General features: G+C 69.1%; 61 protein-coding genes (1 of these 61 only partly in view). 29 read left to right on the top strand and 32 right to left on the bottom strand.

All coding sequences use genetic code 11. From position 1 onward, the window contains the following. The 5 genes in view from ACIBGM_RS43325 to ACIBGM_RS43305 are tightly spaced (each overlapping or abutting the next) and all read right to left on the bottom strand, a layout consistent with a single transcriptional unit that may run on beyond the window. Positions 1 to 14, bottom strand: partial view of an ABC transporter ATP-binding protein gene (locus tag ACIBGM_RS43325; RefSeq protein WP_396388875.1) — the beginning only. 1045 nt of this gene lie to the left of the window's left edge; only the first 14 of its 1059 coding nucleotides appear in the window; its start codon is at positions 12 to 14; its stop codon lies off the left edge, out of view. Beyond that, entirely contained in the window at positions 4 to 987 is a 984-nt protein-coding gene (locus ACIBGM_RS43320; protein WP_396388874.1) for an ABC transporter ATP-binding protein, read from the bottom strand. Before ACIBGM_RS43320 ends, ACIBGM_RS43325 begins: the two co-directional genes overlap by 11 nt. Continuing rightward, the gene (locus ACIBGM_RS43315) at positions 987 to 1883 is read right to left on the bottom strand and encodes an ABC transporter permease (protein WP_396388873.1); all 897 of its coding nucleotides are present in this window, start codon (positions 1881 to 1883) and stop codon (positions 987 to 989) included. Before ACIBGM_RS43315 ends, ACIBGM_RS43320 begins: the two co-directional genes overlap by 1 nt. Beyond that, entirely contained in the window at positions 1876 to 2802 is a 927-nt protein-coding gene (nikB, locus tag ACIBGM_RS43310; RefSeq protein WP_396388872.1) for a nickel ABC transporter permease, read from the bottom strand. Before nikB ends, ACIBGM_RS43315 begins: the two co-directional genes overlap by 8 nt. Beyond that, a complete protein-coding gene (locus ACIBGM_RS43305; RefSeq protein WP_360524176.1) occupies positions 2802 to 3446 on the bottom strand; it encodes a helix-turn-helix domain-containing protein in 645 nt (214 codons plus the stop codon). Before ACIBGM_RS43305 ends, nikB begins: the two co-directional genes overlap by 1 nt. Positions 3447 to 3637: 191 nt before the next feature. Between ACIBGM_RS43305 and ACIBGM_RS43300 the strand changes: the two genes are divergently transcribed. Genes ACIBGM_RS43300 through ACIBGM_RS43290 form a run of 3 tightly spaced genes read left to right on the top strand, consistent with a single transcriptional unit; the run spans position 3638 to position 5981 of the window. Continuing rightward, complete coding sequence (locus tag ACIBGM_RS43300) at positions 3638 to 4582, top strand: DUF6772 family protein (RefSeq protein ID WP_396388871.1); 945 nt, start codon at positions 3638 to 3640, stop codon at positions 4580 to 4582. 5 nt (positions 4583 to 4587) lie between these two features. Beyond that, entirely contained in the window at positions 4588 to 4905 is a 318-nt protein-coding gene (locus ACIBGM_RS43295; protein ID WP_360524182.1) for a hypothetical protein, read from the top strand. A 20-nt stretch (positions 4906 to 4925) separates the two neighbouring features. After that, positions 4926 to 5981, top strand: a complete 1056-nt coding sequence (locus ACIBGM_RS43290) for a LacI family DNA-binding transcriptional regulator (RefSeq protein WP_360524184.1) — start codon at positions 4926 to 4928, stop codon at positions 5979 to 5981. Here the strand turns inward: ACIBGM_RS43290 and ACIBGM_RS43285 are convergent. After that, entirely contained in the window at positions 5956 to 7104 is a 1149-nt protein-coding gene (locus tag ACIBGM_RS43285) for a CaiB/BaiF CoA transferase family protein (protein ID WP_396388870.1), read from the bottom strand. The genes ACIBGM_RS43290 and ACIBGM_RS43285 overlap by 26 nt on opposite strands. 121 nt (positions 7105 to 7225) lie before the next feature. On the opposite strand from ACIBGM_RS43285, the gene ACIBGM_RS43280 reads away from it, so the two are divergent. Beyond that, a complete protein-coding gene (locus tag ACIBGM_RS43280) occupies positions 7226 to 7639 on the top strand; it encodes a CHRD domain-containing protein (protein ID WP_396388869.1) in 414 nt (137 codons plus the stop codon). An 8-nt stretch (positions 7640 to 7647) separates the two neighbouring features. Here the strand turns inward: ACIBGM_RS43280 and ACIBGM_RS43275 are convergent, their stop codons facing one another. From ACIBGM_RS43275 to ACIBGM_RS43265, 3 genes are all read right to left on the bottom strand, one after another. Then, a complete protein-coding gene (locus tag ACIBGM_RS43275; protein ID WP_360524192.1) occupies positions 7648 to 8034 on the bottom strand; it encodes a hypothetical protein in 387 nt (128 codons plus the stop codon). A gap of 317 nt (positions 8035 to 8351) precedes the next feature. Then, positions 8352 to 9305, bottom strand: a complete 954-nt coding sequence (locus ACIBGM_RS43270) for an alpha/beta hydrolase (RefSeq protein WP_360524195.1) — start codon at positions 9303 to 9305, stop codon at positions 8352 to 8354. Beyond that, a complete protein-coding gene (locus ACIBGM_RS43265) occupies positions 9302 to 11125 on the bottom strand; it encodes a hypothetical protein (protein ID WP_360524198.1) in 1824 nt (607 codons plus the stop codon). Before ACIBGM_RS43265 ends, ACIBGM_RS43270 begins: the two co-directional genes overlap by 4 nt. A gap of 94 nt (positions 11126 to 11219) precedes the next feature. Between ACIBGM_RS43265 and ACIBGM_RS43260 the strand changes: the two genes are divergently transcribed. Both ACIBGM_RS43260 and ACIBGM_RS43255 read left to right on the top strand, forming a co-directional pair. Next, a complete protein-coding gene (locus ACIBGM_RS43260) occupies positions 11220 to 11972 on the top strand; it encodes a MerR family transcriptional regulator (protein ID WP_396388868.1) in 753 nt (250 codons plus the stop codon). Between the two features lie 34 nt (positions 11973 to 12006). Further along, on the top strand, positions 12007 to 12681 hold the full coding sequence (locus ACIBGM_RS43255; RefSeq protein WP_396388867.1) for a CBS domain-containing protein: 675 nt from the start codon (positions 12007 to 12009) through the stop codon (positions 12679 to 12681). Positions 12682 to 13398: 717 nt separating this feature from the next. Here the strand turns inward: ACIBGM_RS43255 and ACIBGM_RS43250 are convergent. Together ACIBGM_RS43250 and ACIBGM_RS43245 are read right to left on the bottom strand one after the other, a co-directional pair. Next, complete coding sequence (locus ACIBGM_RS43250; protein ID WP_396388866.1) at positions 13399 to 13806, bottom strand: type II toxin-antitoxin system VapC family toxin; 408 nt, start codon at positions 13804 to 13806, stop codon at positions 13399 to 13401. After that, a complete protein-coding gene (locus ACIBGM_RS43245; RefSeq protein WP_360524210.1) occupies positions 13803 to 14057 on the bottom strand; it encodes a type II toxin-antitoxin system VapB family antitoxin in 255 nt (84 codons plus the stop codon). Before ACIBGM_RS43245 ends, ACIBGM_RS43250 begins: the two co-directional genes overlap by 4 nt. 317 nt (positions 14058 to 14374) lie before the next feature. Here ACIBGM_RS43245 and ACIBGM_RS43240 point away from each other — a divergent pair, with 317 nt between their 5' ends. After that, positions 14375 to 15193 carry a dihydrodipicolinate synthase family protein gene (locus ACIBGM_RS43240; protein ID WP_396388865.1) on the top strand — a complete coding sequence of 273 codons (819 nt, stop codon included), beginning with the start codon at positions 14375 to 14377 and terminating at the stop codon, positions 15191 to 15193. Here ACIBGM_RS43240 and ACIBGM_RS43235 read toward each other — a convergent pair. Beyond that, positions 15182 to 15469: a hypothetical protein gene (locus ACIBGM_RS43235; RefSeq protein ID WP_360524216.1), complete on the bottom strand. Its 288-nt coding sequence runs from the start codon at positions 15467 to 15469 to the stop codon at positions 15182 to 15184. The genes ACIBGM_RS43240 and ACIBGM_RS43235 overlap by 12 nt on opposite strands. Positions 15470 to 15568: 99 nt before the next feature. Here ACIBGM_RS43235 and ACIBGM_RS43230 point away from each other — a divergent pair, with 99 nt between their 5' ends. Continuing rightward, positions 15569 to 16750, top strand: coding sequence for an MFS transporter (locus tag ACIBGM_RS43230; protein ID WP_360524224.1), 1182 nt, complete (start codon positions 15569 to 15571; stop codon positions 16748 to 16750). Here ACIBGM_RS43230 and ACIBGM_RS43225 read toward each other — a convergent pair. After that, a complete protein-coding gene (locus ACIBGM_RS43225; protein ID WP_360524227.1) occupies positions 16689 to 17570 on the bottom strand; it encodes a phosphotransferase in 882 nt (293 codons plus the stop codon). The genes ACIBGM_RS43230 and ACIBGM_RS43225 overlap by 62 nt on opposite strands. Before the next feature lie 99 nt (positions 17571 to 17669). Here ACIBGM_RS43225 and ACIBGM_RS43220 point away from each other — a divergent pair, with 99 nt between their 5' ends. Then, positions 17670 to 18119: a hypothetical protein gene (locus ACIBGM_RS43220; protein ID WP_360524230.1), complete on the top strand. Its 450-nt coding sequence runs from the start codon at positions 17670 to 17672 to the stop codon at positions 18117 to 18119. Between the two features lie 345 nt (positions 18120 to 18464). Further along, the gene (locus tag ACIBGM_RS43215) at positions 18465 to 18680 is read left to right on the top strand and encodes a hypothetical protein (RefSeq protein WP_360524233.1); all 216 of its coding nucleotides are present in this window, start codon (positions 18465 to 18467) and stop codon (positions 18678 to 18680) included. Here ACIBGM_RS43215 and ACIBGM_RS43210 read toward each other — a convergent pair. Genes ACIBGM_RS43210 through ACIBGM_RS43200 form a run of 3 tightly spaced genes read right to left on the bottom strand, consistent with a single transcriptional unit; the run spans position 18649 to position 21693 of the window. Next, positions 18649 to 18861: a hypothetical protein gene (locus ACIBGM_RS43210; RefSeq protein ID WP_360524235.1), complete on the bottom strand. Its 213-nt coding sequence runs from the start codon at positions 18859 to 18861 to the stop codon at positions 18649 to 18651. The genes ACIBGM_RS43215 and ACIBGM_RS43210 overlap by 32 nt on opposite strands. Further along, positions 18858 to 20171 (bottom strand): hypothetical protein, encoded by a 1314-nt coding sequence (locus ACIBGM_RS43205; protein WP_360524238.1) that lies wholly within the window; start codon positions 20169 to 20171, stop codon positions 18858 to 18860. The genes ACIBGM_RS43210 and ACIBGM_RS43205 overlap by 4 nt, the downstream gene beginning before the upstream one ends. Before the next feature lie 58 nt (positions 20172 to 20229). Next, positions 20230 to 21693: a flavin-containing monooxygenase gene (locus ACIBGM_RS43200; protein ID WP_396388864.1), complete on the bottom strand. Its 1464-nt coding sequence runs from the start codon at positions 21691 to 21693 to the stop codon at positions 20230 to 20232. Positions 21694 to 21761: 68 nt separating this feature from the next. Here ACIBGM_RS43200 and ACIBGM_RS43195 point away from each other — a divergent pair, with 68 nt between their 5' ends. After that, positions 21762 to 22427 carry a TetR/AcrR family transcriptional regulator gene (locus ACIBGM_RS43195; RefSeq protein WP_396388863.1) on the top strand — a complete coding sequence of 222 codons (666 nt, stop codon included), beginning with the start codon at positions 21762 to 21764 and terminating at the stop codon, positions 22425 to 22427. Positions 22428 to 22489: 62 nt separating this feature from the next. Here ACIBGM_RS43195 and ACIBGM_RS43190 read toward each other — a convergent pair whose 3' ends face one another. The 3 genes from ACIBGM_RS43190 to ACIBGM_RS43180 all read right to left on the bottom strand — a co-directional run bounded on the left by ACIBGM_RS43190 (position 22490) and on the right by ACIBGM_RS43180 (position 24766). Further along, positions 22490 to 23032, bottom strand: coding sequence for a hypothetical protein (locus ACIBGM_RS43190; RefSeq protein ID WP_396388862.1), 543 nt, complete (start codon positions 23030 to 23032; stop codon positions 22490 to 22492). A gap of 165 nt (positions 23033 to 23197) precedes the next feature. Then, entirely contained in the window at positions 23198 to 23749 is a 552-nt protein-coding gene (locus ACIBGM_RS43185; RefSeq protein ID WP_396388861.1) for a hypothetical protein, read from the bottom strand. A gap of 234 nt (positions 23750 to 23983) precedes the next feature. Next, positions 23984 to 24766 (bottom strand): endonuclease/exonuclease/phosphatase family protein, encoded by a 783-nt coding sequence (locus ACIBGM_RS43180; protein WP_396388860.1) that lies wholly within the window; start codon positions 24764 to 24766, stop codon positions 23984 to 23986. A gap of 991 nt (positions 24767 to 25757) precedes the next feature. Between ACIBGM_RS43180 and ACIBGM_RS43175 the strand changes: the two genes are divergently transcribed. The 6 genes from ACIBGM_RS43175 to ACIBGM_RS43150 all read left to right on the top strand — a co-directional run bounded on the left by ACIBGM_RS43175 (position 25758) and on the right by ACIBGM_RS43150 (position 30587). Continuing rightward, positions 25758 to 26657, top strand: a complete 900-nt coding sequence (locus ACIBGM_RS43175) for an ABC transporter ATP-binding protein (RefSeq protein ID WP_360524256.1) — start codon at positions 25758 to 25760, stop codon at positions 26655 to 26657. Then, entirely contained in the window at positions 26654 to 27388 is a 735-nt protein-coding gene (locus ACIBGM_RS43170) for an ABC transporter permease (protein ID WP_396388859.1), read from the top strand. The genes ACIBGM_RS43175 and ACIBGM_RS43170 overlap by 4 nt, the downstream gene beginning before the upstream one ends. A gap of 15 nt (positions 27389 to 27403) precedes the next feature. Further along, a complete protein-coding gene (locus ACIBGM_RS43165) occupies positions 27404 to 28540 on the top strand; it encodes a sensor histidine kinase (RefSeq protein WP_396388858.1) in 1137 nt (378 codons plus the stop codon). Next, positions 28537 to 29145 carry a response regulator transcription factor gene (locus ACIBGM_RS43160; protein WP_396388857.1) on the top strand — a complete coding sequence of 203 codons (609 nt, stop codon included), beginning with the start codon at positions 28537 to 28539 and terminating at the stop codon, positions 29143 to 29145. Before ACIBGM_RS43165 ends, ACIBGM_RS43160 begins: the two co-directional genes overlap by 4 nt. A gap of 43 nt (positions 29146 to 29188) precedes the next feature. Further along, positions 29189 to 30286: a sulfite oxidase gene (locus ACIBGM_RS43155; RefSeq protein WP_396388856.1), complete on the top strand. Its 1098-nt coding sequence runs from the start codon at positions 29189 to 29191 to the stop codon at positions 30284 to 30286. A gap of 82 nt (positions 30287 to 30368) precedes the next feature. Continuing rightward, complete coding sequence (locus ACIBGM_RS43150; RefSeq protein WP_360524271.1) at positions 30369 to 30587, top strand: hypothetical protein; 219 nt, start codon at positions 30369 to 30371, stop codon at positions 30585 to 30587. Here ACIBGM_RS43150 and ACIBGM_RS43145 read toward each other — a convergent pair whose 3' ends face one another. The 9 genes from ACIBGM_RS43145 to ACIBGM_RS43105 all read right to left on the bottom strand — a co-directional run bounded on the left by ACIBGM_RS43145 (position 30588) and on the right by ACIBGM_RS43105 (position 40297). Further along, positions 30588 to 32027, bottom strand: coding sequence for a multicopper oxidase family protein (locus ACIBGM_RS43145; protein WP_360524274.1), 1440 nt, complete (start codon positions 32025 to 32027; stop codon positions 30588 to 30590). After that, on the bottom strand, positions 32020 to 32436 hold the full coding sequence (locus tag ACIBGM_RS43140) for a hypothetical protein (protein ID WP_360524277.1): 417 nt from the start codon (positions 32434 to 32436) through the stop codon (positions 32020 to 32022). Before ACIBGM_RS43140 ends, ACIBGM_RS43145 begins: the two co-directional genes overlap by 8 nt. After that, a complete protein-coding gene (locus ACIBGM_RS43135; protein ID WP_360524280.1) occupies positions 32433 to 32924 on the bottom strand; it encodes a DUF1707 domain-containing protein in 492 nt (163 codons plus the stop codon). The genes ACIBGM_RS43140 and ACIBGM_RS43135 overlap by 4 nt, the downstream gene beginning before the upstream one ends. 174 nt (positions 32925 to 33098) lie before the next feature. Then, positions 33099 to 34454, bottom strand: a complete 1356-nt coding sequence (locus tag ACIBGM_RS43130) for a sugar ABC transporter substrate-binding protein (RefSeq protein ID WP_360524283.1) — start codon at positions 34452 to 34454, stop codon at positions 33099 to 33101. Positions 34455 to 34462: 8 nt separating this feature from the next. Continuing rightward, complete coding sequence (locus ACIBGM_RS43125) at positions 34463 to 35344, bottom strand: carbohydrate ABC transporter permease (protein ID WP_396388855.1); 882 nt, start codon at positions 35342 to 35344, stop codon at positions 34463 to 34465. Next, on the bottom strand, positions 35341 to 36285 hold the full coding sequence (locus tag ACIBGM_RS43120) for a sugar ABC transporter permease (protein WP_360524289.1): 945 nt from the start codon (positions 36283 to 36285) through the stop codon (positions 35341 to 35343). Before ACIBGM_RS43120 ends, ACIBGM_RS43125 begins: the two co-directional genes overlap by 4 nt. Positions 36286 to 36328: 43 nt before the next feature. Then, a complete protein-coding gene (locus tag ACIBGM_RS43115) occupies positions 36329 to 38452 on the bottom strand; it encodes an alpha-galactosidase (protein ID WP_396388854.1) in 2124 nt (707 codons plus the stop codon). Between the two features lie 173 nt (positions 38453 to 38625). Continuing rightward, positions 38626 to 39390 (bottom strand): DNA polymerase beta superfamily protein, encoded by a 765-nt coding sequence (locus tag ACIBGM_RS43110; RefSeq protein ID WP_396388853.1) that lies wholly within the window; start codon positions 39388 to 39390, stop codon positions 38626 to 38628. Then, on the bottom strand, positions 39380 to 40297 hold the full coding sequence (locus tag ACIBGM_RS43105) for a DNA polymerase beta superfamily protein (protein WP_396388852.1): 918 nt from the start codon (positions 40295 to 40297) through the stop codon (positions 39380 to 39382). Before ACIBGM_RS43105 ends, ACIBGM_RS43110 begins: the two co-directional genes overlap by 11 nt. A 147-nt stretch (positions 40298 to 40444) precedes the next feature. On the opposite strand from ACIBGM_RS43105, the gene ACIBGM_RS43100 reads away from it, so the two are divergent. The 6 genes from ACIBGM_RS43100 to ACIBGM_RS43075 all read left to right on the top strand — a co-directional run bounded on the left by ACIBGM_RS43100 (position 40445) and on the right by ACIBGM_RS43075 (position 46473). After that, positions 40445 to 41017, top strand: a complete 573-nt coding sequence (locus ACIBGM_RS43100; RefSeq protein ID WP_396388851.1) for an ArsR/SmtB family transcription factor — start codon at positions 40445 to 40447, stop codon at positions 41015 to 41017. Next, positions 41014 to 41733 (top strand): SRPBCC domain-containing protein, encoded by a 720-nt coding sequence (locus tag ACIBGM_RS43095; RefSeq protein ID WP_360524304.1) that lies wholly within the window; start codon positions 41014 to 41016, stop codon positions 41731 to 41733. Before ACIBGM_RS43100 ends, ACIBGM_RS43095 begins: the two co-directional genes overlap by 4 nt. Before the next feature lie 205 nt (positions 41734 to 41938). Then, on the top strand, positions 41939 to 43090 hold the full coding sequence (locus ACIBGM_RS43090) for a hypothetical protein (protein ID WP_360524307.1): 1152 nt from the start codon (positions 41939 to 41941) through the stop codon (positions 43088 to 43090). 203 nt (positions 43091 to 43293) lie between these two features. Then, positions 43294 to 45030, top strand: a complete 1737-nt coding sequence (locus tag ACIBGM_RS43085) for an FHA domain-containing protein (RefSeq protein ID WP_396388850.1) — start codon at positions 43294 to 43296, stop codon at positions 45028 to 45030. Between the two features lie 51 nt (positions 45031 to 45081). Next, complete coding sequence (locus tag ACIBGM_RS43080) at positions 45082 to 45225, top strand: MarR family transcriptional regulator (RefSeq protein ID WP_360524313.1); 144 nt, start codon at positions 45082 to 45084, stop codon at positions 45223 to 45225. Between the two features lie 42 nt (positions 45226 to 45267). Further along, positions 45268 to 46473 carry an epoxide hydrolase family protein gene (locus ACIBGM_RS43075; protein ID WP_396388849.1) on the top strand — a complete coding sequence of 402 codons (1206 nt, stop codon included), beginning with the start codon at positions 45268 to 45270 and terminating at the stop codon, positions 46471 to 46473. On the opposite strand, the gene ACIBGM_RS43070 is transcribed toward ACIBGM_RS43075, so the two are convergent. After that, the gene (locus ACIBGM_RS43070; protein WP_396388848.1) at positions 46459 to 47226 is read right to left on the bottom strand and encodes an IclR family transcriptional regulator; all 768 of its coding nucleotides are present in this window, start codon (positions 47224 to 47226) and stop codon (positions 46459 to 46461) included. The two genes, ACIBGM_RS43075 and ACIBGM_RS43070, sit on opposite strands and share 15 nt — an antisense overlap. 70 nt (positions 47227 to 47296) lie before the next feature. On the opposite strand from ACIBGM_RS43070, the gene ACIBGM_RS43065 reads away from it, so the two are divergent. From ACIBGM_RS43065 to ACIBGM_RS43050, 4 genes are read left to right on the top strand one after another with little or no spacing between them, the layout of a single operon-like run. Continuing rightward, positions 47297 to 48418: an FAD-dependent monooxygenase gene (locus ACIBGM_RS43065; protein ID WP_360524316.1), complete on the top strand. Its 1122-nt coding sequence runs from the start codon at positions 47297 to 47299 to the stop codon at positions 48416 to 48418. A 13-nt stretch (positions 48419 to 48431) separates the two neighbouring features. Next, a complete protein-coding gene (locus ACIBGM_RS43060) occupies positions 48432 to 49817 on the top strand; it encodes an MFS transporter (RefSeq protein WP_396388847.1) in 1386 nt (461 codons plus the stop codon). After that, positions 49801 to 50271 (top strand): pyridoxamine 5'-phosphate oxidase family protein, encoded by a 471-nt coding sequence (locus ACIBGM_RS43055; RefSeq protein WP_396388846.1) that lies wholly within the window; start codon positions 49801 to 49803, stop codon positions 50269 to 50271. The genes ACIBGM_RS43060 and ACIBGM_RS43055 overlap by 17 nt, the downstream gene beginning before the upstream one ends. Next, on the top strand, positions 50268 to 51227 hold the full coding sequence (locus ACIBGM_RS43050; RefSeq protein ID WP_396388845.1) for an NADPH:quinone reductase: 960 nt from the start codon (positions 50268 to 50270) through the stop codon (positions 51225 to 51227). Before ACIBGM_RS43055 ends, ACIBGM_RS43050 begins: the two co-directional genes overlap by 4 nt. Before the next feature lie 47 nt (positions 51228 to 51274). Here ACIBGM_RS43050 and ACIBGM_RS43045 read toward each other — a convergent pair whose 3' ends face one another. Then, entirely contained in the window at positions 51275 to 51607 is a 333-nt protein-coding gene (locus ACIBGM_RS43045; RefSeq protein WP_360524328.1) for a helix-turn-helix domain-containing protein, read from the bottom strand. 73 nt (positions 51608 to 51680) lie between these two features. Between ACIBGM_RS43045 and ACIBGM_RS43040 the strand changes: the two genes are divergently transcribed. Further along, a complete protein-coding gene (locus tag ACIBGM_RS43040) occupies positions 51681 to 52229 on the top strand; it encodes a carboxymuconolactone decarboxylase family protein (RefSeq protein ID WP_396388844.1) in 549 nt (182 codons plus the stop codon). Here ACIBGM_RS43040 and ACIBGM_RS43035 read toward each other — a convergent pair. Next, entirely contained in the window at positions 52226 to 52516 is a 291-nt protein-coding gene (locus ACIBGM_RS43035) for a hypothetical protein (RefSeq protein ID WP_396388843.1), read from the bottom strand. The two genes, ACIBGM_RS43040 and ACIBGM_RS43035, sit on opposite strands and share 4 nt — an antisense overlap. Before the next feature lie 181 nt (positions 52517 to 52697). Here ACIBGM_RS43035 and ACIBGM_RS43030 point away from each other — a divergent pair, with 181 nt between their 5' ends. Continuing rightward, entirely contained in the window at positions 52698 to 53654 is a 957-nt protein-coding gene (locus ACIBGM_RS43030) for a hypothetical protein (RefSeq protein WP_360524337.1), read from the top strand. Positions 53655 to 53869: 215 nt separating this feature from the next. Here the strand turns inward: ACIBGM_RS43030 and ACIBGM_RS43025 are convergent, their stop codons facing one another. After that, positions 53870 to 54241: a hypothetical protein gene (locus tag ACIBGM_RS43025; RefSeq protein ID WP_396388842.1), complete on the bottom strand. Its 372-nt coding sequence runs from the start codon at positions 54239 to 54241 to the stop codon at positions 53870 to 53872. Between the last annotated feature and the right edge of the window lie 335 nt (positions 54242 to 54576).

Genomic DNA, 54576 nt, shown 5'->3' with positions numbered 1-54576 from the left:
GGATCAGCGGGCATTGGTCAGGACTCCTTCGGCGTGGTGGCAGGCCGAGCTGTGGGTCGCTCGGCCGGTCAGGTCTCGCAGGGCGGGCTCCTGCTCTGCGCACAGTGAGTCGGCGTAGCGGCAGCGCGGGCGGAAGGAACAACCGGTGGGAAGGGCCAGCAAGTCGGGGGGTGCGCCCTGGATTGGGGTCAGGCGCTCGCGTGGGCCGTCCAACGTGGGGACCGAGTTCATCAGGCCGGTGGTGTAGGGGTGGGCGCTGTGTTCGTAGACCTCGCGGATCGGGCCGGTCTCGACGACTCGGCCGGCGTACATGAGGACTACGCGGTCGGCGACGTCGGCGACGACGCCCAGGTCGTGGGTGATCAGGACCAGGGACATGCCCTCCTCGGACTGCAGGCGGGCAAGGAGGTCCATGATCTGCGCCTGCACGGTGACGTCGAGTGCAGTGGTCGGCTCGTCCGCGATCAGCAGCCGCGGGGACAGTGCCAGCGCCATCGCAATCATCACCCGCTGCCGCATCCCGCCGGAGAACTGGTGCGGGTAGTCGTCCAGCCGCTTCGACGCCGCCGGGATCCCGACCCGCTTCATCAGGTCCAGGGCGGCGGCCCGGGCCTCGCGCCGCGACGCACCCCGGTGCCGCCGGAACATCTCCCCGATCTGCGACCCGACCCGGAACACCGGGTTCAGCGAGCTCAACGGGTCCTGGAAGACCATCGCGATCTCGCGCCCGCGCAGGCCCTTCGCCGTACCAGGCTCGAGGAGATCCCGGCCGTCGTACGTGACACTCCCGCCGACCACCCGGCCCGCTGGGCGCGGCACGATCCCCATCACGGCCTGCGCGGTGACGCTCTTCCCACTCCCGGATTCACCCAGCAGCGCAACGGTTTCTCCCGCGGCGACCTCGAAGGATGCGCCGTCGACGGCCTTCACCACCCCACCGGACGTGGCGAACTCGACCCGCAGGTCGCGAACACTCAGCAGGCTCATCACAGACTCCTCAGCCGCGGGTCGTAGCGGTCGCGCAGCGCGTCACCGAGGACGCCGAGCGAGACCACGAGGAAGGCGAGCGCGATGCCGGGAATGGTCGAGATCCACCACGCGTCGGCCAGGTAGTTGCGGCCGTTCGCGATCGTCACGCCCCAGCTCGGCGTGCTCGCCGGTGTGCCCAGCCCGAGGAAGCTCAACGACGCCTCGGCCAGGATCACGTGGCCGATCTCGACCGTCGCCACCACCAGCACCGGCGCGACGCAGGCGGGGAGCACGCACCGCGAGATCAACCGCCAAGTCCCGGCCCCCAGCGTCCGCGACGCGTCGACGAACTCCCGCCGCCGGGTCGCCAGCGCCTGCCCCCGCGCCACCCGGGCGAATGTGACCCAGTTCGACACCGCGAGCACGATCACCACGTTCACGACCGAGGGACCGAGAAGCGCGGCGATGAAGCTCGCCAGCAGGATCGAGGGGAACGCGAGCTGGATGTCCGCCAGCCGCATCAGCACCCCGTCCAGCCGGCCGCCGAAGTACCCGGCCGCCAGTCCGACCGTGACGCCGATGGCGCCGGCCAGCACCAGTGTCGCCAGGCCGACCGCGATCGAGATCCTTGCCCCCTGCAACATCTGGGCGAGCAGGTCCTGGCCGACCTGGTCGGTGCCGAAGATCGCGAACGACCCGTCGGACAGCCGGCTGAACGGCGGCCGCAACCGGTCCGCGGTCCGGGTGTCGACCGGGTCGTACCGGACCAGCCACGGTCCGGCGACCGCGGCCACGACGTACACCGCGATCACCACCAGGCCGAACCGGATCCGCGCCGAGCCGGCCCGGGTACGGCGCCGGCTGCGCACGACCGGGAGCGTCGCTGTCGTCACGTCGACCGCCACTTCAGTCACCCGCCAGACGGACCCGCGGGTCCAGGAAGCCGTAGAGCAGGTCCACGAGCAGATTGATCACCACGAAGATGGTTGCCACCAGCAAGATCGCGGCCTGGACGACGCCGTAGTCGCGGCGCCCGATCGAGTCGATCAGCAGCCGCCCGACTCCGGGCCAGGCGAAAACGGTCTCGACGATCACGGTCCCGCCGAGCAAGGCGCCGAACTGCAGGCCGACCACGGTCACGATCGGGATCAGCGCGTTCCGCAGGGCGTGGACGAGGATCACGATCCCCTCACCGAGCCCCTTGGCCCGCGCGGTCTGCACGTAGCCCTCGTGGACGACCTCGAGCAGGCCGCTGCGGGTGAGCCGCACCAGGATCGCCAGGAACGGCAGTGCCAGCGTGATCGTCGGCAGGACGAGGTGCGACCACGTGCCCGAGCCCGCGCTCGGGAACATGTGCAGGCCACGTGCGAACACCAGGATCAGCACGATCCCGAGCCAGAACGACGGTGTCGACTGACCCATCAGCGAGAACACGGAGATCGTTCGATCCACCCAGCTGTGTGCCCGCAGCGCCGCGATCACGCCGAGCGGCAGCCCGATCAGCAGCGACAGCAGCAGTGCGGTGGTGGCGAGCTGGATCGTGGCCGGAACCCGTTGCAGGACAAGGCTCATCGAGTCCGCGTTCAGCCGGAACGACTGCCCGAAGTCCAGGTGCACGACGTTCGCCAGGTACGTCGCGTACTGCTGGATCAGCGAGTGGTCGAGCCCGAGCTGTGCCCGCAGCGCGTCCACCTGGGCCTGGTCCGCGTCCGGCCCGAGCATGATGTACGCCGGGTCGCCGGGGACCAGCCGCAGGACGACGAAGATGATCGTCACCGCGCCCCACAGCACGAACAGCGAGAAGAACAACCGCCGGACGACGTACGCCCCCATCAGACGCCGCTCCGCAGTACCGACACCACGCGCCGTACCTCCTCGATCGAACCGGTCTGGATCAGCTCCGCGCCCAGCGCACCCGCGCACCGCCCGGCGTTGTCCAGCACGGGTACGGCGACCATCCGCGGCAGCGACGCCACCGGTCGGGCGTTGTGCGCGAAGCCGCTGACCCGGACCCGCTGCAACGTGTCGAGCAGGTCCGGCGTTCCGGTCACCTCGCCCGCCGGCAGGGCGGACAGGTAGGCACGGCCAAGCGCGCTGCGGCGGAGCGAGACCGCATGCCCTGGTTGAACCGAACCACCGCCGGCCACCGCAGCTACCTGAAGAACAGGCCCAGCGGTCTTCGGCAGCGGCTTCGCAAGGACGACGAGCCGCCCGAGCCGATCACCCAGATCGGCCAGCGACTGCGACGGCCCGGCTCGGCGTTCCGCCGTACGGCGGAGTGCGGCCAGCCCGTCGAGCGCGGTGTACCGGTGGTCGTCGACCCGGTCGGCCAGGCCGTGCTCGCAGAACGTCGCGAGGATCCGGTGCACGGTGCTCTTGTGCAGGCCCACGGTGACGGCCAACTCGGTCACGCCGTACGCCCGGTCCTCGCGGTTCAGCTCGGCCAGCACGGTCAAGGCGCGGCTCAGCGACTGCATGGCGACCTCGTTTCAGGCGGAAAGCAAGGAGCCACCGTGAACGTTAACGGTAGCGTTAATGCACCGTAGAAGCGTGATATTTGAGTGTCAATAGACCAGCGTTGCAGTCCGCGAAACGGCTCGTTGACGGTCAATTCCCGTGAACGTTAACTTCACATCACATCCACCTGACCCCGCCTTGGAGGCACTGCGTGACGACATCCGACGTCCGCGCCGCGCTGCTGGCCGCCGATCCCCGTCTGTCCAAGTTCTCGCCGCTGCCGCGCATCCTGGCGTTCGACGAGTTCGACAGCGGGACGCACGGCTGGTGCGAGTTGCTCGGCAACTACAACGGCCGCGGCGACCTCAGCACGGTCGACGACCACATGCGCGACTTCCGGCCGCCACAGCTGTCGGCCTGCAACTTCTTCGACATCGGCACCCACGGCGCGCTCAGCGGCACCTACGCCCTGAAGCTCGCGACCCGGCCGCACAAGGGCCACACCGCGGTCGCGATCCGCCGGCTCACCATGAGCGGCCGCGGCATGGTGCAGCTGGAGACGTACTTCGCCTTCAAGTCCGAGGCGACCCTCGGCGGCGGCGCCGAGCTCGACAGCTTCGGCGACGTGCAGTGGGACGGCAACACGCACCCGTCCGAGGCGCAGTTCGGCGCGTTCACCGTCGCGACCGACCTGTGCGGCGACGGCGGCCTGCGCTACCACACCGTCGCGCGGTACCAGAACACCGACATGGACAACCACTTCACCCGGCAGTGGGTGGCGCCGATGGTCCCGGAGCCGACGCCGCGCGAGCACTTCGAGGGCAAGGTGAAGCTCGAGTACGCCGCCGACTTCACCGCGCCGAACCCGGAGGACTGGAAGCCGTTCGGCGAGCCGCAGGAGCTCTGCTACAACGAGGTCCCGACCAAGGTGAACTGGCACTACCTGCGCTGGCTGGTCGACACCGACAAGCGCCGCAACGTGGAGCTGCAGGTCAACGACCGGGTGATGGACATGCGCGACGTGCCGGTGCCGCCGTACGAGGAGCGCTACGAGACGCTGGAGAACCTGCTGAACTTCTACTTCTCGGTGCGCACCCACTCCCAGGTCCGGAACTTCCTGTTCCTCGACTCCGTCCTCATCTCGGTTGATTGGTAGGCCCCATGCGACAGTCCATGACGGCGGTGCTGGAACGCGACACCACCTTCGAGAACCGGTTCGCCACCGAGCCGTACGAGGTCGCCTGGGCCGGCGAGGCCCGCTGGTTCGTCCAGCACGTCGGCGGCGAGGGTACGGCGACCTACATCACCCAGGTCTCACCGGACGGCATCACCTGGTGCGACCTCGACGACCTCGAGCACGTGGTCGAGCCCGGCAACCTGATCAGCTGGCCGGTCACCGGCTTCGGCCACTGGCTGCGGCTGAGCGCTAGGGTCGAGGGCTCCGTCCAGGTGCGCATCCACCTGGCCGTGAAGGCTTAAGCTGCTCGAGGGGGTAGTCGATGACTGAGGCGCGGCGGGCGACGTTGCGGGACATTGCGACGGCTCTCGGGCTGTCGGTGAACACGGTGTCGCGCGCGCTCGGCGACAAGGACAGCGTCAGCGCGAAGACGCGTGCGGCCGTGCAGGCCGAGGCGGCCCGGATCGGCTACGTGCCGAACACGCTGGCCCGGTCGCTCGTGCTCGGCTCGGCCATGACGCTCGGCCTCGTCATCACCAACCCCTCCAACCCGTTCTACGCGCAGCTCATCAGCAGCATCGAGCTCCGGGTCCGCGCTCAGGGGTACTCGCTGCTGCTGCTCGTCACCGACGAGTCCGCCGAGAACGAGCAGCGCGCCACCGAGGCGTTGCTGCGGTCCGCGGTCGACGGCGCCGTGGTCGTGCCGGTGCAAGCCGAGTGGGACCACTGGCGCCGGGTCCGCGACACCGGCATCCCGCTGGTGTTCGTCAACCGGGACGTGCCTGAGCTCGACTGCGACATGGTCGGAGTCGACAACGAGCGGGGCGCCTACGAGGCGACCAGCCACCTGATCGCGGGCGGCGCCCGCCGGCTGCTGGTGCTGGAGGAAGACCTGCCGATCACCACCACCGCCGACCGGGTGGCTGGCTTCCGCCGCGCGATGGCCGACGCCGGCCTGAAGGTCGCCGACGACCTGATCCGCGCCGTCCCGACCAAGCGCTACGACTCGCTCGCCCTCCCCTGGCAACCCGAAGAGGCCTACCGCTTCGCCCAGACCCTGCTCGACGACGGTCATCCGGACGCGATCGTGACCGGCAACGACTACTTCGCCCTCGGCCTCCTCCGCCTGCTGGCCGAGCACGGTCTCGCCGTCCCCGACGACGTCGCGATCACCGGGTACGGCGACCACCCGTACGCGGCCTACCTGCAAACACCCCTCACCACAGTCCGCCTGCCCGCCGCGGAGGTCGGCACCACAGCCGTCGATCTGCTCATGCAGCGGCTCAAGAGCAGTGGCTCCGAGCGGCCGCGGAAGACGCTGATCCGGCCGGAGCTCGTCGTACGGGCGTCTTCTAGTCTGACTCCAGCCAGGCTCTGACCGACTCGTTGTGCTCGCCCAGTCGCGGCGGCGGGAGGTTGGTCTCACGGGCACCGGCGTACGGCTGGTCGTCGAAGCGCAGCGGCGGGCCGGGCAGCTGGATCTTGCCCAGCGTCGGGTGCTCGACGTCGATCAGCAGGCCCTGGGACAGCGTCTGCTCCCACTCGTAGACCTGCTGGAAGTCGCGCACCTTCCCGGCCGGAATCCCCTTGTCCGCAAGCCGTTCCAGCCACACGTCCGCATGCTCGGTCGCGAAGGCAGCCTCGATCGCGGCCGTGAGCTCCGGCCGATGCGCGACTCTGGCAGCGTTGACCGCGAACCGCTCGTCCGCCGGGTCGAGCCCGACGATCGGCGCGAACGTCCGCCACTGACCTTCGCTCCCGACCGCGACCTGGACGATGTAGTCCTTGGTCCGGTACAGCCCGTACGGCGCGATCTGGGCATGGTGGTTGCCGACCCGCTCGGGCAGCTCGCCCGCGACCGTCCACTTCGTCCCGTGGAACGCGTGCACCCCGACCACCGAGGCCAGCAGGCTGGTCCGGACGACGCGGCCCTTGCCCGTGATGGATCGCTCGTGCAACGCGGCCAGCGCACCGTAGGCGCCGTACATCCCGGCCAGCAGGTCCGCGATCGGGACACCGACCTTCGTCGGCTCGACCGCGCCGGTGATGCTCATCAGGCCGCCCTCGCCCTGCGCGATCTGGTCGTACCCGGCCCGGCCGCCGTCCGGCCCGTCGTGGCCGAACCCGGTGATCGACAGGATCACCAGGCCCGGGTTGAGCTCGTGCAGCCGCTCAGTCGAGAAACCGAGCCGGTCGAGCACGCCGGGCCGGAAGTTCTCGATCAGCACGTCGGCCCGCCGGACCAGCTTGGTCAGGAAGTCCTTGCCGTCGTCCGACTTCAGGTCGGCGGTCACCGACTCCTTGTTCCGGTTGGCCGACAGGTAGTACGTCGACTCGCCCTCGACGAACGGCGGTCCCCAGCCCCGGCTGTCGTCCCCGCCCTCCGGTGTCTCCACCTTGATCACCCGCGCGCCGAGATCACCCAGCATCATCGCGGCATGCGGCCCGGCCAGCGCCCGGGTCAGATCGACGACCACCACATCAGACAGCAGATTCTGCACCCCGTCACCCTAGGCGAGACGCCGGATTCCAGCCGTGACGCGCTTCTCACGACGATGAACCGTTCCGGGACTTCGTACGTGTAACGAAGTGAGGATCCACCTCACCGCCAGGAGGGGCACCATGTCAGCACGCACCGGTATTACCGCAGCCGCCGTCATGCTCGCGGCCGCCGCGTTCGGCCTATCGACCGCGACCGCGGCGCCCGCGATCCCGCTGAACGGCGAGCAGGAAGCAGCCGCCGCCGATCCGGACGGTCACGGGTTCTTCACCTACACGCTCGAGGGCACCACCTTCTGCTGGACCCTCAGCTGGCAGGACATCGAGACCCCGACCGCCGCCCACGTCCACCTCGCCCCGCGCCACATCGCCGGCCCGGTCGTGATCCCGCTCACCGTGGCCACGAACCCATCATCCGGCTGCACCACAATCAGCACCGACCTCGCCACCGGCATCACCACCGACCCGAAGGCCTACTACGTCAACGTACACAACGCGCCCTTCCCAGGCGGCGCCATCCGAGGCCAGCTGAAGTAGGCCCACGGTCAGCGTCCCCGCCGGCGGGTGCCCTTGATGGTCAGGTCGTAGGTCGCCTGGACAGAGAAGCTGCCCTGGCGTCCTTTCAGTACCAATCGCTGCTGACCTGGCTCGAACGGCCCGGCGGTGAACCAGATCCCACAGCCGAACACCGTGTTCCGGCCCGCCGGGAACCCGGCTGGGTTCCCGGCGGCGGCGACGAACTCGAATCGCGTGGCGTCGACCGCCGTCACCTCTGGCGCCGGGTCGATCGACACCGTTCCGTCGGCCGAACTGACGAATCCGTCGCAGTCGTCCGCGTCGGTCGCGGCCAGGTTCACCAGCGGACCTGCGATCGGTACGCCCGCCGGGACGGTGCACCGCCGATGAACGGTCCCGCCGAAGCTCCCGGCCACCAGCCACACACCTCCGGCCTGCCCTCTCGCGCAGTGGGCGCCGGTCGAGTCTGTCACCGGATTGATCTCTTCCGGCAACGTCGCCCACGTCCACCACTTGGCTTGGAACTCCGGCGATCGAACATCGACAGCCTGACCTGAGGTGGAAGGCTTGGGCGTTGTCGAAGCCATCGATGGCGGCGGCGGTTCACTGCTTGTCGACTCACCACTCGTTGCCCGCCCCTGGGCGGCGCAGGCCGGCAGTGTCAGGACGAGGGCCAGTGTGACGATGGTCGTTCGCTTGAGCACAGCGCAGCGTAACCTGCGCCGAGTTGACTTCAGGCTCTGACCTTGCGGGCCAGGGAGGCGAGGCGGTGGGTCACGTCGCGGGGGCGTTCCTGCATGAGCATGTGGCCGGCGCCCGGGTACATCCAGAGGCGGGCGGTCGGGAGCTCGGCGGCCATCCGGTTGGCGTGGCGGGGTGGCAGGAGGCGGTCGCGGGTGCCGTGCATGATCTCGACCGGGAGCTGGTCGAGCACCTTCAGCGCGTGACCGCGATCGTGCTGCAGGATCGACTCGAAGAAGCCGCCGTACGACGGTCCCGGCACGACGGCGAGGTCCGCCAGGAAGAGGTCCACCTCGGCCGGGTCCACCTTCTTGCCGAACACCATCTGACGCAGCGCCGGACGCTGCAACCGCGCGGCGGTCAGCTCGACCGCCCGCCGGCCACGCGCCGCGGTGACCTGAGCCGCGCGGAGCGCCTTGCGCTCGACCCGCGCACCCACGAGATTCACCGCCCGTGGCGCGAAGGCCACCGCGGCCGTGTCGAACCGCTTCGGGATGCCCAACGCGCCCGAGCTGGCCTGGCCGGACGTCGTACTGACCAGCGCCGCGGCCTTGATCCGGGAGCCGAACACCTCGGGGCGCCGGTCCGCGAGCTCCATCAAGGTCATTCCGCCCATCGAGTGACCGGCGTACACGACCGGGCCGTCACCGACCACCGTGTCCAGCACGGTCATCAGGTCGTCGGCCAGCTGCTCGATCCGCGTCGACCCGGCCGGCGCCGCGTCCGACCGCCCGTGACCGCGGTGGTCGTAAGTGACAACACGTACGGCGTCCTGGCCCAGGACCTCTGGAAGCGCCTCGACCTGGTTGTGCCAGGACCGCGTCGAGCAGGTCCAGCCGTGGACGAGCAGGACCGTCACCGGCGCGTCGTGCGGTCCGGTCGTCTCCACGTTCAGTCTGAGCCCGTCGGTCGTGGTCACGTCCGACCGGTTCGCCTGGATCGTCACGCAGTCTCCCGTTCCCGAACGCCCGCCGCCAGGTGGGCGGCACGCAGGCGACCACCTCGGGCGCCGCGTCCGACCAGCCAGGCGATCCCGGCGATCTCCAGCAGGCCGACCACGCCGAGCAGGGCGTAGCCGCCGTTCCACATCCATCGTGGCACGTCCGTCCGTTCCTCGCGCCGCAACACCTGCTGCTCGTCGATGAACTCGACGGTCCGGCCGTCCGAGACCTGCACGGCCGGCTTCTCGATCGCGGCGTCCTCCGGCGCGTACACCCACATCGACACCAGGTCGCGCTGCCCCTGGTGCAGCCGGATCATCGACTTCCACTTGCCGAACATCGGCAACGCGTCCGCCGACTGGTAGGTGCCATCGGCAACCTTCTCCATCCGGTGCGTGACGAACCCGGCACCCTGCCACGCCATCGCCTGGAACCAGCGCGCGCCCTGGGCGGCGCCGGCCGGCTCCAGCTTGACCGTGACGTACGCCGTCGGCTCGGCCCCCGTGGCCACCCGCTCCAACGACACGGTCGCGGACACGCCCGGATCGGCCGAGCGCGGCACGCAGAAGAACACGGTCCCGAGGACGACGGCCAGCCCGACGGCGCCGAGTTGATGAGTACGGCGGACCACGGCCGGGCGCGCGTTCCGGATCCCCGTCGCGCGCTCCTCTCCGGCCACCTCGGCGTACCGGATGGCGAGCCAGGCTCCGACCATCCCGGCTCCGATGCCGGCCAGGACGCCGTACCCGATGGCGGACGGGAGCATCGACGACGGCCACGGGATCGGCATCCAGACGTGGCTCCAGGCGTACTCCGCGACCACGCCGACGGAACCGATCAGGGCGCCGGCGACGATGCCCAGGCGGAAGCGGTTCTTGTTGCCCAGGGCAAGCGCGACGGCCTCGACCAGGATCGCCTCGACGATCAGCAACGGGAAGTGGCCGAGGATCCCTCCGAGCGGCTGGTCGACGGCCCAGGCGATGCCGCCGCGGATGACCAGGTAGACGGCCAGCGCGGCGAACGTCGTACCCGGGCCGCGCCGGGCGCGCAGCACGGTGAAGGCGAGCGCGGCGCCGAACGCGATCAGGATCGGGTGCAGGACCAGCGGGAACTGCGGCACGCCGTAGTTGAACTCGGTGCTGAACAGGTCCCACGCGATCAGCAGCGCGCCGACCGAGACGAGCTCCTGGAACAGGCGGCGCTTGTTCGGGCCCATCAGCTGTTCGACCTCCGCGATCGCCAGCAGGCGGGCGAAGATCGAGAGCACGACGCCGCCGATCATCAGCAGGTGGGTCGGGCCCCACAGCGTGACGTCCTCGCCGAACAGTCGGTGCCAGACGTCGTCCATCGGGAAGCCGACGAGAGCGAACGTGCCGCACACGGCGACCAGCGCTGCGCTGCACGGGATCCGCCAGCCCTTGGTCAGCTTCAGCGTGCGAGCCGGCAGCGGCTTGCGGGCGAGCGCGATCGGGAGCACGCCGGACACGATCACGCCGAGGATGCCGAAGAAGATCGGGTAGTGCGCCGGCGTGCCGAACGGGCCGGTGTCCCGGCCGCGGGCGATGTGCACCGCGATGTCCCACCAGACCCCGAAGGCACAGGCGAGCAGCGAGATCGCGTGCAGGTACGGCGTCAGCGCGGCCCATCGGGGGACTCCGTCCAGCCTCCCGATGGTGTCCGCAAACCGTCCTACCAGCGTGACGCGTCCGGTCCGTTCCCGCCACAGGAGGACGGCGAGTGCGACGTACAGCAACGAGACGAGGCCGGTGACGATCGCGATCTGGTCGAACGTCGCCGTACCGGTGGTCGCCAGCGGGATCGCCATCAGGGGTGCTCCTTCACCTTGGCTCTACACCATCTATGCACCATGCGGAATGTTACATCATCTATGTAACGTGGAGTCTGGAACACTGTCAAGCGTGGAGACACGAGACGAGGAGCTCACCGTCGACCAGCTCGCCGCCAAGGTGGGCATGACGGTCCGCAACGTGCGGGCGTACGCCGGACGCGGCCTGATCCCGCCGCCCCGGCTGGTCGGCCGGACCGGGTACTACGGCGCCGACCACGTCGCGCGGTTGACGCTCGTCCGCGAGCTGCTCGGCAAGGGCTACACGCTGGCCGCCGTCGAGCGGATGATGAGCGAGCTCCCGGACGGCGCGCTCGCGCTGGGCGTGTTCGAGACGCTCGTGAACCCGTGGACCCCGGCGGAGCCGGAGGTGCTGGACGAGCACCAGCTCGCCGAGCGGGCCGGCGTACCGCACGACCCGGCGGTGATCGCGCGGCTGGTCGAGCTGGGGATCGCCGAGCGCCAGGAGGACGGCCGGCTCCGGATCCCGAACCCCGACCTGCTTCGCACCGGGCTCGAGGTGATCAAGCTCGGCGTCCCGATGCAGGCGATCTTCGACATGCTGCCGAAGCTGTTCGCCCAGGCCGACGCGGTCGCCAAGATCTACGTCGAGCTGTTCCGCAGCACCGTCTGGCGCGAGTTCGCCGACGCCGGCCTGCCGGCCGAGGGCTGGCCGGAGATCCAGCGCACCCTGGAGAACATCATCCCGCTGGCCGGCCAGGCCCTGGTCGCCGCCTTCCGCGAGGCGATGGCCCGCGAGATCGAGGTCGTCGCCTACGAAGAACTGGGCCTCGACCCCAAAACGGCCCTCCCCTCCACCGGGTAGCGCGAGTACGCTCGAAGTGCTTGAGGGGTGCGGTATGGGGGAACTTCGGGTAGCGGAGATCATGAACCGGGCCGTCGCAGCGGTGCGGCGGGACACCGTGTTCAAGGACGTTGTCTGTGCGTTGCTGGCCAGTGACGCTGGGGCAGTGCCGGTGGTGGACGACGGCCGCCCTGTCGGTCTGGTGACCGGCGAGGCTCTGGTCGCCAAGCTCGAGTTCCACGGCGGCAACGACGCGCGGCCGATCCTGGGCGGCGCCAAGGCACGCGCTCGTTGGCATCAGGCGGCGGCCCGGACCGCAGGCGACCTGATGTCACCGCCCGCTCCGACGGTGTACGGCGACACGCCGATCGGCCGGGCGGCCGCTCAGTTAGCCGCATCCGGGCAGCCGCTGGTGTGTGTCGTCGAGAAGAACATGCGACTGATCGGCGTACTGACCTCACGCGAGCTGCTCAGCGTCTACCAGCGATCCGACCAGAGCCTGGCGGCGGAGATCCAGGCGCTCCTCACCCCGCACGCCCAACGCCCCGCCCGGTCCCCCGCCCCGGTCAGCGTCCAGGTCGACCACGGCGTCGTCATCCTGGACGGCTCCCTAACCTTCCGCAGCCGCGCCGAACACGCCGGCTACACCGTCGCCCACATCCCCGGCGTAGTAGCCGTCCACAACAACCTCACCTACGACCTGGACGACCTAGCCATAACCGGCTTCTAACGCCACCACCTCCGCCACGAAAACGGACACCGCCTCCGGCGGCGCCAGTTCCCCTGAGCCGCAACCGCGCGACAAGCCCACGCAATCACCGCGGAACCAACCCGGCAGGTGCGTGAGAGCCCGGCCGCGGCACGCAAACGCCCAGGTCCGAGTCGCACCAGCCGACGCAAGGCGGTCGGATGGCCGGACCGGACACTGGCACTCTCGCCGGAGGCGTGTTCGGGCCGGTGGCGCGGACAGCGAGACAACCCCGCTCGAACTCTCCGTAGCTCCAGTGGATAACCACGCGTGTTGTGGGTTCTCTGCTCGTATACAAGCCGAGAACCCACCATTCGAGTGGATAACCCTCGAACGTCGGACGGCCGGACGAGCCACTGGCGCTCTGGCCGGAGGCGGAGTCGGGCCAGGGGCGCTAGGAGCGTACAAGCGGTGGGATGGTGGTGACGGCACCGTGGCGGGGTGGACGACGTGAGCGACCCGGTCAGGGTTCGAGACGAAGATTGCTCTGTACTGCGGGGGATTTGGCTGGGTTCCTTCGGGCCTCGGGAGCACCTCCCGGCGCCGATCACCGCTGACCGCAACCCGGCCCGGCGCGACGCCGAAGACGCCCAAAGCACGGCCACGGCCGAAGGCCTTGTCCCTCGCCGGGAGCACCTCCCCGCCGCCGATCGCTTCCGAGTACACCTTGGCTCGGTGCGCCGTCGACGGTTGCCGACGTCAGCCTTCGGGAGCAATGAGCGCTGATGCGAGATCGGTGTGGATGAAGTCCTTTCCCTTGAACAGCAATGGTTCGCCCGCCTCTTTGGCCAACGCGTACGCGAAGCAATCGCCGAAGTTGAGTCCAGCCGGATGACCGCTGCCCTTGCCGAAGTCGCGGTATGCCTCGCGCGCTGTACGGGCCTGCGCCTCGGTGACCGGCTCGACCAGAATCTCTGCGGCGGCGACGAGCTCGTCGAAGCGACGGCTCACCACCGGGTCGCGAGCGCTGTCCATCACCACTGCCGCCTCCAGGAAGTTGGCCGCCGAAATCCGCCGCGAGGGAGCAGCTTCGATCGCTTCGGCGAAGTCAGCCGCATCCGGCTCCGCCCGCAGGATCGCGATCAGTGCGGAAGTGTCGATGATCACCGAGGCAACCCGCTCTCGTCGTACAACAGGTCTCCATGCTCCGCGGTACGCAAGGAGTCGGGCAGGCGGTGGGCTGTGTCTGCACCGATCGCCAGCAACCGATCGGCGAGGCCGGCGCCACGAAGACGCCGCACCCGCGCAAGACGTTCCCGAACCGCGGTGTCCACCGCAGCCGTCTGGGATTGCCCCGTCAAGCGCGCCAGCTCACGCACCAGCTGATGCGTGTCCTCGTTCTTGATGTTCAGGCTCATTCATCCACCTTTCTACCCAGCCAGACTACCATTCTACCCAATGAACAGGTTTCCGTGACCACCTCCCCGTCGCCGAGCACCTCCGACGACAACCCGGCTCGGCGCGCCGCCGAAGGCGGCCAGGGACAGCCGACAGAAGGCCGTGTCCGTCCCCGGGACCACAGCCCCGTCGCCGAGCACCTCCGTCCACGACCAGGCTCGGCGCGCCGCCGAAGGCGGTCAATAGAACAGCCGCGGCCACAGCCCGTGTCCTTTCCGGCCGTGCTCTTGATCGCCGTGCCCCGCCTGACCGCAAACGATTGCATTAGGATGTTTGTATGATTGCTGCCGCGTTGACGACGCCGTTTGGCCGGGCTGATCAGGTGGATCTCGGGGGTGTGCGGGCGCTGGTCGAGCATGCGGTCGGGGGTGGGGTGCCGGCGGTGTTCGTGGCGGGGACGAATGGCGAGTTTCCGGCGCTGGATGATGGTGAGCGGCTCGATGTGATCTCGGCTGCGCTGGAGGTGGCTGGTCCGGCGCGCGTGATCGCTCATGTCGGGGCGGCGACGACACGGCAGGCGGTTCGGTTGACGGCTGAGGCGCGGCGGCGGGGAGTCGAGCGGCTGGCGGTCATCACGCCGTACTTCGTTCCGGCTGGGCCAGAGCGGGTCGTCGAGCACTTCGAGCGTTGCGCCGCGGCGGCGGACAGGGCGGACGTGTATGTCTACGTGTTCACGGCGCTGGCCGGGACCGTCGTACCACCCACGTTGCTGACCAGGATCGCCGCGATCGACGGCATCGTCGGGGTGAAGGTCAGCGGCGCCGGGACGGATGTCGTACGGGCGTACTCGCAAGCGACCCCGCCCGGCTTCGAGGTCTGGTCCGGCAACGACGCCGAACTCCCCGAGGTCATAGTTGCCGGCGGCACCGGAATCGTCTCCGGCAACGCCGGTGCGCTCCCCGCCTTGTTCGCCCAGTTGCTCACCGGGTACGCCGCCCAGCCGGCCGTCCACTCAGCGGTGAAGACGGTCGACGGCAGCATCGCCAACATCAAGCACCTGCTGGATCTCCAGGGCCTTCCCGGCGGCCGCTGCCGGATGGCGATCGACCCACCAAACGCCGACCGCCGAGCGGCGCTGGCTCGGCTACTTGCGTGACACGTCCTGTGACTCGCGACGGTTGCGGAACAAGAAGAAGGTTCCGCCGGCGACGATCACCACGATGATCGCCGCGCCGATCACGACCCAGGTCGTGCCGGTGTAGTCGTCCGGGTCCGCGTCCTGGGCGCCCGGCGGGTTCGGGTTCGGCGACTCGGTCGAGCCGAGCGTGGGACTCGGCGTCGGGTCGGCGACCGGCTGAGCCGCCGCCGCGCTCACCGGCATCACCATCAGCAGGAGCCCCAGCAGAACCGTACTCAGCACTTTGGCTCTCATGCCCGCCCGGTGCCCATCGGCAAACCACTTCATGTAGTAAAATCATGCTGTCGGCCTTCGGATCACGCAGCGATCTGCGTGCGTTCGGAGGCTTTTTTCATGCCTTCCTACCGCTCATTGCTCCGCCATCGCGAGTTCACCGGGCTCTACCTCAGCTTCACGCTGCTGGTTGCCGCCAGCACGCTCTCGGGGTTCGCCCTGGCCACGCTGATCAACGCTCAGACCGGATCGCCGTTCCTGACCGCCATCAGCATGTACGGCGCGACGTTCGCGACCGTGATCGGCGCGCTCACCCTGATGTCGGTCGCCGACGGGCGCCGGCCGCGGCGGACCCTCGTCGTATTGCAAGGCGTATCTCTCCTGGGCGTCGCCGCACAGGCGCTTCCCGGGCTGCCGTTGACCGCGAGGTTCCTGCTGCTGCTCGTCGTCGGGTTCTTCCAGTCGCTCGGAACCGGCACGCGGCTGGGCTTACTCGCCGAGGTGGTCCCGGCCGAGTCCTATGCGCTGGCGCGTTCGCTAATGAACATCACGTCAGGCGGCATGGCGATCCTCGGGTACGCCGTCGGCGCCGTACTCCTGCAGTTGTTGGACCCGACCGGCGTGCTACTCGTCGCCACAGCGCTGACCGGGATCGGACTGCTCGTCGTAGCTGCGACCGTTCGCGAACACTCGATCCGGTTGACCCCGAGGCCCGGTCTGCGGCAGACGTGGTCGACGAACGTCGTACTGCTCTCGTCGCCCGGTCGCCGAGCGGTGCTGCTGAATCTGTGGGTGCCGAACGGGCTCATCGTCGGCTGCGTCGCGCTCTTCGTGTCCTACATCCCGGAACAGGCTGGAATCCTGCTGGCCGCGGGATCGGCCGGGATGCTTCTCGGCGACCTGACCGTCGGGCGCCTGCTCACCGGCGAGCAGCGGCGGCGCAGCGCGTTTGCACTGCGGCTGCTGCTGGCGGCGCCGTACCTGTTGTTCGTCCTCGAGCCGCCGATCGCGGTGACGGCGGCGGCCGTGTTCATCGCCAGCGCCGGGTACGCCGCCACGCTGCCGCTGCAGGAACAGTTGCTCGAGCTCACGCCCGACGCCGTCCGCGGACAGGTGCAGGGCGTCGAGTCGGCCGGGCGCATGACCTGGCAGGGCATCGGGGCCGCGATCGCCGGCGGTCTCGCACAGCAGTTGCCGACCGCGGTGACGATCACAGTGCTGGCCGCGATCTCGCTCGGGATCACGGTTCTCTCGCGGCCGTTCGTCGTTCGAGCTCGAGGAGGCGGTCAGCTCGTGCGCTGATGTCGGCCGCGGTGGTCAGGCCGTCGAGGTGGCGGCCGTACCAGTGCACCAAGCTCGTTGCCTCGCGCAACAGTTGGAGCTCGGGTACGGCGCGCCGCTCGGCCTCGGTCAGCGGGAGCCGGGCGAGGTAACCGCGCCGGAACGCATCGGCCGGGTCGAACGCCGCCATACCAACGGAGAGGTCCAACGCACGGTACATGGGTCCGGCGACCTCGAAGTCGAGGATCGCCGTGACCCGCGATCCGTCCATCAGCACGTTCGTCGGGAAGAAGTCCGCGTGGATGATGCTCCGCGGCAGGTCGGGCTGCTGTTGCACGGCTGCGAAGATCCACCGCACCTGCTCCCGCCGTACGGCGCCCTCCAGGCTCGCAATCAACTCCCCCGGATCGGGCACCCGCCGGTGCACCTTGGTGAGATCGCCGTCCCACTCGTCCCGCGGCGGGAGCGTCTGAGGGTCGAGGCGGGCGAGGGCCTCATCCAATTCCGCCAACGCCGCGCCACAAGCCTCAGCCTGTACGACGTCACCGCGCCGCGGATGCTCTCCCGGGATCCGCCGGCTCAGGCTGGCCGTGACCAGGTCGCCGTCGACCTCACGCCGTACGACGGTCGACCCGTCGTCAGCGGGGACCGGTACCGGCACCGCGAAGGACAGCCCGTCGAGCGCCCGCAGTACGGCGTGCTCGTAGTCCGGGACGGTCGTGTTGCGGTGGATCCGCAGGACGAACTCGTCCCCGACGAAGAAGGTCGTGTTGTTGGTCCCCTCCCCTGCCGCCCGGACATCGGACGCGCGGACGCCCCAGGCCTTCAGCAACTCCTCCACCGACCCATCCTCACCCCGATCTGCATAGCGGCGGGTACCGGGGTGCGGGACGGAACTGGGGGTTCCGAGGTCGCGGAGGGCAAGAGAGGACCTCGTCCGATGGCGGAGCTGGACACGTCCACACTGACACCGGAGCAACTGGCTCCGATGCTGCGCTGCTGGGCGGCCGGGATGGAGAACGTCGAGGCCGGGGTCGAGTTGCTGATCACCCACCGCTACTGGCTGGAGCGGGCGGACTTCCGGGCGACCTGCATCACCGCCGCCGACGACGGCTGGGGTCCGGACGGCACGATCTGCTCGATTGCCACGATCGACTGGGACGCGGTCACCGCGACGGCCAAGGACACCGACGCGCCGCCGGCCGCGGGCAGCGTGCTCCGGCTCGCGTGCGCGCTGGCGGACGGCGTCAAGCACGCCGTTGCGCTCGGTAAGGAGCTCCAGAACCTCGAGCCGGACGACGTACCGCTGATGCTCGAAGCCGTCGCTCACAGTACGGGGTGGCACCACACGGAGGGCGAACTCCGAGTCACCGGTCGTTTCGAGCAGTAGCCGCAGCGCCGCCGCTCTGTGCGGCGATTCTTTCCTCGCGGGACCGATCCGACGTACGTCCCTCTCCGAACCCTCAGTGAGCCCCGAGCGATGGCTAAGGGGTGGATAGGTACCGATATCGGTAATTTTCCGCATGTGCTCGAACCAAGGACTTGGGATGTTGGTCTAACCAGCCACAGAGTCCCCTCACAGTCAGGACCGGAACGATGAGCCGACAGATCCAGCTCCGCCGCAGACCACTGCGAACGCGCCGCACCACGAAGACGATCGACCTTCGTACGCCGTCAGGCCGGCCGCTTCCGTTCTGACTCCACCCGACCAGTCGCCCGAGAAACCCGTCCGATCATGAACCTCCGACTGCACGTCCACCGCACCTTCACCGGCGGCTGGTGCGCCGACATCGACGACGACAACGACCGCCAGCCCGACGACCCGTACTGGTGCGTCGACCAGTGGCCCACGCTGCACGCCGCGATCGCCGCCGGCTGCACCCAGCTGGCCGAGCTTGCCACCGGCACGCCGACCCGCGTCAGCGAGCAGTTCGTCCTGCAGGCCGCCTGACCTCCTGCTGTTCCTCCGCGGCGGCCTGCAGGTCGCCCAGGTCCGCGTCCCAGTCCTCGTACTCGTCGTCCGGCAACGTCGCCTCGTTGCGGCGGGCGATCCTGACGAACGCAAGGATCAGCAGGATCGGGCCCAGCACCATCGCGGTCTCGGGGATCCCTCCCATGTGCAGCGCGATCATGAGGCCGTCACCAACGCGATCCCGCCGGCGGTGAACGCGACCATCGCGGCCAGCATCGGGTACTGCGCCCGCCGCAGCTGCCGGCGCCGGAACAGTTCGGCAGCGCGATCATGCGCGGACACGACCCCAAGTATGTGTCCGAGCACGATCGCACCGATTTGGACCCCCGCAATCACCCCGGTCGACAGGAACGCGTAGTCGATCCGCGTCCCGCTCGTCCCGAGCAGGTCCCACCCGCGCCCGAACGGATCGGTCGCCAGCAGCACTCCCTCCTGCCCCTGGAACATCGCGAACGAGAAGTAGTGCGCGACCGCATACCCGATCGCGATCGGCACCAGCGAGTGCACGAACGCACCCGGCAGCCCCGCCCGTCCCACAGCACCGGGCCGGACGCGGACCGCCCCGGTCGTCCGCGCGGCCAGCACGAAGAGCACCGACACGATCGCCACCGAGACGATCAAACCCAGCGTGTGTACGGCGATGTGCTGCGGCCGGCCGAGATCGCCGGCCAGCTGGGTCCAGGCGGACCAACGAGAGATGCCGTCGAAGGCTGTCGATCCGAGCAGCAGGCACGACAGCCCGACGATGCCCGGTTGCTGCGGCATCGTGGCCAGGCCGGCCAGCGGGTTCCGTAGGGCGAGGCGGCCGTCTGCGCCGCGCCCGAGTGGGCTCAGTCGCGCCAGCACTTCGCCGTACACCTCGAAGGTGTCGCCGATGCGGAACCAGGCCGGTCCGTAGACGATGCCTGCGGCAACATTCAGGACGGCGTAGCCGGTGACGAAGATCGCGACGACGAGGGGGTTGGAGCCTTCCGGGCAGGCGAGCTCCAGCCAGAGGAAGCCGGCCAGCCCGGCGACCGCGGGCCAGTAGGCGATCCCTTCGGGAAGTCGCCAGTACGACGTACGCCGTACCAGGCCCGCGATCGTGCGGAACGGGTTCGCGAGTCGCCAGATCGGGCCGCAGACGAGGGAGAGCGGGATGATGCCGACCCAGCTCCAGACGTAGAGCCAGGTCGGCGCCGGATTGAGCGCCGGCGAACTGCTGCCGAACCACGCCGCCCCGAGCAGCAGTGCGAACGCGACCAGTCCGGCCAGCTTGAGCACGGCGCGGGTCTGTCGATTGTCGACAATCCGCGTCAGCGCGTTGAGCGGCCGACCGCCGGCGGTGTCGAACTTCGGCCGCGACCAGAAGGCCGCGAGGGCGAAGAAGGAGACGGCCACGGCCGCGCCGGCGGAGTAGACCGCCAGCCACAGCGGCACCGGCAGATCGCCGCGACCACCGATCCCGTGCATCGGAACCAGCAGTTCCACCACGGCACCGCCTCCGATCAGCCGGCTATCTGACTGATCGAATGTAACACGATCAATGTCACATAGTGAGAGTCTGATACTCGTTCGCGTCGAAGTGGCTCGTCAGCTGCCGGAACCGGAACGTGAACGACGGCCAGAGCGTGGTGTTGCGGCCCTCGGAGTCGAGATACCAGCTCGTGCAGCCGCCGAGGGTCCAGATCGTGTTGCGCATCGACGATCGAACGCCGTCGACGAACGCCCGCTGGACCTCTGGCCGGACGTCGACCTCGCGCAGTCCGTCGGCGTCCATCGTCTTCAGCGCGTCCAGGATGTAGGCGATCTGGGACTCGATCATGAACACCATCGAGCTGTGGCCGAGGCCGGTGTTCGGGCCGATCAGCATGAAGAAGTTCGGGAAGCCGGCGACCGCCGTACCGAGGTGGGCCGCCATGCCGTCGGACCAGGCCTTGCGCAGGGAGACGCCGTCGCGGCCGTGGACCATGTCCATCACCGGCAGGTCGGTGACCCGGAACCCGGTGCCGTAGATGATCGTGTCGACCTCGTGCTTCACGCCGTCCGCGGTGACGATCCCGGTCGGCGTCACCTCGGCGATGTGGTCGTTGACCACCTCGACGTTGGGCTGCGCGATCGCCGGGTAGTAGTCGTCGGAGATCAGGATCCGCTTGCAGCCGAGGGTGAAGTCCGGCGTCAGCTTGGCCCGCAGCAGCGGGTCGCGGATCTGGTGCTCGAGGTGCTTCTCGGCGACCTTCTGCGCCTGCCTCATGATCGCCGGCAGCTTGGCGAACCCGAGCACCAGCGACTCCCGGCCCCAGTAGGTACCGACCCGGATCGCCTTCTGGACAAGGGGAAACCGGCGGAACACCGCCTTCTCGGCCGCGGTGATCCTGCGATCCGGCCGCGGCATCACCCACGGCGGGGTGCGCTGGAACAGGTGCAGCTCCTCGACCTCGGGCTGGATCGCCGGCACGAACTGGATCGCCGACGCGCCGGTCCCGATCACCGCCACCTTGCGACCGCTGAGGTCCAGGTCGTGGTCCCACCGCGCCGAGTGGAAGACCGCACCCTCGAAGGACTCGATCCCCGGCAGCTTCGGGTACGACGGCTCAGCGAGCGAGCCCATCCCCGACAGCAGGAGCTGAGCGGTGAACTCGCCCTGGCTGGTGCGGATCCGCCACTGACCGTCCTCCCAGTGCGCCGACTCGACCGCATGGCCGAACCGGATGTGCGGACGGACGCCGAACCGGTCGGTGACGTCGCGGAGGTAGTCCTCGATCTCGGGTTGCGGGGAGAACGTCGACGACCACTCGGGATTCGGGGCGAAGGAGAACGAGTACAGGTGCGACGGGACGTCACACCGGCAGCCCGGGTAGGTGTTGTCCCGCCAGGTCCCGCCGACGTCGTCGGCCCGCTCCAGTACGACGAAATCGTCGTACCCGGCCTGCTTGAGGCGCACCGCCATCCCGATCCCGGCGAATCCGGTCCCGACCACGACGATCCGGTGGTGAGAGCTCGCCTGCGCCATCGGGAACCTCCAGCCTGCGGAAAGAACTTACTCGGAGTAAGTTACTCGGAGTCAGTTAGACTGCGCAAGTGACCTCGACCACGCCCTCTACCCAGACCGACGAGCCGGCGGGTGGGGTGGTCAAGCGGCGGCGGGACCGGGCCGCGCGGGAGCGGGAGATCCTCGAGGCGGCCGAGCGGATCTTCGGCGAACGCGGCTACCAGGGCACGTCGATGGACGACGTCGCCGCCCAGGTCGGGGTGTCGAAGCCGCTGATCTACCAGTATTACGGCTCCAAGGACGGCCTGTTCCTCGCCTGCCTGGCGCGGTTGCGGACCCAGCTGCTGGACACCGTGTCCGACGCGGTGCTGGCGGCGCCCGATGCCGAGGACGCGCTGTACGCCGGGTTCGTCGCCTGGTTCGAATTCCTCGACGACCACCCGCAGGCATGGTCGGTGCTGATCGACGAGGGCATGCTCGGCATGAGCCCGGCCGCCGGCCCTGCCGCCCAAGCCACCGACGAGGTCCGCGCCGCCTTCATCGACCTGATCGCCACCATGGTCCGGATGAACCTCCCACCCGGCCGCACCCCCGACGAGGACGAGATCCAGATCGTCGCCCAGAGCATCTCCGGCGCCACCGAACGCCTGGCCATCTGGCGCAGCCGCACCCCCACCCCACCCACCCCCCAAAAAGTAGCCCAAACCCTCCAAACCCTCCTCTGGCAAGGCCTAAACCCCCTCCGCACCCCCTAACCGGACCCCGCTCCGCGGCGACAGTCCTTTCAGCCGCCTCCGGCGGCACGCGCGAACTGCAATCACGGGCAACCCCATTGGCGCCGCGTGCCGTGGCGTGTCACAAGCGACCGCAGTCCGAGCCAGCACGGTCCCAACCGACCGGGTGAGTCACAAAGCGTCGGCGGCAGGATCTCCAGGCCGGCGCGGAGTCGGTCATCGTCGGCGAAGCGGTCGAGCAACTGCAATGCGCGGTCGTGGACGGGATGTCTACCAACTGAGGCTGCCCGCTGGATCCCGACGGCAGCGAAGCCGGTGAAGGTCGAGCGCAGGAAGGCGTCGTCGACCCGCGGAAGATCCGACGAGAGCTCGGCGACTGCCCCCAGGTGACGCTGGTGCAGGCGAGCGAGGGCTGTGTAGACCGCAGGTGGTGGTTCGGCGGACCAGTCGAGCGGCGGGCCGGGATAGTTCGGCGTGACGACCCACGGGCCGACCTCATCGTTGCCGGAGTCAAGCAACCGCGGGAACACCGGTTCGACCACAGTACCCGCCGCCGCGGCGCCGTCGGTCGTGTCCAGCAGCCGCATCGCTGCCAACTCCCCCGGCGTCGCACGCTTGGCGACCACGTCGACCGTCGTACCCGGGGTGATGAGCGTGACGCGACCGCCGGCGAGACGACTCCACCGGCCAGCGGCGTACGCCGTCGTATCCCGAGGATCCTGGGACCGAGCCGACTCTGGATCCGATCGAGGCGAAGCGGCACCGACCTGGTCACCCGATCGAGCGAAGGTTCAGCGGAAGTGGGCGTCGGCGGACGGTAGTGAGAGCAGGACGATCACCGCGACCGAGCCGAGGGTCGCGACCAGCAATCGGCCCAGTTGCACCGCGCGGGTCCACGCGGGGAACTCGGTCCTGGCCGCCGCAACCACAGCGCGGCCGTCGAGCGACTGGACCGCGGGATCGGCCGACTTGCGGAAGGCCGCCTGGACCACCTGCTCGGCGAACACCTGACTCGTCATCACCAGTCCGCCGCCGACGATCGCCAGTCCGGCAAGCACGTACGGCGCGATGCGGGCCGGGGCGTAGCCGACGAGCAGGAGTACGGCGACGAGGGTCAGGCACACCGCGATTCCGTACGGAAACAAGGCTTCCCGGGCACTCTCCTTGAACTGAACGCGATGCGCGGCGAGCACGCCGACGGACTGCCCCTGCCGTACCACCTCCGCCTCGGCCGCCCGCTCGGCCGCGTCCCCGTCCCGGCGCGCCACCCAGGTCAGCACCACGAACCCGATCGCCAGCAGCACCTGCAACCCCGCTGCCAGAACTACCGCACTCGCCACCATGCTCACTCCCCAGGTTGAACTAAGTTCAAGAACGGTATCAACCTACTTGAACAAAGTGCAAGAGAAGGCCTCGCGTTGGAAGGGACCAGGCGATGGGCGGGTGACTCGAACGTCCCGGCGACGGCCGCTCCGCGCGGCGGCAGGCGGAGCCGGTGTGCTCAGAACCGCAGCGTGCACGCCACCGCGCGGTGGTCGGACGGCCGCTCCGCGCGGCGCCGGGCGGAGCCGGTGTGCTCAGAACCGCAGCGTGCACGCCACTGCGCGGTGGTCGGAGGGCGTGATGCCGTCGACGGCATCGCCTACCGTCGAGCAGTCGGCGACCGACACCGGACGGTTGAACATGCCCGGCCGGAAGAAGATGTGGTCGATCCGCTGACCGAGCAGCCCGGGCCCGGCCTCGGCAGGAGCTGTCACGGCTGCTGGATCGCCATCACCAGCCACCCAAGCGTCGGTGAGAAGGTCGGTCAGCGGACGCAGTAGCGGGCTCGACGGCGGCGCGTTCAGGTCGCCGGCGACCACGACCGGCAATGGGCCGTCCAGCGACGGATCGGTGGCCAAGGACGCCAGCAGGCCGGCCTGCGCCATTCGGTCGTCGTTGTACGCCGCGTCGTACTCCAGGCACCCCACCACGACGTGCAGCGGCGCGACAGGATGCGCAACCGTGGCCGCCGCCACCGGATCGAACGCCCGATGGCGGGCCGGCATCCGTACCACCCGCCAGCGCGTGATCTCCCATCGGCTCAGCAGCCCGATCCCCACCTCCACGCCGGCATCCCGCGGGTCCCTGGCCACGTCGGAGGCGGGCGGGTACGACGGTCCGCCGTACGCCGCGAACATCCCCAGCTCGGCGCCCAGCGCCACCACCTGGTTGGTTGCCCTGGTCCCCCAAACCTCCTGCAGCGCAACGACATCCGGCCCGTCCGCCCGCAGCGTCTGCGCGATCACCTCATGCCGCGCAACCCACACCGGCCCGAACCGCCACCACACGTTCCAGGTCAGCACTCGCACCTCACCCATACCCCCGCCGTGCCCACCTGCCGCGCCCCGCAACCCCAGAGCCCCCTCGGCCTTTAAAACCCGGCCGACGAATGTCACAGGCCGGTCTTGATCGCTCGTCGTGCCTGGGTCTCATCCTCGCCTCGTCCAGACCCGCCGGCTCCGGACCTACCGCTGGCTGCGGCTCGGCGGACCGTCGAGTTGCCGCCGAACGCCTGACCATCTGGCGCGGCAGCTGTCCGTTCAAGCCGCCCCTGGCGGCACACGCAATCCGAGCGCAGTTCACGGGTGTCATCCCGTCCTGGCGTCGGGGGCATGAACAGGAACCAGTCGGTGCGGACAGCAAATAACGGCTCTTGTGACGGATGTGTGGGCGAGGGCTGAGCGGGGCGCACACCGTTGGGTGGTCGGGTTTGTGAGCGGCGAGGGCGGACCGCCGGGCCATCACAATCGGCTGGCGTCGGCGGTGCCAGGCGGGGTGCCGGGTTGGAAGTGGTGATTGTGATGGCCTGGCGGTCCGGCAGCATCGGGATCCCGTTCGCGGGTGGTCCGGGTGTCATGGGCGCGGCGCACTCGACCGCCCTGGGTGGCGAACTAGGGCACCAAGCTGACGCACACATCAGTCAGAAGAACCCAAATAGCCTGTTCACGGCCCCCAGTCGGCGTGACCAGCCCCGTGAGTCGGCCGGAACCCCGGCCCAGACCGCCGCAAACTGACGCGATACCGACCCGATCCCACCGACTCACACACGCCACACCACTCCCCAGTCCTCACCTCACGAAGACCGACGGTAAACCAGCCCGTCCGCCCCATCCAGACCCACCCGACGCCGACCACGTCGGACCGCGACACCGGGACGCGCACCCCGCCGAAGGCGGCAAGAGGACAGCCGACGCGAAGCGTTGTCCTTTGTGGGTTGTCCTCTGGGCGTTGTTGGACTGACGGATGTCATGGGTGGGGCGTGACGGGCGGGCCAGGGGTGGAGCGGCGTACGCGGCGAAGGTTCTTGGTATGACGACAGAGACTGCGGTCAGCCTGAGGGGTGTGACCAAGAGGTATGGGGCGGTGCAGGCGGTCGCCGGGGTGGATCTGAGCATCCGGACCGGTGAGGTGGTGGCGTTGCTGGGTCCGAACGGGGCCGGGAAGTCGACCACGATCGAGATGTTGATCGGGCTGGTCCGGCCCGACCAGGGCAGCGTGCAGGTGTACGGCGGGACGCCGGTCGACGCGATCGCGCAGGGGCAGGTCGGGGTGATGTTGCAGAGCGGCGGGATCATCGAGGACGCAAAGGTCGGCGAGCTGGTGAACCTGGTGGCGGGTCTGCACCGGGACCCGATGCCGGTCGGTGAGGCGCTCGACCGGGCCGGGATCGGCGATCTGGCCGGCCGGAAGATGAAGGGCCTGTCGGGAGGCCAGAAGCAGCGGGTGCGATTCGCGATGGCGATCATCCCGCAGCCGGACCTGATCGTGCTGGACGAGCCGACGACCGGGATGGATGTCGAGGCCCGGCGGGACTTCTGGGCGTCGATGCACGCCGAGACCGCACGCGGCCGGACGGTGCTGTTCGCCACCCACTACCTGGAAGAGGCCGACGCGTACGCCGATCGCGTCGTGCTGATGCGCAACGGCAAGATCGTTGCCGACGGCACCGCTGCGCAGATCAAGGCGAGCGTGTCCGGCCGGCGGATCCGGGCGACCGTGCCCGGCGCCGACCTCGCGGCTCTGGCGTCGCTGCCCGGCGTACGCAACGTGGAGACGCGCGGCGACGTGGTCCTGATGCAGTGCGCCGACTCCGACGACACCTTGCGCTACCTGCTCGCGAACACGCGGGCCCACGACATCGAAGTGACGTCCGCCGACCTCGAGGACGCGGTCCTCGCCATCGGCGCCGAACAGGAGAGCCTGGCATGAACCGCGACTACCTGATCTTCGACATCCGCCGCACCCTCCGGAACCGCCGGGTGCTGATCTTCGCGATCCTGATGCCGCTGGTGCTGTTCGTCATCTTCGGCGTCACGCTGCCGAAGGATGCCAGCGAGGGCGGGATCTCCGCGGTCGCGTACGTGATGGTGAGTATGGCGATGTTCGGCTCGATGTCCGCCGCGATGAGCAGCGGCGGCGTGATCGCGGCCGAACGCGACGGCGGCTGGAACCGCACCCTGCGACTCACCCCACTGAAGCCACAGGCCTATGTGGCCAGCAAGGTGATCCTGTCGCTGCTGCTGGCGCTGCCCCCGCTGCTCGTGGTGTTCCTGTCCGGGATGATCTTCGGCCACGTCCACCTCGACGCCGGCCAGTGGGCAACGGTGGCCCTGGTGTCCTGGCTCGGCGCGCTCCCGTTCGCCGCTCTCGGCCTGGTCATCGGGTACGTCGCCAAGCCGGACAGCGTGCAGCCGATCACCGGACTGGCGACGATGCTGATCGCGGCCTTCGGCGGACTGTGGTTGCCGGTGGACCAGATGCCGTCGCTGATGAAGCACATCGCCCAGCTGACTCCGGCGTACTGGACCGGGCAGACCTCGCGGAGCGCGTTGACGCAGAGCGGTCTGGACATGCACGCGCTGCTCGTGGTGCTGGGGTGGACCGTCGTACTGGGTTTCGTCGGCCTGCGCCGGTTCCGGGCCGACACCGCACGTGCCTGAGGTTCGTGCATTAGCGTGACTGATGTGACGCGGACCCCAACCCTGGTCGAGGCCCTGGCCGAGCGTGGCAACACCCGGCCAGGACGCTGGGGCTGGATCGCTGCCGGGGTCTGGCTGTTCTACCTGTCCAGCCCGTTGAACGCGATCCTGGACCAGCAGGGCGCGACCCGGGTGTTCGGTCTGGTCACGCTGGGTCTGTTCGCCCTCTCGTACCTGGGTTTCTTCGGCTGGATCCGCCGGATCGGCCTGTCTGGCGGGCTGGCGACGTGGCAACGGTTCGCGTACCTGGGCGCGATGCTCGCGCTGACCTTGGCGCTGATCCCGTCGGCCGGCCAGAAGGCGCTCACCTGCTGCGTGTACATCGCCGCGGTCGCGATGATGGCGCTGGAGGTGCGGGCCGGCGTCGCCGTCGTGCTCGTGCTCCTCGTCGGGGCCGAGCTGTCGATGCGGGTCGTGCCGGACTGGACCACGGACAACAGCTACGGGTTCGCGATCTTCCTCGGGGCGCTGGCCGTCTTCGGGATGCGGCGAGCGATCCAGCGCAGCATGGAGCTTGCCAAGACCCGGCAGGACATGGCCGAGCTCGCGGTCCAGGAGGAGCGGAACCGGTTCGCCCGCGATCTGCACGACATCCTCGGGCACTCGCTGACCGTCATCACGGTCAAGGCCGAGCTGGCGGGCCGGCTGATCGCGGCCAATCCCGAACGCGCGAGCGCCGAGGTCGCCGAGGTGGAAAGCCTCGCGCGGGCGGCGCTGGCCGACGTACGAGCGGCTGTCGCGGGGTACCGCGAGCTGAGCCTCGCCGGTGAGCTGGTGTCCGCGCGAGCGGCGTTGCGGGCGGCGGAGATCCGGGCCGAACTGCCGACCACGGTCGACGAGGTCCCGGAGGAGAACCGTGAGCTGTTCGCCTGGGTGGTGCGTGAGGGCGTGACGAACGTCGTACGGCACTCGGGCGCCAGGCGCTGCACGATCCGGCTGAATGCCAATCAGATCGAGGTTCTGGACGACGGTAAGGGGCCGACGCCTGGTGGTGGCGCGTCCGGTCACGGGTTGATCGGACTGCGGGAGCGAGCCGACCAGGCCGGCGCGAGCCTCCAGGTCGGCCAGGCGCCGGGCGGCGGCTTCCGGCTGGCTGTCAGGGTGGGCCCGTGACCATCCGACTGCTGATCGCGGACGACCAGGCCCTGGTTCGCGGAGCGCTGGCCGCGCTGCTGGATCTCGAAACCGATCTCGAGGTGGTGTCCGAGGTCGGGCGCGGCGACGAGGTGATCGAGGCCGCGCGGGCGACCAAGCCGGACGTCGCGCTCCTCGACGTCGAGATGCCCGGGCTGGACGGGATCGAGGCGGCCGCCGCGCTGCGGAGCGCCGTACCCGGGGTGCGGATCCTGATGGTCACGACCTTCGGGCGGCCCGGGTACCTGCGGCGGGCGATGGAGGCCGGTGCGGCCGGGTTCGTCGTCAAGGACACGCCTGCGGCCCAATTGGCCGACGCCGTACGGCGGGTGCACCAAGGCCTCCGCGTGGTCGACCCTTCGCTGGCCGCGGAGACGCTCGTCGCGGGCACGAGCCCGCTGACGGCAAGGGAGTCCGACGTACTGCGGGCCGCCCTGGAGGGCGGGACGGTCGCCGACATCGCCAAGGAGCTGCACCTGTCCGAGGGCACCGTCCGGAACCACCTCTCGGCGGCGATCGGCAAGACCGGCGCCCGCACTCGCGCGGAGGCGGCACGGATCGCGGTCGACAACGGCTGGCTCTGAACCTTCCGCCCAGCATAGGGTTGGGCAAGGGGAGGGGATCACGATGTCGATCGAGCAATTCAGCGTGCGGGGGCGGTTGGCGGACACCGGCGAGGGGATCACCGCGGACGAGCTGCAACTGGCGGCTCGGAACCACGGCATGCCACTCGAGGGCCTGCGGTACGACGTGACACCACCCGGACTGCACTACGTCCTGGTGCACTACGACATCCCGGCGACGAACGCGAGCACCTGGTCGCTCAGCATCGACGGATGCGTCGAGCAACCGTTGTCGTTGGGGCTGACCGCGCTGCGCGCGATGGGCCGCCGGACCGTGCGGGTCACTTTGGAGTGCGCGGGCAACGGGCGCGCGGCGCTGCAGCCGCGGCCGATCAGCCAACCCTGGCTGAACGAAGCCGTCGGTACGGCGGAATGGACCGGCGTGCTGCTGTCCGACCTGTTGCGACTGGCCGGGATCCGCGAGGACGCCGTGGACGTCGTGTTCACCGGCGCGGACCACGGGGTCGAGCGCGGTGTCGAGCAGGACTACCAGCGTGGCCTGTCGGTCACCGAGGCGATCGACTCGGGCGCCCTCGTCGCCTGGGAGATGAACGGTCAGCCGTTGCCGCCGCAGCACGGTTACCCACTGCGCCTCGTCGTACCCGGGTGGTACGGGATGGCCAGCGTCAAGTGGTTGCGGTCGATCGAGCTGATCGACCACGAGTTCGACGGGTTCCAGAACGCGGTGGCCTACCGGATCCGGCAGAGCGCCGACGACCCCGGTGAGCCGGTGACCCGGATCCAGCCGCGCGCGTTGCTGGTCCCGCCCGGCTTCCCGGACTTCATGAGCCGCCACCGTTTCGTTGCCGCTGGCACCGTTACGCTGCACGGCCGGGCCTGGTCGGGCTGGGCGCCGATCGAGCGGGTCGAGATCAGCGTGGACGCCGGGGTCAGCTGGGAGACCGCGAAGTTGGATGCCGTCGGCAACGACGAGCTGGCCTGGCGCGGTTTCAGCCACGACTGGGAGGCCACTCCCGGCGAGCATGTCGTCACCGTCCGCGCCATCGACGCCAGCGGCCGCGAGCAACCGATTGAGGCGGACTGGAACCGCGGCGGCTTCGCCAACAACACCGCCCAGCGGATCACGGTTCTGGTCACCTGAAACGCGTGTCGTTCGGCGGTTCCGGGGCCGCGCAGTCACATCCTGGAGAGGTACACGGTCTCACTCTCGTAGGAGTGTTGCGGTGAACGATCTGGGTGTTGAGGTGCACTTGCACGCACGGGTGTTCCGTACGGCGGGCGAGTGGTACGCCGACGTCGACGACGAGCTCGACCCACAGCCGGACGACCCGTTCTGGTGTGGTTCCTACCAGTCCCAGCGCGCCGCGATCGACGCGGCCTGCGCGCGGATCGCGGCGATGCAACTGGCGAACACGACACGGCTCAGCCAACAGGCCTCCTGATCACTCCGGCTCGTTCTGCGCCGGGCCGCCGATCCGGTACGGCGTACTCACGCCTTCGTACATGAGGTGCGTCATCAGGCCCTCCGACGCGTGCGGAAGGTTGTGGCAGTGGTCCATCCAGACGCCCGGGTTGTCGGCCAGGAAGGCGATCTCGTACGTCTCGTCGTCACCGACCTCGAGCGTGTCCACCCACCACGGTGAACCGGTCGCCGCGACGCCGTTGCGCGACAGCACGACCGCGTGGTGCCCGTGGAGATGCATCGGATGCGCCTGGCCGCTGGTGTTCGAGATCGTCATCCGTACGACGTCACCCTCGGCCACCATGAACATCGGCACGTCCGGAAACTTGTGCCCGTTGATCGTCCACCACAACCCCGGCATCCCGTCGAGGAACCCGGGCCGCCGGCCGATCCGGTACTCGAACTTCCGGTCCGCCTTCGCCGGGTCGAGCCCCAGCGGCGCCGGCGTGCCGTAGGTCAGCAGGTCCACGGTCTCCCCCGGCAGCTCACCGGTCGGCGCATTGGCGCCGATCCCCAACGACAGCGTCGAGGATCCCGCCACCAACCGCATGCCCCCGGCAGGCACCACGGCCTCGAGATCCACTCGGGCCCCGGCCGCCAACGGGAAGGCAGCCGTGACCGGAGTCGGCCCGTGCACGTCCCGTCCGTCGACCGCGACCACCTTGTACGGCGTCCCGAGCAGCCCGACCCGCAGGATCGCGTTGTCGGTGTTGATCACCCGTACCCGAGCCTTCGTACCGGCGGGGAGGTCGACCTGCTGAGTCCCTGTCCGGCCGTTGATCGTCCGCTTCCCGTCGTACGTGTGAATCGCCGCGATCACCTCACCGGGCTGCTCGGGCGCGATCACGATCGTGCCGAACAGACCGCCCTTGACCTCCTCGCTGGACACCTGGTGCGAGTGGTACCAGTACGTCCCCGCCTCCTCGGCCGTGAAGCGGTACACATGCTTCTGCCCGATCGGTACGGCGTCCTGCGTCACGCCGGCCACGCCGTCCTCGGCGTTCGGTACGTCGATCCCGTGCCAGTGCAGCGTGGCGCCGTCCGCGATGTTGTCGTTCACCAGCGTCACCTGGACCAGGTCGCCGACCTTCGCCCGGATCAGCGGGCCGGGTGACGTCCCGTTGAGCGTGTAGCCGTCCATGGCTTCACCACTGGCCAGCTGGTACTTCGTCTTCCGGGCGGTCAGCGTGACGTCGACATCCGGGGTGCCTGTCTTCGGTCCGGTGAGGTCGACGACGCTCGTCCCGCCGTGGTGGTGCTCGTGTCCGCTCGACGCGGGTCCGCCGCCGTAGTCGGCGTACCCCATGTCCATGGCCGAGTAGTCGTTGGGGACCAGGCTGGTCGCCCAGAGGTACCCCAGCGGTGCGAGCACCGCCAGGGTCACTCCCAGGGCGATCAGCTGCCGTCTCCGGTTAGACATTGGCCGGCTGCTGCGCGGAGACCTCGGTCGAGCGACGGGCCGCCGCACCTGCGACACCGGCGATGGCCAGGCCGTTGATGCCGTGCAGGACGCCGAGCGCCGGGATGCCGAACGACACCACCGCGAGGACGAACTGCACCGCGACCAGAGCGACGATGATGCCGGCCAGCGACCGGCCGCGCGGGACGTCGGTCAGGAAGGACACGATCAGCAGCAGCAGCGCGACCAGGCCGATCGCCGTACCGGCGATGCTGTGGTAGCTCTGGCCGAAGTTGCTGTAGTCCGCCCCGATCACGACGCCGTCGCCGGCGTCCTTCGACACCGTGAATCCGGCCAGCGCGATGGCCGCGACCTGCAGGACGACGGCGATCGCGATGGCCAGGCTGAGGACCCGGTAGACCGTTCTCATGCCCGACGCTCCTGCCGGCGCTTCCGCACGATGACGACAGCAGCCACGATCGCCAGCAGCGGCAGAAGCGGCGGGTGCCCGCCACCCACCACGCAACCGATCGACGCGATCAACGCCAGCGCACCCAGCGCGATCAGCAACGGCAACGGGATCTTCCCGAGCGGGCCCCGAGCCGCCCAGGGCGGGCGACGTCCCGGCCCGGCGTTCGGTGCAGCACCCTCAGGTGCGGTCCACGGCGGCTTGGTCCAGCCCCACGGGCCGCCCCAGGCCTCGCCGCTCTCGGCACCAGCCCGGTGTTCGCCTGGAAGATCCGAGAAGAGGGCTGCCAGGTCGGCGTCCGTCTTGGCCTCGAGGGCCTGGCCGATGCGTTCGGTGTGCTCCTCGGCGGTCAGCCGGCCGGCTTCGTAGTGCTCGCCCAGACGCTTGACCGCGTCCTCGCGCTCCTTGTCGCCGATGCGGATCGGTCCGCCCGGCCTCTCGTCGTTCATCTCAGACTCTCCTCGGTGCTCGCAGTTGTTTCGACTGCACCAAGGTTGTCCTCGACAGCACCCTCACCGCGTCGCCTCGGCGGCGACACCTCACCTACCCCCGGAGGAGCACACTGCGCCCTCGGACGCAGTACGACGTACTCCCCCGGGCGTAGGCCCGACCCGGGAAAACCCTCAGGCGTTCGCGGAGAGGATCTTGTTCACCTCGTCGTTGGCCTTCGTGAGCGAGCTGGGTTCTGCCTCGAACGACATCACCGCGTCCATCGCCGGGGTCATCACCGCGGTGACGTCCGCCGCGTTCGGGTTGGCCGGGTACGGGAACACGTCGCCGGCCTCGACCGGCTCCAGGAACGGCGTCACGTCCCAGCCGTTCTTCGCGAACGCGTCCTTCGCGGCCGGCATACTCGCCGCCACCGCCGGGAACACCACGCCCGCCTTCGCGACGATGTCCTGCGCGGTCTTGGAGCCGAGGAACTTCACCCAGGCCCAGGACGCGTCCCGCCGGGTGGTCCCGGCCCAGATGGTGTCCGCGAGCCCGTTCATCATCGACATCCGCTTGCCGACCGGCCCGATCGGCAGCCGGGCCAGCTTGGTCTTGACCTGCTTCAGGCCGGCGTAGGTGGCGAGCATCCAGGACCCGTTCGGCGTCATCCCGTACTTCCCCGCACCGAAGCTCGTGGTGACATCGACCCCGGACTTCGCCTGCGCGTACGTCGGCATGTACCCCTTGGTGATGAGGCCGCGCCACCACCCGATCGTGTCGGTGAACTTCGGGTCGCCGTAGAAGAACTTCGTCCCCCACGGCTCGCCCTCGGAGTACTTCCACCCGTTGATCGCGGCGTACCAGCTCCAGCTGGTCTGCCCGTCGCCGCCACCGGCGTCGGCGTACCCGAGCCCGTAGACCTTGACGTCGTTCTTGTCGAACCCGGGCTGGTCGCCGCGGCGGCCCTTCGAGTCGACCGTCAGCCGGCGCACGATCTCCTCGAACGTGCCGCCGTCCTGCGGGTTCCAGGTCATCGAGTTCAGCTGCTCGGCACTGATCCCGGCCTGCTCGGTGAACGTGCTGTTGTAGAAGTAGACCTCGGTGTCCCAGTCCTTCGGCAGTCCGTACCGCTTGCCGTCGGCGCCGATCCAGCGGTCCGCCAGGCCCTTCTGGTAGATGCTCAGGTCCACGTTGTCCCGGGCGACGTAGTCGTCGATCGCCAGCACCTGGCCCTTGTCGGCGAACAGCGGGTACTTCGACGAGTGCCCGGTGAACACGTCCGGCGCGGTGTCGGAGATGAACCCGGTCACCAGCTTGGACCAGTAGTCGTTCCAGCCGTACTGCTCGATCTTCACGGAGTACTGCGGGTTCTGCTCGTGGAACACCTTCGCGCACTCGGTGTACATCGGCAGCTGAGCCGAGTCCCACAGCCAGTAGATGACCTCGCCCTCACCCCGGGCGGCGGCGCCGTTGTTGCACGCGGCAACCGCCGGGGCGACGAGGCCGGCCAGTCCGGCCTTCAGCAATGTCCGTCTCGACAGATTCATCGGTAGCCTCACTTGATCCCGGAGAAGCCGATGGAGTTGGTGATCTTCTTGGCGAACGCGCAGAACAGCACGATCATCGGCAGCGCCGCGATCAGCGCGGCGGCCATCAGCCCGGCCCAGTCCGGCCCGCCCTGCGGGGTCTGCGACCGGAACACGCCGAGCGCGACCGTCAGCACCCGGACGTTCTCATGCTGCCCGACCAGCAACGGCCAGAAGTAGTCGTTCCAGGAGTTGATGTAGGTCAGGATCGCCAGCGTGGCGATCGGCGCCCCACTCATCGGGATGATCAGGCTGAAGAAGATCCTGCGGTGCCCGGCGCCGTCGATCATCGCCGACTCCTCCAGCTCCCGGTTGATGCCGAGGAAGAACTGGCGCAGGAAGAAGATCGCGAACGGTGTCATGAACGCCCCGGGCAGGATGATGCCGGCGAAGCTGTTCAGCAGCCCGAGGCTCTTGATCAGCGCGAAGTTCGGCAGCGTGGTGAAGATCGGCGGCACCATCAGCGCGGCCAGGAACAGCGCGAACACCTTGTCCCGGCCGGGCCAGCGCAGCCGGGCGAACGCGTACGCCGCCATCGCGCTGAAGAACACCTGGCAGATCGTGGTGACCGTTGCCACGATCACCGAGTTGCGCAGGTACAGCCAGAAGTTCACCGAGGCGCCGGAACCGCCCTGCGCCTGGGCCTCCTCCAGCGTGGACAGCCCGAGCACCCGCTTGAAGGCGCCGAGCGTGGTCTCGACCGGGAGCAGCGAGTTCGGGTGCCCGGCGAGCTGGGTGTTGTCGGACAGCGCCGTACGCAGCATCCAGTAGAACGGGAAGAGCGTCACCAGCGTCAGCACGATCAGGCAGGCCCAGGCGACCGTGCGGCCGACGTTCAGTTGCTTGGTCATGCCAGGTCACTCTCCTTCGCCCGCAGCAGCCGCAACTGGACCAGCGAGATCACCGCGAGGATGGCGAACAGCACCATCGCCATCGCGGAGGCGTATCCGAAGTCGAACCGGGTGAACGCCCGCTCGTAGATGTAGTAGTAGATGACCCGGGTCGCGTTGATCGGGCCACCGGCCGTCGTCACCGCGACGGTGTCGAAGATCTGGAACGAGCCGATCATGGTGACCACCAGGACCATCACCAGGACCGGCCGCAGCAGCGGCAGCGTGATCCGCCAGAACGTCCGCCACTCGGTCGAGCCGTCCACCTCGGCGGCCTCGTAGACGTACTTCGGGATCATCTGCAGCCCGGCGAACACCAGCAGCGCGGTGTAGCCCATGTGCCGCCAGATGTTGATCCCGGCGATGGTCGGGATCGCCCACTGGGACTCGCCGAAGAAGGCGACCGGGTCGACGCCGATCCAGGTCAGGCCGCGGTTCACGATGCCGACCTGGAAGTCGAGCATCCAGTACCAGGCCAGCGCGACGACGACGTTCGCGACCAGGTACGGCAGCAGCACCACCGCCCGGACCGTGATCGACTGGGTCAGCCGGTACATCAGCATCGCGATCCCGACGGCCAGCACGGTCTGGATGCCGATGTTGAGCACGACGTACTCGACCGTGACCACCAGCGCGTTCCAGAACAGGCTGTCCTGCACCATCCGCTCGTAGTTGGCCAGGCCGTTGAAGTCCGGCGCGGACAGCAGGCTGTACTCGGTGAAGCTCAGGTACGCGCCGCGCAGCGTCGGCCAGATGTAGAAGACGACGAAGCCGAGCGATGCCGGGGCCAGGAAGATCATCGCGACCTTCAGGTCCCCCAGGCTGCGCCGTCTGGGCGGCGCAGCCTGCTCCCCGTGACTTCGTCTGCTGGTTCTCGGTGGTGCGTTGGTGGTCGCGGTCACGGGGATCTCCTTCTCGATCGGCGATCGCCTAGGCCCTGGACGGCTAGTCGATCGCAGTCACATCCAGCAACATCGCGTTCTCGGGCCACTGCGCCGGGATCTGCACCCCGACCGCGGCCAGTGCTGCACCGGTCAGCTCCACCGGTCCACCGTCGGTCCACCACGAGACCTGGCGCGACTCCGGTCCGGGTATCGCCGGCTTGCTCACGCGGTACGTCCGGTTCGGGTCGAGCCCGGGCAGCCGGACCCGTCCGACGGCCGAGGTGACCGACTGGGTCAGCTGTACGGCGGCGTAGACGGCCCGCGAGCCGTCCTGCGCCACCACCCCGTGCAGCAGAAAGTCGTCGGGACCGCGGTCGGCGCGGACCACGCGTCCGGTGTGCAGCAGCGGCCGCAGCTCCTTGTGGAGGGCGACCCAGCCGGCCAACTCCTTGCGCTCGTCGGCACTCGCGGAGGCGATGTCCCACTCGATGCCGAAGTGGCCGAACAGCGCGGTGATCGCGCGGAACGACAGCACCTGGGTGCGGCCGGTGGTGTGCGCCCGCGGCGGGCCGACGTGGCAGCCGATCAGCTCCGGCGGCAGCAGCAGCTGCGTGTAGCGCTGGATCTTCTGCCGCTCCAGTGCGTCGTTGCTGTCACTGCCCCAGACCCGGTCGGTGCGCTCGAGGATGCCGAGGTCGACGCGGGCGCCGCCGGACGAGCACGACTCGATCTCCAGGCCCGGGTGCCGCCGCTTCAGCTCGTCGATCAGCCGGTACACCGCGAGCGTCTGCGCGTGGATGCCGGCGGTGCCGGTCAGCTGGTTGCCGCCGTCGACGAAGTCCCGGTTGTGGTCCCACTTCAGGTAGGCGATGTCGTACTCGGTCAGCAGCGCGTCGAGCCGCTCGAGGATATAGTCGTAGGCCGCCGGGACACCGAGGTTCAGGCCCTGCTGGTGCCGCGCGGTCGGCGGCATCCGGTTGCCGGTGGCAAGGATCCAGTCCGGGTGCTCGCGGGCCAGGTCGGAGTCCGGGTTCACCATCTCCGGCTCGACCCAGAGCCCGAACTGCAGCCCGAGCCCCCGCACGTGGTCGACCAGCGGGTGCAGGCCCTTCGGCCAGATCCCCTCGTCGACGTACCAGTCGCCGAGCCCGGCGTGGTCGTCGCGCCGGCCGCGGAACCAGCCGTCGTCCAGCACGAACCGCTCGGCGCCGACCTCGGCGGCCGCGTCCGCGAGGGCCTTCAGCTTGTCCAGGTCGAGGTCGAAGTAGACCGCTTCCCAGGTGTTCAGTACGACGGGACGCTCGGTCTTCGGGTGGTTGTCCCGGGCCCGGAGGAACTCGTGGAAGCGCGCCGACAGCCGGTCGAGGCCGATGCCGTACGAGCCGTAGATCCACGGCGAGCTGTAGGTGCCCTCGGATTCCAGACGGCCCTCGCCGGGCAGCAGGAGCTCGCCGCCGCCGATGACGCCGTACCCACTCATTCCACGCTCGGCGTAGGACCGGTGGTTGCCGCTCCACGCGGTGTGGACGGACCAGATCTCGCCGGTGCCGAAGTCGAAGCCGGGGGTGCCGGCGATCAGCAGCAGGGTGGCGTCGGCGCCGGTGCGGCCGCGGCGGTTGTCGCGGATGTGCGCGCCCTGGGTGAACGCGTGCCGCTGCGGGTGCCGCTCGCCGATGTGCCGGCCGGTCATGTCGAGCAGCTCGGTCGCCTCGGTCGGGACCGGCAGCGCGAGCACCAGCCCGTCCACCGTGTACGGCGTCGCACCGGTGTTGGTGAGATCCGCCTTCGCCCGGACCAGGCCGGAGTCGGTCAGCTCGATGGTCAGACGGATCGCCAGGCCGGCCTCGTCGTCCACGGCGTCGGCCTGCACGGTGTTGCCGGTCTGGGCGACGCTGGTCAGGCGGAAGGCTGCGGAGAAGTTCCGGCCGTCCCGGTGGCCGCTCAGGCCCGGCAGGCCGAACCAGCCGGTGGCGTACTCGGGCACGATCGCGACGGGCTGGTTGTCGTCCAGGCCGTTGCCGTCCTGGGCCGCGCCGGCCCCACGCCGCAGATCCAGCAGAGCCTGCCCGGTCAGCTCACCCAGGTCCGCGCCCCAGTGCAGGACGGACGGAAGGGCGGGACCAGAGCAGTCCAGCACCAGACTGACCCCGGCAGCCCGGAGCTGCAGTACCTCGATGTTCGACACTGTTGATTCACTCTGCTTTCTGATTGATTTCAGGACGGAACTATTTACCCCGCCAGCCCGGATGTCAATGCTTCACGAAGTTAAGTAAATAGCTTAGATGTGTCAGCGTTGTCAGCCCAGTGGCTGAGCAACCGCTATCCGGCCGGGAGTCAGGCTTCGGTCGCGCCCGACGCTCAGGCGGACAGGCGTACGCGCACCAGGAAGTCGTGTAGCGCGGGCTCGGCCGACGGGCGGTCCGGCAGTTGGCCGGCGGCCTCGGCCTCGTCGAGGGCCGCGTGCAGCCGGCTGACATCCTCGGCCAACCGCTCCCCCGGGATCCCTTCCAGCGATCCGTGCTCGGCCTCGGCCTTGGCGGCCATCAACTCCGGCAGGTACGCCGGAGCCTCGCTCAGCTCGGCCAGTTCGCGCAGATCCGCCTGGACGACTCCGGTCCGCATCAGATTGATGCCGGTGAGCAGCACCCGAAAGGTGTAGAGCAGCGGCTTGAGCTCACCCTTCTTCTCGAAGAAGTCCCACTGCGTGTTCGCGAACCCGCGGTAGTGGTGAGCGTGCCACTTCGTCACGCAGTCGGCAGCGAGCGCCTTGAGCTCGTCGTACTCGGGTGTGTTCACGACGACGAGTGGGGAGAGCACCTGCTCGAGCACGTAACCGGTGCGGCGCAGCATCAGCCGGGCGAACTTCGCCAGGTCGTGGGTGACGAGATCGACCTCGGCCTCGTTCTCGAACCAGGTCCGGTCGAGGGTCTCCGGGCCGGTCCGCAGCCCGACCACCTCCGCGGCCGGGAGGACGTGGACGCCGCGCAGGTCGACGTCGGAGTCGCGCGACGGGAAGCCGTACAGGTGTGCGCCGGAGACCGTTGCGAACAGCAAGCGGTACGGCTGCTCGCCCATGATGGTCCGCAGCTCGGCGTAGTCGAGCTGCCGCATGTCACGCGTCACCGAGACTCCTCTTCCGGACCGACCGCAGCCAGGCGTCCACTCGTACGACATCGGGTGTCGCCGGCAGAACTGTTCGCTGCAAGGCGTTGTCGAGCTCCTCGTGCAGCCCGAGCCGCCAGCGCTCGACCTCGTCCCAGGACAGTTCACCACGCTTGACCGCGAGCAGTCGCTCCCGGTCCGGGCCGACGTCCACGACCAGCTTTGCCTCCAGCAACAGAGCGCGGGCCGCGAGCAACAACCGGAGGAGGTGCATCACGTGCTTCCACTTCGGCGCACCGTCGCGGCGGAAGTCCGCCTCCAGCTTCTTGAACTGGCTGAGCACGTAGCCGGAGTACGTCTGGTAGGCCAGCTGCGAGAGGAAGGCCTCGCGCAGCTCGATCAGCTCTGCGCCGAGTGGCGTCTGCCGGACCACGAGCGGCGAGTGCAGCACCTCGAGCAGGTTCGGGTTGGCCTTCAGCGCGAGCTCACAGAACCGCTCGACCTCCCACGAGAACCACTCCGGCTCCGGGCCGTCGACATGGGTCAGCGGCTTGGCGAGCGACCAGAAGGACTCGGTTGGGGCGACATACACGCCGCGGGTGTCCGTGTCCGACGCGTCGGTGTCCAGACCGAACGCCCGGGACCCGACGACCGCCGCGTAGATGGTGTGGTCGAGCACCAACCGGTCGCCGTCGGGCTGGTCCAACTCGATCGCTTCGGCCTGGTACGCCGTACGCAGGCTGAGCTGGTCGCGACGGGCAACGGTCTCCCGGCCGTCGGCGAGCCGCACGGTGTAGCGGCCGTCGGGGGTGACTCCGGCGACCCGCCCGGTCGCTCCGCGTTGCGCCGTTCCGCCGTGGTAGTCGGGTGCGGCGACCCGGATCACCACCTGAGTCCCCACCGGCAACTGCGGTCCCACCAACGCCATGCCCGCATGCTGTCACGCCGGACGTCCAGGCCATCACAATCGCACCGCCCGGTTCGCGCTGAGCGTGCCCGCGCCGGCGAGCCGCCATTGTGATGGGCTGGCGGTCCGTCCATTGACAAATTTTCCTGTCAAGTGGAATCTGGAGGCGTGCTGGGATATGTGGAGGAGCCGGAGAAGGTCCGGTTGGCGTTGTCGCCGATCCGGCGGCAGCTGCTCGACCTGCTCCGCGAGCCGTCGTCGGCGACCCAGCTCGCGGCCGCGCTCGACCTGCCCCGGCAGCGGGTCAACTACCACCTGCGGGAGCTGGAGAAGGCCGGCCTGGTCGAGCTCGTCGAGGAGCGCCGGCGGCGCGGGTTCACGGAGCGGATCCTGCGGGCGTCCGCGACCCTGGTCGTCGACCCGGGGGTGATGGGCCGCGCGTTCAGCACCATCCAGGACCAGTACGCCGCCGAGCACCTGGTGGAAGTCGCCGCCGGCGCCGTGCGGGACGTGGCCCGGATGCAGAGCGCGGCCGATGCCGAGGGCAAGCGACTGCTGACGTTCACGCTCGAGACCGAGGTGCGGTTCGCGGCGCCCGGCGACGTGCACCGTTTCACCGACGCGCTGACCGAGGCGATCCGGCGGACGGTCGAGGAGTTCGACAGCGAGGGCGGTCGCCCGTACCGGCTGATCGCGGGCGGCCATCCGGCGTCCCGTCGTACCGAAGGAGAGAAGGCATGAGTGAGGAACGACCCCGGATCGTCGTGACCGTGGCCGCGCCGGTCGAGGCGGTGTGGGACGCGCTGCGGGACAAGGAGAAGATCCGGCACTGGCACGGCTGGGAGTACGAGGGGCCCCAGGGCGGGCTCGAGGAGGAGATCGACCTGATCTACTTCACCCAGGAAACGGCCGACCCGGCGAATGCGGTCCTGACGCTCGGCAGCGGCGACGAGTTCGTGGTCGAGCCGGTGGAGGGCGGGTCGCGGATCACCCTGACCAGGGCGGCGCACGGCGACAACCCCGAGTGGGAGGCGTACTACGACGACGTCACCGAGGGCTGGATCACCTTCCTGAACCAGCTGCGGTTCGCGGTCGAGAGCCACCCGGGCGAGCCGCGGCGGACGCTGTTCTACTCCGGCGCCGGCGCTCGGTCGCCGATCGCTGAGCTGGGGATCGACGTGCAGCCGGGCGGCACGCCGTACGAGCTGGACCTGGTCGGCGAGCAGGCCAAGGGGCAGGTGTGGTTCACCTCCGAGCACCAGGTCGGCCTGACCGTCGACGGTTGGGGCAACGGGTTGCTGGTCCTCAGCCACATCCCGCCCGGCTCGGCGAAGCCGGACGGCGCATCGATGGCGGTCCTCAGCTTGTACGGCGACGTGGACCGCGACGCGCTCGACGCCCGCTGGAAGGCGTGGTGGGAGGAGCGCTACCCGGTGCCGCTCGACCTGGGTGGGTGACGATCGCGCGAGAGTGCTGACACCGCCGTGACAGTGCGCAAAGGTGCCAGCACTCTCGGTCTTCTTTTCGGGGTTACCCGGGAGTACATTCTCGCCACGGTGGCCGGCACGGGGGTCCGGGCGGTCACCGACCTCCGGCGAGAGAGGCCCTCCGGTGAAGATTCCGCCCCGCTCTTTTTCGGTGCCCGCAGTTCTCGTGCTCTCCATGGCCGGCCTTGGCCTGGTCGCAACCCCCGCGCAGGCCGACGGCCCCGGGTCCGGCACGCCGTACGTCGTGACCGTCGGCGACTCGTACATCTCGGGTGAGGCCGGCCGCTGGGCCGGCAGCTCGAACAACTCCGAAGCACCCGCGGATGCCCTCGGCACGCACGCGTACCACGACAACGCGAGCGGCACCGCCGAGGTGATCCCCCGCTGCCACCGCAGCCGGTCGGCCGAGGCGTACATCGGCGGCGGGGTCGGCGGGCTGAACCTCGCGTGCTCCGGCGCCCGCACGACCACCAGCACCGGCGACTACTTCAAACCAGGGCTCGACTTCTACGACAACGGTGCCGGGCGCCTCGGCCAGGCGAAAATGCTCCAGCAGTTCGCCGCGACCCACAACGTGAAGCAGGTGGTCGTGTCGATCGGCGGCAACGACTTCAACTTCGCGTCGATCGTGACCCAGTGCGTGACGGACTTCCTGCTGTCGCCGTCCTGGAACCCGGACTACTGCAAGGACGACTCCTCGGTGGTCGCGAACTTCACGTCTGCCAACGTGACCGCCGTACGCGGTCGGATCGCCGGCGCGTTCCAGAACGTCCGGACCGCGATGCGGAATGCCGGGTACGCCGACAACGGGTGGACGTTGCTCGTGCAGACGTACCCGTCGCCGATTCCGGCCGGGAGCGGGTTCCGGTACGTGCAGAGCGGCTACACGCGGCAGAGCGTGGGCGGCTGCGGCTTCTGGAACGCGGACGCGGACTGGGCGAACAGCACCGCCCTCGTCACCATCAACGGCACGGTCCGTGCGGCGATCAGCCAGTCGGGGTTGAGCAACACCCGACTGCTCGAACTGCAGTCGGCGTTCAACGGGCGGCGGCTGTGCGAGAAGACGGTCGGACTGTACGAGGAGGTCGGCCTGAACTCGTGGACCCAGGCGACCGCCGTCGACAAGACCGAGTGGATCAACCAGATCCGCACCGTCACGACGGTCGGCTCCAACTACTACCTCCAGGAATCCCTCCACCCCAACTACTGGGCCCAACTGGCGACCCGCTCCTGCGTCCGCCAGGCCTACAACCAGAACCGCGGCGGCACCTGCACGATCTCCGGCACCGGGCTGGTCAACGGCGAGCCGCGGATGGTGCTCAACTGACAGACGCTTCGGTACGGCGGCCTCGCGGGGCCGCCGTACCGGCGTGACCTGCGCGTGACCTTTGCCGTGAGTTCGGCGTGAGTTCAGCGTGAGTTCGGGCTGATCCAGGTGTGACGAGACTCATGCGGGCGGGGCGGTCTGGACCTGGTGCGGGTCGGGCAGGCACAATCGCGCAGACGGGTTGGCTGCCGGGTGGGGTGTTAGTGGAAACCGAATTCGCGCTGTCGCTCGGTTCGCAGCGGTGGACGCTGCCGGCCGATGGCGACACGATCACCATCGGCCGCGGTTCGAATGCCGATATCCGGCTGCCGTCGGACGACCAGATCTCCCGCATCCACGCGCGCCTGGACCGCTCCGGCACCACGTGGACGCTGGTCGACGAGTCCCGCAACGGCACCGCTCTCAACGGCCGCCGCCTGGGCGCCCCCACCGCACTCACCAACAACGACCGAATCCACATCGGCCGCTCGGTCCTGACCTTCCACGAACCCGCCCCCCGCCCCGCCGCCACCCCGCCCCCGTCACCGACCTCCACACCGACTCCGGCACCGGCATCCGCACCGACTCCGGCACCGGCAGTGCCACCAACCGCGGGCGTGTCGCCGGTGCCGCCCATCGCGGTCGCACCAAGTGCGCCACCGGCAGCTCCCCCAGCTCAAACCGCGCCGGCCGCGGACGGCAGCTCGCCAGCTCCGACCACCACGCCCCGGCCGGACGCCACCACCCCCGCGCCCGCCGGTGGCCTGGCTGCGGGCGACGCCCCGGCGTCCTCGCCCCAGGCTCCTCCCGCCCAGACCGGGCAGGGCGGCGCCAACCCGAGCACCCCGCCGCAGGGCGGGGTGGTGGACCCGTCGGCGCGGTCGGCTGGTGCTGTTGGCAACAGCCCGTCGTACGACGGCTCGGGCGGTGCGGGGCCGGCGTTTTGGGATGACTTGGCCGGGGAGGCCGGCCCGCGGGACGAGTGGGTGGATGAGGCCCCGGTGGGTTGGGTGGATGTTGAGGCGAGCGGGCCGGGTGGTGATGCGGCCTGGGCGGCTTATCCTTCGGCGGACAACCCGGAGCCGGCGCGGTCGCCTTGGTCGGAGGGGAAGCGGCCGGCGTTGGTGCGGCCTGAGGGTGGGCCGGACAACTGGTCCGAGTCGTCCGGATGGCCGGATTCGGCTTTCGACCAGCAGCAGCCGGCACCGACCCCCACACCCCGCCAGCCGGAGCAGCCGGTACGGCGTGGCCCGGCAGCAGCGACTGAGGATTCGGCAGTCGGCCGCGTGCGGCTCGGCCGGACGCTCCTGGTCGCGGCCGCCGTGCTCGGGCTCGGTCTGATCATCAACGTGGTCGCGACGTTCTTCGCCGACGGCGCCGGCGGCAGCCTGCGCTGGCTGGTCCCACCCACGATCGCACTGGTTGCGGCCATGGTCGTCGCCTTGCTCGACGCGATCGCCTCCGAGGACCGCCCGCGCTCCGGCCGGCTCGACGTACCCGTGCTGGTCGCGATCGGCGCCGTACTGGTTGCCGTCGGCATCGGCGGGTTCGCGCTGACCGCAGGGGTCGAGTACGCCGCCGCGTACGTGACCGGCAAGGAGTCGGGCGAGGACCGCTTGATCAAACCGGTCGCCCGGACCGGCGCCGGCGTCACCGTCACGGTCGAGAACGTCACGTACACAAGCCACTTCACCCGGGTCAAGGTTTCCGTCAGCAACGGGAGCGATCAGCCGCTGAGGCTCCCGCTCGACGGACAGGCCGCCTTCACCGGCGCGGACGGGAACTCCTTGAAGGCCGACGGCTCCCGCAGCCAGTGGACGGACTCGGTCGCCCCCGGCGCCGTCGAGCGCGGCACGATCACCTTCACGGGCCACCTCCCTGAAGGCGAGACCGTTGCCACACTGACCCTCCGCTCCGGCAACCCCGCCATCGCCGTCCCCGGCCTCGCCCTCAGCAACTGAGCCGGCAACCCACCCACTGCCCTACCCCCAGCTCTCAGATTGCATCGAAAATTGATATACACGCTGGCGAGGAGCGGGCCGCTGCGGCTGACGGATCTTCTGAAGACCGAGCAGCTCAAGCAGCCCGCGCTGACCAGCCTGGTCGGGAAGCTCGAGCAGGACGGGCTGTGCTCGCGGGCTCGATGCAGGTCCTGACCCGCTTGACCGAGATCGCCAATCAGGATGCCTGAGGCAACCATGAAGAACCTGGAACAGACCCCGATCCACGTGCCCGACGAGGTGCTCGACGACCTGCGCGGCCGGCTGCGCGCGACCAAGTGGCCGCTCGACGTGGGCAACGAGGACGGCTTCTACGGCGTACGTCGTACCGACCTGCAAGCGCTCGTGGAGCACTGGGCCGACGGGTACGACTGGCGCGCGGCGGAGCGGGCGATGAACGCGTACGAGCAGTACCGCGTCGACGTCTCCGGCGTCCCGGTGCACTTCATGCGCAAGGCCGGTGTCGGCCCGGATCCGACTCCGCTGATCCTGAGTCACGGCTGGCCGTGGACGTTCTGGCACTGGTCTAAGGTGATCGATCCGCTCGCCGACCCCGCGTCGTACGGCGGCGATCCGGCCGACGCGTTCGACGTGATCGTGCCGTCGCTGCCGGGGTTCGGGTTCTCCACCCCGCTCACCGGGCAGCCGGACATGAACTTCTGGAAGATCGCCGACGTCTGGCACGAACTGATGACCGAAGTCCTCGGCTACGACCGGTACGCCGCCGGCGGCTGTGACGTCGGCGCCCTCGTCACCGGACAGCTCGGGCACAAGTACGCCGACGAGCTCCACGGGATCCACATCGGTTCGGGCCTGAAACTGGAGTTCTTCAACGGCGACCGGGCCTGGGACTTCAGCGGCGGGCACCCGATCCCGCCGAACCTGCCGCCCGAGGTCCACGCGCGCATCGTCGAGCTGGACCGGAAGTTCGCCTCCCACCTGGCGACGCACGTTCTCGACCCGAGCACGCTCGGCTTCGGCCTGGCCGACTCACCGGCCGGCATGCTCGCCTGGCTGCTCGAGCGCTGGTCGAAGTGGTCGGAGGGCGAGCCGTTCAGCAAGGACGACCTGCTCACCCACGCCACGATCTACTGGGCCGGCAACGCGATCGACACCTCGATCCGCACCTACGCCAACAACAACCGCTACCCGTGGACCCCGTCCCACGACCGTACGCCGATCGTCGAGGCCCCGACCGGTATCACCTTCGTCGGCTACGAGGACCCGCCCGGAGTCACCACCCCCGAGGAACGCGTCCAGCATTTCCTCGCGAGCGACCGGGCTCCTTGGTACAACCACATCAATCTCACCGCCCATCCGAACGGCGGCCACTTCATCCCGTGGGAGGTCCCCACCGAGTGGGTCGACGACCTCCGTCGTACCTTCCGCTCAGCCAAGTCCTGACGGCAGGTCCCGGCCTGCGCGAGCCGTGGTCTCGGCCAGCGCCTTGGCCAGCGACTCGATCCGGTCGGCCGGGAACCGGACCGTCGGCGCGCTGATCGTGATCGCCGCGATCGCCACGCCGTCCGCGTCCCGGACCACCCGGCCGATCGCGCAGATCCCGGCCTCCGTGACCTCGAGGTTGAGCGCATACCCGGTCCGTCGGGTCTGCGCGACGTCACGCGTCAGGCGGCCGAAGTCCTCCTCGGACAGCACCGGCTCGGGCCCGTACAGGTACAGCTCGGCAAGGTAGTCGTCGGGCAACTCCGCGAGCAGCGCCTTCCCGCCGGACGACTCGTGCGCCGGCAGCACCGTCCCCTGCCGATCGCCGACACGCAGCATCTGGCCTGTCTCCACGGTCGCCAGGAAGCGCGTGTGGGTCCCGACTCGCACCATCAGGTTCACCGACTCGTCGACCTGATGACAGAGCCGCTCCAGGTGTGGCATCAGCAGTCGCCGCAGCTCCTGGTTCCGCGTCTGCCCGTTGAGCGGCCCGGCCGACAGCGCCGCCCCGGGCAGGTAGGTCCGGTTCACTTCGTCCTGTACGGCGAAGTCGCGGTAGACGAGCATCGACAGCAGGCGGTGCGCCGTGGACCGGCCGACCCCGAGCTCGTCGGCGGCATCGCTCAGGCGCAGCTCACCCTCGTCGCGGAGCATGTGGATCAGCCGCAGCGCGTTGTCGACGGAGGCAAGTGGATACGGCGGCTTGTTCTTCATAGCAGAAAACGATACCGCTCTGCAGAACAGGCTCCTACATTCGTGTCACCCGAACCAGGGAGGCAACGAGATGGACAACCAGTCCGAAGTAGTGGTCGTCGGTGGTGGTATCGGCGGCCTGGCCGTCGCGAACGGCCTGGCCCGCAACGGTTTCGGCGTCCGGCTGCTCGAGCGCGCCGACCATTTCGGCGAGGTCGGGGCCGGGCTCCAGCTGGCGCCCAACGCGACCCGCCTGCTGCAGGACTGGGGCCTGCTCGACGACATCGTCGACCGCGGCGTCCTGCCGGACCGGTTGGTCCTGCGGGACGCCGTGGACGGCCGGGAGCTGACCAGTCTGGACCTCGGCGACGAGTTCCGTCGCCGGTACCAGGCGCCGTACGTCGTCGTACATCGCAGCGACCTGCACGACGTCCTGCTGACCGCGTGCAAGGAGTCGGGCGTCGAGCTCCACACCGCGCACGAGGTGGCCGACGTACGACTGGACGCCGATCGCGCGGAGACCGTGTGTACCGACGGCAGCACGTTCGGCAGCGACGTCGTCCTGGGGCTCGACGGCGTGGACTCCGCGCTGCGGAAGGCGATCGTCGGTGACGAGAAGATCGGCTCCGGATTCGTCGCGTACCGGGGCACGATGCCGGCCGACGAGGCCCCAAAGTCCGTCGATCAGCACAGCGTGGTCGCTTGGCTGGGCCCCGACTGCCATCTGGTGCAGTACCCGCTGCGCCGCGGCGAGCTGATCAACCAGGTCGCCGTCTTCAAGACACCTGCTTCGCTGGACGAAGCGTTCGCGGGCTGCTGCGACGCGGTCCGCGCGGGCCTCGCGTCGCTGTGGCGGGACCGCTTTTGGCCGATGACCGATCGGTTGCCGACGGCAACCTGGTCGCGCGGCCGGCTCGGGCTGTTCGGCGACGCCGCGCACCCGATGCTGCAGTACCTGGCACAAGGCGCCTGCCAGGCGCTGGAGGACGCGCGAGTCCTCACCGACCAGGCCATGAAGTACGACGACTGGCCCGCCGTACTCGAGGCAACTCAGAAGATCCGCGCGCCCCGCACCGCGCGGATCCAGCGCACGGCCCGGACCTGGGGCGAGATCTGGCATGTCGACGGCACCGCCCGGCTGCTGCGCAACGAACTGCTGCGCACCCGCGATCGCTCCGACCACTCCCACACCGACTGGCTGTACGGCGTCTGACCGGAGGCATCCCATGAAAACATCGAGCCGCAAACCTCTTGTCGGCGCCCAAGTCGGCCTGTACGTCGACATGTTCGACGTCTACCTGCCGATCGTCGCGCTCGCCCCGGCCGCGGCCTACTTCGCGCCCGACGACATCTCCACCAGCGCCCAGCGGATCCTCACCGCGGTCGTGTTCGCGGCCACGCTGCTCGGCCGCCCGCTCGGCGCACTCGTCTTCGGCCGGCTCAGCGACAAGTCCGGCCGCAAGCGCACCACGCTCACGTCGTTGATCGGGTTCGGTCTGACCACCCTCGCGATCGCCGCGCTGCCGGGCTACCAGCAGGCCGGGCTGTTCGCGATCATCGCGCTGATTCTGCTGCGCTTCACCGACGGCATCTTCCTCGGCGGCCAGTACACCGCGGCCGCGCCGCTGGCGCTCGAGCATGCGCCCGCCCGCAAACGCGGCCTGTACGGCGCCATCATCATGACCGGTTTCCCGGCCGCGTACTGCTCGATCGCACTGATCACCGTCGTCCTGCTCAAACTGATCCCGGCCGGTGGACTCGGTACGCCGTACGTGACGTGGGGCTGGCGGATCCCGTTCGTGATCGGTGGGCTGCTGGCGCTCGCGTGGGCGCTCTGGTACCACCGGAACGTGGAGGAGTCGCCGGTGTGGAAGAACCGGAAGAACGAGGGGCACCACCCGCTCCGGGACCTGTTCCAGGGGCCGAACCTACGCGGGTTCCTGCAGGTCTTCACGCTGATGTCCGGGGTCTGGCTGGCGTTCAACATGGTCGGCGCGGTGCTTCCCGGCGTACTGCGAACGCGGCTGCCGGTCGGCACGGTGACGCTGATCCTGGTCGTCGCGTACGCCGTACTGATCGTCACGTACCTGCTTTCCGGATCGCTGGCGCAGCGGATCGGGCGCCGGCCGTTCTTCCTGCTGCAGGGTGCCACCACGACGGTGATCGCTCCGGTGCTGTTCTGGTCGATTGCCCGGGGCAAGGTTTCCGGCGCCGTCGCGATCGGCCTGGTGACCGTCGCGCTGGTGGTCGTGGTGGTGTCGACGTTCGCGGTCGTGACGACGTACATCATCGAGCGGTTCCACACCGGGATCCGGTCCAGCGGCTACGGCCTCGGGTACACCACGGCCGTGATCGTGCCGGCGTTCTACGCCTTCTACCAGGAGGGCCTGGCGACCGTGATGCCCTATGAACTGACGCCACTGGTCTTCCTCGCGGCCGGCGGTCTGCTGATCGGACTCGGCGCGTACGTCGGGCCGGAGACCCGGGACGTCGACCTCGGCGCACCGGCGGCGAAGGCGGACGCCGACCTGCTGTCCGGTTCCATGGTGGGCCTGCCGTTGTCCGGCCGCCCGCTCTCACTCGAAGGAGAAGCACGTGCCCGTGATCACTGACGACATGCGGATGATCGTCGAGCAGGCGATGCTCAGCTTCGTGGCGACGGTCTGCCCGGACGGCTCGCCGAACCTGTCGCCGAAGGGGTCGGTGCGGGTGTACGACGACGAGCACCTGATCTTCATGGACATCGCCTCACCGAACACGATGCGCAACCTGGCCGCCGATCCGCGGGTCGAGGTGAACACGATCGACGTGTTCCGCCGCCGCGGTTACCGGTTCAAGGGCACCGCGACGATCGTGCCGCCGGGCGAGCCGTCGTACGAGGAGCTGAACGCCTGGCTGCTGTCGGTGAACGGGCCTGGGTACCCGGCGAACCAGGCGGTGCTGATCCGGGTCGAGCGGGCGTTGCCGATCCTGTCGCCCGCGTACACCTTCGGCGGCGCCGACGAGGCCGAGCTCACGAAGGCCTGGATCGCCCGGTACGACGCCGTGCGGCAGGCGTCGTCGTGACGGAGACCATGCGCGCCGCGTTCATCACGTCGTACGGCTCGCCGGACGTCATCCAGTACGGCGAACTGCCGGTGCCGGCGCCGGGTCCGACCGACGTGCTCGTCCGGGTCGACGTCGTGGCCGTCAACCATGTCGACACGTTCGTCCGGGCAGGTGCCTATGCGACGAGTACGCCGTTCCCGTTCGTGATCGGGCGGGATCTGGTCGGGACGGTGGTCCGGTCGTCGGTGGCGGAGTTCGCGCCTGGGGATCGGGTGTGGTGCAACAGCCTCGGTCATGACGGGCGACAGGGGTCGTTTGCGGAGTTTGCCGTCGTACCGCGGGATCGGTTGTATCTGTTGCCGGAGGGGGTGGAGCCCGCCGAGGCGGTGGCGGTGCTGCATACGGCGGCCACGGCGTACCTGGCGCTGTTCCGGACTGGAGGGCTGGCGCCCGGCGAGACGGTGCTCGTGCTGGGGGCCGGAGGTGGTGTCGGGAGTGCGTTGGTGCAGTTGGCGTCTGCCGCGGGCGCTCGGGTCGTTGCGTCGTGTTCTCCGGATGACTTCGACTGGGTCCAGAGTTGCGGGGCCGAGCAGGTCTTCGACCACCACTCCGAGGTGCCCGCGTCCGCGGTTGATGTTTGGATCGACAACTCGGGCCGGCATGATCTTGAGGCCGCCGTACCCCTGCTGGCTCAGGGCGGACGCATCATCGCGCTGGCCGGGATGGCGGCCCGGCCTGTGCTGCCGATCGGTGCGCTGTACACGCGAGACGCGAGTATCCGCGGCTTCGTGATCAGCAATGCGTCGGCGGGTGACCTCGCGGACGCGGCGAAGCTGATCAACGGTCAGCTGGCGGCGAAGCGCCTGCGGGCCCGGACGCGCCCTGCGTTGCCGTTGTCAGCGGCGGCCGATGCTCACCGTCAAATGGAGTCCGGAGTGCGGGGGCGGATCCTGCTCAACGTGTCGGGGACGTAAAGCTGCCTGTCGTGGACGTGAGGCAGCGGTCCTGGACGTGAAGCCGCTCAAGCGCCGAGGGCTTCCTGCCAGTTGTCGGCCCAGCTTTGGAGGGGGCCGAGTGCCTTGATCAGGTCGCGGCCGAGGGGGGTCAGGTAGTAGCCGTCGTCGTCGAGGGTGACGAGCTCGGCTTCCGTCAGGGTGGCGAGGCGGGTGGTCAGGACACTCGACGACATCTGTCCACAGCGACGCTGGAGCTCGCGGAACCCGAGCGCGTCCTCCCGCAACTCCCAGATCACCCGCAACGTCCACCGCTGCCCGAGCAGGTCGAGCGCCGCCATGATCGGCCGCCCGGTCGTCGATCCCCGGACCGGCCGGCCGGGGCGTGGGGTCTCAGCCATCGCCGCCTCCCTTGTGCTTCTGTTTTCGAAGCATCATAGTGGTTCGAAAACAGAAGCACTCCCTGAGGTGACCATGCCACGCATCGAACCGCTGACCCCGCCGTACGCCCCGGACGTCGAACAGGCCCTCCGCAAGTGGATGCCACCCGGCGTCGCCCACGAGCCGCTGGCCCTGTTCCGCCTCCTCCAGCACCACCCCGACCTCGCGTCCCGAATGCGCGTCCTGGGCGCCGGTCTCCTGGCCCACGGCGAGCTTCCGGCTCTCGACCGCGAGCTCATCATCGCCCGCGTCTGCGCCCTGAACGACTGCCAGTACGAGTGGACCGTCCACGCCACAGTGTTCGCCGACCAGGTCGGCCTGACCCCATCGATGCTCCAGGCAACCATCAACGGCAGCGCGGACTGGCCGCCACACCACCGCGCCCTGCTCGACGCGATCGACGAGCTCCACACCACCGCCCACCTGACGGACGCAGCCTGGAACGCCCTCGCCGACCACTACACCACGCCCCAACTGCTCGAGATCGTCGTACTGGCCGGCTGGTACCGCACAATCAGCTACATCGCCAACGCCGTACACCTAGCCCCCGAGCCCTGGACAGCCCCGTACCCCACCACTTAGGTCCAAACCACAGGGTTCCCGGTCTCCACCGAGCCCCGAAAAACGCTAACCAGCACCGCAACGCTCCCCTCGAACTCGCTCGAGTCATAACCGCCCACCCGAACCAGCAGCGAGCTCGCTCCCTCGGCGATGCTGGTGGTCACCCAGGTCTCGCCACGCTCCGGGTGATCGAGGTCGGTCAGCCAGGCGCCGCCCTCGCCGGCTCGCTGCCCCACGCGGTGCGCCCGGAAGACCAGCTGCTTGGCCCCGTCCAGCACGAACAACCCGTCCGCTGTGTATCCGATCACCCCTGAGAACGTAGGCGATCCGGCACTCAGAGTGCTCACGCGCCGGTGTCGTGACTCCGTTTCGATGGACTGTTGCATGTACGTGCAGAAGTCACCAAAAGGCCCCTTGGCCGGGCTACAGTGACCTGCTGCCTCGGGTAGCCCGAGGCAGCTTTCTCTTGTCCTGGAGGGGGACTCCTTGATGAAACTGCAGCGCCTTGCGCTCGCCATGGCGGGCGTGGGCATGCTCGCCGCGACCGCCGCATCCGGTCCGGCCATCGCCGGCACGCAGGCAGACCCGAAGCCGTCCTGGACGGTGAAGTCCGCCGAGTCCAAGCAGCGCCTGTCGGTGCAGGCCGCGGCCGCCGCCTGCATCAGCTGGGTCGGCTGGCCGACCGGCGCCAACACCGTGGAGTCGGTCGACGTCACCGCCGCCAAGCCGCCGCGTGCGGCGGCGTACGAGCCGTTCAACTTCACCAGCACCCGCGCCAACGCGACCTGGTACCTGGCGCAGAACGCCACCGGCACCCAGGTCTACTTCTACGGCCTGTTCCTGCAGGGCGACGCCCTGTACCGGCACACGACCTACCTGTACGAGACGGGTCTGCCGCGGCCGACGTACAAGCGGATCGGCGGCGGCTGGACCAGCTTCAAGTCCATCGCCACGTCCAACTACAGCGTCGCGCAGCCCCGGCACGCGTACCTGTACGGCCTCAACACCAACGGCAACCTGTACCGCTACGCGCAGGTCAACGGCGGCTTCAAGTCACTCGGCTCGTTCGCCGGCTTCCGCGGCTTCAAGACGATGACCGTGATCAGCGAGACCGCGACGTACGACACCCTGCTGATGACCACGACCGCCGGCGCCCTCTACACGATCCGCATCCCGGTCACCGGGACCGCGAAGCCGGTCGTCAAGCTGATCCGCAGCGCCGGCTGGTCGTCCTTCGAGTCCCTGGTCACCCACAGCTGCGGCACCCGCGGCGGCACCCTGGTCGTCGGCGTCGACCACAACACCGATTCCGGCTACCAGTACGCCTTCAGCCACGCCACCGGCTCGACAACCGCCATCACCTCCTACGGCAAGATCCCCGCCGTCTTCAACGGCATCAACCACGTAGCCTTCACCACCCACTACGACCAACTATTCGGCGAGTAACCCACCCGCCAACTGACACAAACCCAACCATCCGGGGACGCCGCCATCGCGACGTCCCCGGATGTCATTGAGCGCAGCCCTGGGGGTCCCTGGGGTTCGGCTGGGCGCGCAGGCTTCCGTACCGCTCCATCCGCTCTCAACGCAAGCGCGAGCCGAGGGCGCTGTAAGGACGGATTGCTCTAGAACTTCCGAGGAGTAACCAATTCCCGAGCAGCTTACGAGTTGTCGGGACGAGTTAAGATTCCTCGCACTGCCGGGCCGGCGTATTGAAGAACGGTTTCGTACCAGGTCGGATCGAAGAGATACTCGATGACTCTTATAATCACAGCGTCGTGAATCACTGTGTCACCTTCATCGAGGAGGTGCTCCGTCAGCCGCAGACACCGCTCAATCATCTCTAGGTCCCGCAGGCGAAGCGCTGGCTCAAAGATACCCCACCAAAAACACTCCGAGACAATTCCGAAGGCCAGGACCGCGCCTTCATCTGCGCGCTCACGAATCACCTCGTCGAGCGCCGCCTTTGAGGATGGGAACCATCCCATCAGAATCGAGGGTAGTTCGTCATACGTCATCACAGCATCACCCACCGGACTATGAGACCGAGACTCTACAGCGACTCGGGCTAGATCTCCTCGGCTGGCCACGTCCAGAGGGTGCCACGCCTAGCCGGAATCGACGCCCTTGCAACCAGTCGCACCCGCTCCTCTTCCGTCCACCAGACCCCAGCCAGCTCCCTGCTCGCACGCGAAAGCGATGCGTCCGACGCGTCCTTCAAAAGCTCATTGACATCACGCGCCACGACAGCAACCTGCCGCTCGTCGGCACGACCTAGTTTCGCGTAAACGATGTTCTTTGACCGGGTTTGCAGTGGTCGAGTAGGTCGTCGGCGGTTTTGGTCCAGATGAAGGGTTGGCAGCGGTCG

Source organism: Kribbella sp. NPDC050470, from assembly GCF_044458365.1.
GTDB lineage: Bacteria > Actinomycetota > Actinomycetes > Propionibacteriales > Kribbellaceae > Kribbella.
The sequence above is the reverse complement of the archived record's forward strand: the minus strand, read 5'-3'. Positions and strand labels throughout refer to the sequence as shown.

What these genes read in the sequence shown, in the direction of transcription:
- ACIBGM_RS43320 (WP_396388874.1), bottom strand. Translation starts at nt 987, where the DNA reads ATGAGCCTGCTGAGTGTTCGCGACCTGCGGGTCGAGTTCGCCACGTCC.
- nikB (WP_396388872.1), bottom strand. Translation starts at nt 2,802, where the DNA reads ATGGGGGCGTACGTCGTCCGGCGGTTGTTCTTCTCGCTGTTCGTGCTG.
- ACIBGM_RS43305 (WP_360524176.1), bottom strand. Translation starts at nt 3,446, where the DNA reads ATGCAGTCGCTGAGCCGCGCCTTGACCGTGCTGGCCGAGCTGAACCGC.
- ACIBGM_RS43295 (WP_360524182.1), top strand. Translation starts at nt 4,588, where the DNA reads ATGCGACAGTCCATGACGGCGGTGCTGGAACGCGACACCACCTTCGAG.
- ACIBGM_RS43290 (WP_360524184.1), top strand. Translation starts at nt 4,926, where the DNA reads ATGACTGAGGCGCGGCGGGCGACGTTGCGGGACATTGCGACGGCTCTC.
- ACIBGM_RS43280 (WP_396388869.1), top strand. Translation starts at nt 7,226, where the DNA reads ATGTCAGCACGCACCGGTATTACCGCAGCCGCCGTCATGCTCGCGGCC.
- ACIBGM_RS43265 (WP_360524198.1), bottom strand. Translation starts at nt 11,125, where the DNA reads ATGGCGATCCCGCTGGCGACCACCGGTACGGCGACGTTCGACCAGATC.
- ACIBGM_RS43255 (WP_396388867.1), top strand. Translation starts at nt 12,007, where the DNA reads ATGGGGGAACTTCGGGTAGCGGAGATCATGAACCGGGCCGTCGCAGCG.
- ACIBGM_RS43245 (WP_360524210.1), bottom strand. Translation starts at nt 14,057, where the DNA reads ATGAGCCTGAACATCAAGAACGAGGACACGCATCAGCTGGTGCGTGAG.
- ACIBGM_RS43240 (WP_396388865.1), top strand. Translation starts at nt 14,375, where the DNA reads ATGATTGCTGCCGCGTTGACGACGCCGTTTGGCCGGGCTGATCAGGTG.
- ACIBGM_RS43235 (WP_360524216.1), bottom strand. Translation starts at nt 15,469, where the DNA reads ATGAGAGCCAAAGTGCTGAGTACGGTTCTGCTGGGGCTCCTGCTGATG.
- ACIBGM_RS43230 (WP_360524224.1), top strand. Translation starts at nt 15,569, where the DNA reads ATGCCTTCCTACCGCTCATTGCTCCGCCATCGCGAGTTCACCGGGCTC.
- ACIBGM_RS43220 (WP_360524230.1), top strand. Translation starts at nt 17,670, where the DNA reads ATGGCGGAGCTGGACACGTCCACACTGACACCGGAGCAACTGGCTCCG.
- ACIBGM_RS43215 (WP_360524233.1), top strand. Translation starts at nt 18,465, where the DNA reads ATGAACCTCCGACTGCACGTCCACCGCACCTTCACCGGCGGCTGGTGC.
- ACIBGM_RS43210 (WP_360524235.1), bottom strand. Translation starts at nt 18,861, where the DNA reads ATGATCGCGCTGCACATGGGAGGGATCCCCGAGACCGCGATGGTGCTG.
- ACIBGM_RS43200 (WP_396388864.1), bottom strand. Translation starts at nt 21,693, where the DNA reads ATGGCGCAGGCGAGCTCTCACCACCGGATCGTCGTGGTCGGGACCGGA.
- ACIBGM_RS43185 (WP_396388861.1), bottom strand. Translation starts at nt 23,749, where the DNA reads ATGGTGGCGAGTGCGGTAGTTCTGGCAGCGGGGTTGCAGGTGCTGCTG.
- ACIBGM_RS43180 (WP_396388860.1), bottom strand. Translation starts at nt 24,766, where the DNA reads ATGGGTGAGGTGCGAGTGCTGACCTGGAACGTGTGGTGGCGGTTCGGG.
- ACIBGM_RS43175 (WP_360524256.1), top strand. Translation starts at nt 25,758, where the DNA reads ATGACGACAGAGACTGCGGTCAGCCTGAGGGGTGTGACCAAGAGGTAT.
- ACIBGM_RS43170 (WP_396388859.1), top strand. Translation starts at nt 26,654, where the DNA reads ATGAACCGCGACTACCTGATCTTCGACATCCGCCGCACCCTCCGGAAC.
- ACIBGM_RS43155 (WP_396388856.1), top strand. Translation starts at nt 29,189, where the DNA reads ATGTCGATCGAGCAATTCAGCGTGCGGGGGCGGTTGGCGGACACCGGC.
- ACIBGM_RS43145 (WP_360524274.1), bottom strand. Translation starts at nt 32,027, where the DNA reads ATGTCTAACCGGAGACGGCAGCTGATCGCCCTGGGAGTGACCCTGGCG.
- ACIBGM_RS43140 (WP_360524277.1), bottom strand. Translation starts at nt 32,436, where the DNA reads ATGAGAACGGTCTACCGGGTCCTCAGCCTGGCCATCGCGATCGCCGTC.
- ACIBGM_RS43135 (WP_360524280.1), bottom strand. Translation starts at nt 32,924, where the DNA reads ATGAACGACGAGAGGCCGGGCGGACCGATCCGCATCGGCGACAAGGAG.
- ACIBGM_RS43130 (WP_360524283.1), bottom strand. Translation starts at nt 34,454, where the DNA reads ATGAATCTGTCGAGACGGACATTGCTGAAGGCCGGACTGGCCGGCCTC.
- ACIBGM_RS43125 (WP_396388855.1), bottom strand. Translation starts at nt 35,344, where the DNA reads ATGACCAAGCAACTGAACGTCGGCCGCACGGTCGCCTGGGCCTGCCTG.
- ACIBGM_RS43105 (WP_396388852.1), bottom strand. Translation starts at nt 40,297, where the DNA reads ATGGCGTTGGTGGGACCGCAGTTGCCGGTGGGGACTCAGGTGGTGATC.
- ACIBGM_RS43095 (WP_360524304.1), top strand. Translation starts at nt 41,014, where the DNA reads ATGAGTGAGGAACGACCCCGGATCGTCGTGACCGTGGCCGCGCCGGTC.
- ACIBGM_RS43090 (WP_360524307.1), top strand. Translation starts at nt 41,939, where the DNA reads ATGGCCGGCCTTGGCCTGGTCGCAACCCCCGCGCAGGCCGACGGCCCC.
- ACIBGM_RS43075 (WP_396388849.1), top strand. Translation starts at nt 45,268, where the DNA reads ATGAAGAACCTGGAACAGACCCCGATCCACGTGCCCGACGAGGTGCTC.
- ACIBGM_RS43070 (WP_396388848.1), bottom strand. Translation starts at nt 47,226, where the DNA reads ATGAAGAACAAGCCGCCGTATCCACTTGCCTCCGTCGACAACGCGCTG.
- ACIBGM_RS43065 (WP_360524316.1), top strand. Translation starts at nt 47,297, where the DNA reads ATGGACAACCAGTCCGAAGTAGTGGTCGTCGGTGGTGGTATCGGCGGC.
- ACIBGM_RS43060 (WP_396388847.1), top strand. Translation starts at nt 48,432, where the DNA reads ATGAAAACATCGAGCCGCAAACCTCTTGTCGGCGCCCAAGTCGGCCTG.
- ACIBGM_RS43045 (WP_360524328.1), bottom strand. Translation starts at nt 51,607, where the DNA reads ATGGCTGAGACCCCACGCCCCGGCCGGCCGGTCCGGGGATCGACGACC.
- ACIBGM_RS43040 (WP_396388844.1), top strand. Translation starts at nt 51,681, where the DNA reads ATGCCACGCATCGAACCGCTGACCCCGCCGTACGCCCCGGACGTCGAA.
- ACIBGM_RS43030 (WP_360524337.1), top strand. Translation starts at nt 52,698, where the DNA reads ATGAAACTGCAGCGCCTTGCGCTCGCCATGGCGGGCGTGGGCATGCTC.